We start from the raw sequence: 56,406 nt of genomic DNA on the forward strand, positions 1-56,406 counted from the left end.
CGACAATCCTCGCCATTGCCTGAGGGCGTCCTCGTCGGGCAGACATTCTCCGTCGCCACCCTGCCAAGCGCAGACCCCGCCGCGCGGACGCGCCGTCGGCCTCCGCCCGCGGCAGACTGTAGAATGTCGCCCGTTCCAGGTACCAAGGAGCCGCCCATGGCCAAGCGCTACGATCGCCCCCCGCACCCGGAAGGCCCTTTCAACGCCGACCGCGTGGCCGATAGCGATCCCCCCGAGCAGGAGGAGCTGGGGGCGTTCCAGGAGCGCATGCAGGTGCGGGCCCGGGAGCGCACCCTGCTGTTCCTTGGCGCGTTGGGGGTTGCCGCTGTCCTGGTGCTGGCGACCCGCCACGAGCCCCAGATCGCCGCGTTCATGAACGCCAGCGAAGAGGCGGTGGGGGTGGCGCTGCTGGGCCTGACGATCGGCGCCATCGTCCTCTGGGGCTACACCCTGCACCAGCTCATGGACCCGATCTTCGGCGATGTCCTGGGCGCCCGGAGCGATCTGGAGGTGATCGACCCCGATGTACCCGATTATCGCCGGCTGTTGATCGTGGCGGCGCTCATCAACCAGGCGGCCACAGGCTACTTCCGCGCCCTGCGCGAGACCTGCGACCGCGAGGTCCGGCTCGGCGATCTGCGCGCCTTACGCCAGTATCTGCGCCAACTGAAGAATCCGAACCTGGCCGGTGCCGCTGCACCACCGTCCACCCCCCAGGACGACTGGGAGCGGGGGTACGTGGTCTGGTCGGAACACAGCTACCGGTTCTTCCTCGATGAGCTGGATACGCTGGACTACATCGAATTCCTCGACGGGGAGCTGGAGGGGGTCTCCCTCTACTTCGGCCGGCCGGGGGAAGGGAGCTTTCCCTACAAGATCATCAGCTGCCCGGACGCGGTCCTGGAGGCCTTCGGTGACCGCAGCGGCCTGGAGGAGCGGATCGACGAGGAGCTGGAAGATGTGCTGGAGGTCTTCGGCGGCTGGGGGCAGGACCTGGTGCTCTACTAGACTGGCTTGGGGCGGCGGCCAGCACCCGGCGTACCGGCCGCCGCCGGCCGGTCAACCCAAAACCATCGGGTAGACATACTGGTACATTGGAAACGAAGCAATGGTGCTCAAGCCGACCACCAGGAAGGCATGGAGCAATACCCGCCGATACCCTAGATAGATCCCCAACAACAGCCCTACCACGGGCAATAGCACGGCGCTCAGATAGGCAACCACCATCAGCCAAGTCGGCACCGCCCCCCGTCTCGCAGCAGATTCCGCCATCGGTCATGCACTCCCTGAAACGAAAAGAACCCCCGATCGGCGGACACTGCACGTGTGCGCTGAGCGGGGGTTCGTCTCGATGACTGACTGGTAGCGGGGGCAGGATTTGAACCTGCGACCTTCGGGTTATGAGCCCGACGAGCTACCTGACTGCTCCACCCCGCAATGGTGAGGCGCATTCTAGGCACCAGGGAGCCGAGCGTCAATTCATCGTGACGCACGACCGGAGAGGCGGCGGCCCGGATGGCCGCGCCGAAAAACGATCTGCCGAGGCGCAACGCCCGCCGGGCGGGGCCTGCGCCCCGCCCGACGACCGCCCCGGGGAGGCTCAGACGCTGTAGTACAGGTCGAACTCCACCGGATGGGTGGTCATGCGCAGGCGCGTGACCTCCTCCATCTTCAGCTCGATGTAGGCGTCGATCAGGTCGTCGGAGAAGACCCCGCCCTGCTTGAGGAACTCCCGGTCGTTGTCCAGCGCCTCCAGCGCCTGATCGAGCTGGAAGGCGACCTTGGGGATCTCCTTCTCCTCCTCCGGCGGCAGGTCGTAGAGGTCCTTGTCCATCGCCTCGCCGGGGTGGATCTTGTTGCGGATGCCGTCAAGACCGGCCATGAGCATGGCGGCGAAGGTCAGGTACGGGTTGCCCGTGGAGTCCGGGAAGCGCACCTCGATACGCCGCGCCTTGGGGCTCGAGACGTAGGGCACCCGCACCGAAGCGGAGCGGTTGCGCGCCGAGTAGGCGAGCAGCACCGGCGCCTCGAAGCCCGGCACCAGACGCTTGTAGCTGTTGGTCGAGGCGTTGGCGAAGGCGTTGATCGCCTTGGCGTGCTTGATGATCCCGCCGATGTAGTAGAGCGCCTCCTCCGAGAGGCCGCCGTACTGATCGCCGGTGAAGATGTTGCTGCCGCCCTTTGACACCGACTGGTGGACGTGCATGCCGTTGCCGTTGTCACCCACCAGGGGCTTGGGCATGAAGGTGGCGGTCTTGCCGTAGGCGTGGGCGACGTTGTGCACGCAGTACTTGAGCGTCTGCAGCTCGTCGGCCTTCTTGACCAGGGTGCGAGCCTTGGTGCCGATCTCGCCCTGCCCGGCGGTGGCCACCTCGTGGTGGTGGACCTCCGGCTCCAGGCCCATGTCGCTCAACGCCTGGCACATGGCACCGCGGATGTTGTGCAGCGAGTCCACCGGCGGGACCGGGAAGTAACCGCCCTTCACGCCGGGGCGGTGGCCGATGTTGCCATCCGGGTAAACGCGCTCGGAGTTCCAGCCGGCCTCCTCGGAGTCCACCTTGTAAAAGCAGCCACTCATATCGGCGCCCCAGCGGACGTCGTCGAAAACAAAGAACTCCGGCTCGGGGCCGAACAGGGCACTGTCCCCGATCCCGGTGGAGGCCAGGTACGCCTCGGCCCGCTTGGCGGCCGAGCGGGGATCGCGGTCGTAGCCCTGCAGGGTGCTGGGCTCGAGGATGTCGCAGACCAGCTTCAGAGTGGGCTCATCGGTGAAGGGATCAAGGACGGCGCTCTCTGGATCCGGGAGCATGATCATGTCCGACTCCTGGATCCCCTTCCAGCCGTCGATGGAGGAGCCATCGAACATCTTGCCGTGCTCGAACAGATCCTCGTCGACCTGGGAGACGGGCAAGGTCACGTGCATCTCCTTGCCGCGGGTGTCGGTGAAGCGCAGATCGACGAACTTCACGTCCTCATCCTTGATGAGCTTGAGTACGTCCTTACCGGTTGCAGCCATGGGGTTCCACCTCCGAATCGGCTAATCAATGTTCCCCAGCTGGGGCTCACGAAGGTGTTAGCAATCCCTGTGCCAGCTTCCGGGATTCCCGCCCAGACGGGGCCTTATGATGGTGCAGCCGAGCGGGATGGACGCCCGATTGCACAATCGTGATGCAACCGGGCACGAGTGCGCACTCTCATAGTGCGACCCGGGAGGGGCTCTCCCGGGGCCAGGCGCTATCGCAGTTCCTGTAGCTCGTCTCGCGTCTCACGCAGCATCTCGCCGAGCACGCCCAGCATACGGACATCGTGCTCGGCCAGGGCATCCGGACACTCGCGCTGAATCGCCACACGAATGCTGCTCTCGCGAATGCCCTTGCGCTGGTAACGCTCGTCGAGCGCTGTGATGGCTTCTTGCTGCTGCTCGAAGGGCATGTCGTCGGCGTTGCGGATGTAGTCGCAGTAATCGGCAGCCAGCGTGCCAGCGTCACCACCGCTGCACGCGGCCATCAGGGCGCCTGCAATCCCCAGGCACCCTGCTCCGACCCAACGCCGAAGCCGACGGGACATGGCGACCTCCTGTTACTGATCCACCGAACGCTTGAGCGGCGCCCCAGGCTTGAAGCGGACGTTCATGCCGGCGGGGATGTCGATCAACTCCCCCGTCTGCGGGTTGCGCCCTTGCCGCTCGGGGCGCGCGACCACGGCGAACTTGCCAAACCCGGGGATCGAGACATCCTCCCCGCTCGCCAGGCTCTCCTCGATGCCCGTAAAGACAGCATTGACCGCATCCGTGGCGACACGCTTGGAGACCCCGGTTTCGGCTGCGACCTTGTCAGCCAGATCGGCTTTGTTCATGCGCTAATCTCCGGTTTGTTACAGGTTGGGAATTGGGCGTTCCGATTCTAGCCCAGGCCCGCCGGGGACGGGCAGCGGACCTAGGCGACCAGCTCGTCGATCCCCTGATTGGCCAGGGCATCGGCGCGTTCATTCTCGGCGTGACCGGCGTGGCCGCGCACCCAGCGCCACTCGACCCGATGGTAGGCCGCCAGCTCATCGAGCCGCTGCCACAGATCCTGGTTGAGCACGGGCTTGCGCGAGGCAGTTCGCCACCCCCGGCGCTTCCAGCCGTCCAGCCACTCGGTGATCCCACGGCGCACGTACTGCGAGTCGGTGGTCAGAACCACGCGGCAGGACCGCTCTAGGGCCTCCAGGGCCCGGATCGCCGCGGTGAGCTCCATGCGGTTGTTGGTGGTCTCCGGCTCCCCGCCGTAGAGTTCACGCTCATGCTCGCCGTAGCGCAGCAGCACGCCCCACCCACCGGGGCCGGGATTGCCCCGACACGCGCCGTCCGTGAATGCCTCGACCACACCGCGCTGCTCGGTCACGCACTGCCTCCTCGATTCAGGGCCTGCACGCGGACCCGTCCCGCCGGATGCGCTGCACCGACGCGAGCCCCTCGACCCACGCGCTCGACCAGGGTATGCCCCCGTAGCGATCCCGGCTCCCGCCGCACCGCTACGGTCATCTGTACGCCGGCGGCAAAGCGCCCGAGCCGGCGGAGCCTATCCTCCCACGGATCCAGTCGCTTTTGCAGGCGTTCACCCTGCATGGGCAACCGAAAACAGAGCGAGTGACGCGCCAGCGTCTCGAACCCGCAACGCCGCAGGTGGACCCCCACGCTGGACGCCGGCCACTGCCGCCCGCGCCACGGGGCCCGGGATGACCGGCACCAACCCCACAACCGACAAACGCCCCACAACCCCAACGGATTGAAGGTCAGCACGACCAACCGCCCCTCGGGGGCCAGCACTTGGTACGCCTCGGAAAGCACGGCCGCCGGCTCTTCACCGAACTCGAGGACGTGACTGAGGATCACGGCATCGACGCTGTGGCCGCGAAACGGCAGCTGCTGGGGGGTTGCCACTAGATCGCCCCCGGGCCCCACCCGCCACTGCCGGACGGTGGGGGCCAAAGGCAACGGATGGGCAACCGGACCGATGCAGACCGTATCACCAATCCCCAAATGCGCCAGGGCGTCGGCCACGGCCCCGCGCTCGGCAGCACCGACCCGCTGCCCCAACGGTGTGCCGTACCAGGCGTGAAGGTTTTGCATATGCCCCCCGTGGCGCGCATTCTTTCAGGTCCAACCTTACCCGAGGACTGCACTGAACTCATCTGCTCGCCCCCTCCGGCGCCCCGAAGAAACGCTGCGGCCGCGGGGGGTTTGCCGCACGGGCTTGACACGGTAGGATGCTCGGCGATGATTAGCGCCGAACCCCTCGCGGCACTTGCCGATAATTACATCTGGATGGCCCGGGACCACGCGGGCGCCGCCGCGATCGCCGTGGATCCAGGCGACGCCGAGGTGGTCGCGGCTTGGCTGAACGACCACCGCCTTCGCCTTGCCGGCATCCTGGTCACCCACCACCACGGCGATCACACCGCCGGCGTGGCGGAGTTGGCCGAACGGCACCAAGTGCCCGTGTTCGGCCCCGCTGGTGAGGCGATCCCGGCTGTCAACCACCCGGTCTCCGGCGGGGATCACTTCGCCCTGGATGGTTTCGGTGACTTCCGGGTACTGGACTGCCCCGGGCACACGGCCGGGCACATCGCCTACCTCTGGGACGGCCACCTGTTCAGTGGCGACACCCTCTTCGCCGGGGGCTGCGGCCGAGTCTTCGAGGGCACGGCCGGGCAGATGCACGCCTCCCTGCAGCGCCTCGCCGGACTGCCGGCCGATACCCGGGTCTGCTGCGGGCACGAATACACCGTCAAAAACCTGGAATTCGCCCACCGGGCTGATCCGGACAACGAACGGCTGGCCCAGCGCCTGCAGGCGGCTCGGCATGCCCGCGCCGCGGGACAGCCTACGGTCCCGTCGACGCTGGCCGAGGAGCTGGCCACCAATCCGTTCCTGCGCGCGGATCGCCCGGAGCTGCGCCGTTCGGCTCAGGACTGGTGCGGCAAAGACCTGGAGCAGGCGGATCACGTCTTCGCCGCGCTGCGGCAGTGGAAAGACGCCAGCTGAGGCCCGGCCACCGCCGGTACCGAGCAATCAAGAACAACAACCCGGACCTTGGGGGCATGACCGTGGACGTGAAACGGACAGCTGCCGGAGCGTTGACCGCGCTTTCTGTCACCGCCTGCACCAGCTTTGACTCGCGCACCTTTGTCCATGATCTGCACGGTCCGGAAGCGGACGGCCGGGCCATCCCGGCCTGGGTGCGGGACCTGGAGACCGAAACCCTGGAAGCCGGCCTGGGTCGCCCCTTCGAACTGACACCGGACTATGACTACCAGCCCGGCCACTACACCCGCACCGTACCCGACTACCCCCTGCAGGTCTGGGACAGGCTGCGCACCTCGTTCCGGATCGACCGCTACGAGAACGAACGGGTCGAGCGCGAACTGCAGCTCTTCGCGGGCCGCGATGCCTATTTCGAGGCGGTCGGCCGGCGGGCCGAGCCGTACCTTCACTACATCCTCGACGAGCTCGAGGAGCGCGATCTCCCCGCCGAACTGGTCGCGCTCGCCATCGTCGAAAGCGGGTTCCGCCCCTTCGCTTACTCCCACGGTCGGGCAGCCGGCATCTGGCAATTCATCCCGAGTACCGGACGTTTCTTCGGCCTGGAGATGAACTACTGGTACGACGGCCGACGGGATCTGGTTGCCTCCACGGACGCGGCCCTGGACTACCTGGAGCGGCTCAACGAGGCGTTCGATGGCGACTGGCTGCTGGCCATGGCCGCCTACAACGCCGGCCAAGGTAACGTGCGGGCCGCTATACAGCGAGCCCGCGCCGAGGGCAAGGACCCCAACTACTGGAACCTGCAGCTGCCTGCCGAGACGATGCGCTACGTCCCGCGCATACTGGCGATCCGGGATATCCTTCAGGATCCCGAGGCCCACGACGTGGCACTGCCAAACATCCCCAACAAGCCGCGCATCCGGGTGGTCGAGGCGGACCGCCAGATCGACCTGGCGCTGGCCGCCGAACTCGCCGATATCTCCATCGACCGGCTCTACATCCTCAACCCCGGTCTCAACCGCTGGGCCACGGCCCCGGAAGGGCCGCATCGCCTGGTACTCCCCAAGGAGAACGCGGACCGGTTCGAGCGGGAACTCGCCGCCATGGACCCGGAGGACTTTGTCGAGTGGCGCCGCCACCGCATCGAATCCGGCGAGACACTGACCCACGTCGCCAACCAGTACAACGTCACCGTCGAGCTGCTACGGGATATCAACGGGCTGCGCGGCGATACCGTGCGCGCCGGCGACCACCTCTACGTCCCCGTCTCCAGCCGCCCGCCCAGCGAGTACTCGCTGAGCGCTGCCAATCGCCTGGAGGCGCTGCAGAATCGGGAGCGCCAGGGCGAACGGCGCGAGCATACGGTGCAGGCGGGCGAGACGCTGTGGGACATCGCCCGCACTTACAATGTCGGGGTCAAGGAGCTGGCACGCTGGAATGGGATGGCGCCCGGGGACACCCTGCGGCCGAGCCAGGAACTGGTCGTCTGGGTCGAGGGAGACGTCATGCAGGCCGCCGGCGGTCCCGGCGACAGCAGCACCCAGTCGGTCACCTACACGGTCCGCCAGGGGGACTCGCTGGCCCGGATTGCGCAGCGCTTCAACGTTAACGTCGGGGATATCAAGCGCTGGAACGGGATTTCGGAAGGCTCTTATCTACATCCCGGGGACCAGCTGAAGCTGGAAGTCGACGTTACGCAGCAAAGCAGCAGCCTTTAGCAGCACAGTGGGACCAGGTGTTGGCCCAAGGCCAGGCGCTGGGGCCTTGAGGCTCCGGGCACCGCGGCGCAGCCGTCGTCAGCGCTGCGCCCCCTCCTCCTCGCGCTCCGGGAGGGTGATGTTCAGCTCCAGCACCTCGTGCGGCCCGTCGCGCTCGACATCCACCCGCACCGCGTCCGGGTCGACCGTCACGTAGCGGCGAACCACCTCCAGCAGCTCCTGACGCAGCATAGGCAGGTAATCCGGTCCGCCACGCTCGGCCCGCTCATGGGAGACGATGATCTGCAGCCGCTCCTTGGCGACGCTGGCGCTGCCGCGCCGGCTTCGCCGCCGCTCACGAAAGTAGTCGGCGATCCCCATAGCCTTCATTAACCTCCAAACATCCGGCCAAACAGCCCGCGGCGCTCCGCCTGCAGGAACCGGTGGGGCCGATCCTCGCCCAGGTAGCGAGCGATGGCGTCGTCGTAGGCCTGCCCGGCGTCCTCGCCCTCTTCCAGCACCACCGGAATCCCGGCGTTCGATGCATTGAGCACGGACTGCGACTCCGGGATCACGCCGAGCAGATTGATGGCGAGGATCTCCTGGACATCCTCGACACTGAGCATGTCCCCCTTCTTGACCCGTTGCGCATCGTAACGGGTCAACAGCAGATGCTCCCGCACCGGATCGTCGCCCTGCTCCGCCCGCCGCGTCCGGCTGGCAAGCAACCCGAGGACGCGGTCGGAGTCGCGCACCGAGGAAACCTCGGGGTTGGTCACCACGATGGCGTCATCGGCGTGATACGAGGCCAGATGCGCCCCACGCTCGATACCCGCCGGCGAATCGCAGATGATGTAATCGAACTCCGCCCGCAACTCATCGAGCACGCGCTCGACCCCATCCGGGGTCAGCGCGTCCTTGTCCCGGGTCTGAGACGCCGGCAGGATCGACAGGTTCGACAGCCGCTTGTCCTTGATCAGGGCCTGATTCAGCCGCGCATCCCCGTTGATCACGTTAACGAAATCGAACACCACCCGGCGCTCGCAGCCCATCACCAGATCCAGGTTGCGCAGGCCGACATCGAAATCGACCACCGCGGTCCGATGGCCGGCCCTGGCGAGCCCGGCCGCCAGCGAGGCAGCCGTGGTCGTCTTGCCGACCCCGCCCTTGCCGGATGTTATGACGACAATCCTCGACACGCGTGCTCCCCCGTCGTGATTACTATTTTCCGAAGGCCTCAATCCGCAGGCCCGAGTGCTCATCCAGGTGGACGCGAGCCGGGCGGCCGATCAGATCGGTGGCGATCCGCTCATTGACCTGGTATTCGCCGGCCACGGAGACCAGCTCCGCTTCCAGTCCCTGACAAAAGATACTCGCCCCGGCGTTGCCTTGCACCCCGGCGAGTGCGCGGCCTCGCAGCGCACCATAGATGTGGATGTCGCCGTCGGCCAGGACCTCGGCCCCCGGTCCCACCGGACCGAGCACCACTAGACTGCCTCCGCGCGCATAGATCTGCTGCCCGGAGCGCACCGGCGTCTCGATCACCCGTGTGGGCGCGGGCGCGGTAGCCGACGGGGCAGGTGTGGCCTCGCGCCGCGCAGGCCGTCCAACCGCCTGCCCGCCGGTGTCCCGCTCCTCCTCGGCAGGCAACACCCCCAGCCCGGCGGACTCGAGCCGCGCCGGATCCACACCGTTACCACGCACCGCCACGGGGGCCGCGCCCAGAGCCCGCATCTCGCGGGTCAGACGCTGCAGATCCAGCGCCCCGCCGTCAACCCCATCGAGATCGAGAAGCATAGGCGCCCCGCGCAGCAGGCGGGGCGCCTCCTCGAGCTTTGCGGTCAACTGCCCGATCAGGGCATCGACATCGGTGGTCAGGACCCGGACCACCGTTAGCGTCGCCATGCGTCCCTTGAGTTCGAAGGCCTCCGACGACGATGCATCCGGGGGTCTTGATGCCATGGTCACCCTCTTCAGCCGGCCAGCAGGTTGTTGACACGCCGGACATAGGCCGCCGGATCCTCAAGCTGCCCGCCTTCGGCGAGCAGGGACTGCTCGTAGAGGGTCAGGGCCCAGTCCTCGAAGCGCTGCCCCGATTCTGCCCCCAGCCGCTCGATCACCGAGTGATCCGGGTTGATCTCCAGCGCCGGCTTGCCGGTGGGCAGCTGGTGGCCGGCAGCCTGCAGCAGACGCTGCATGCCCATGCCAAAGTCATACTCGCCGACCACCAGGCAGGTCGGCGAGTCCGTCAGCCGGTGGCTGACCCGAACCTCGCTGACCCGCTCCCCCAGGGACGCCTGCAGACGCTGGCACAGCTCTTGGCAGGCCTGCTCCTTCTCCTCGCGAGCCTCCTTGTCGCCCTCCTCACCAAGGGCCTCCAAGTCCAGCTCACCCTTGGCCACCGAGGCCAGCTGCTTACCATCGTACTCATGCAGGTGGGCCACCAGCCACTCGTCCACCGGATCTGGCAAGAGCAAGACCTCGATACCGTGGCGCCGGAAGATCTCCAGGTGGGGGCTATTGCGCGCGGCGTTGAAGCTCTCCGCCGTCACGTAGTAGATCTTCTCCTGGCCCTCCTTCATCCGGGCGACATAGTCGTCCAGGCTCACGTCGGGGGTCTCTTTCTCCTCGTGCGTCGAGGAGAAGCGCAGCAGCCGGGCGATGCGCTCCCGATTACCGGGATCTTCGGCAACGCCCTCCTTGAAGACCCGGCCGAAGGCCTGCCAGAACGCGGCGTAATCTTCCGGCTCGTTCTTGGCCATGCGCTCGAGACGGTCGAGGATACGCTTGACCGAGGCCGAGCGCAGCGAGCTGATCATCGGGTTGTGCTGGAGCATCTCGCGGGAGATGTTCAGCGGCAGGTCATCGGAATCGATGACGCCCCGCACGAAACGCAGGTAGCGCGGCAGCAGGTGCTCGGTGTCCTCGGTGATGAACACCCGCCGGACGTAGAGCTTGACCCCGTGCGCGGGCTTCTGCTCGTAGAGGTCGAACGGCGGCCGCTTGGGAATGTAGAGCAGCGAGACGTAGGACTGCCGCCCCTCGACGTGGTTGTGGATCCAGGTCAGGGGATCGTCGAAGTCGTGGGCAACGTGCTTGTAGAGTTCGCGGTAGTCCTCGTCCGAGACCTCGCTCTTCGGCCGCATCCAAAGCGCCGAGGCCCGGTTGACGATTTCCCGGCCTGGCTCCTCCGCCCCTTCGCCGGAGTCGTCGTCCGAGGCCGTGCTCGGCACGGGCATCTCGATCGGCACCGAGATATGATCGGAGTACTTGCGGATGATCTGCCGCAGGCGCATGCCGTCACAGAATTCCTGTTGCGCCTCGGGCAGATGCAGCACCACGGCCGTCCCCCGTCCGGAGCGCTCGATGGTGTCTACCGTGTAGGAGCCCTGGCCGTCGGATACCCAGCGCACGCCCTCGCCCGCGGGCGCGCCGGCCTTGCGGGTGTAGACCTCGACCCGGTCGGCGACCACGAAGGCCGAGTAGAACCCGACCCCGAACTGCCCGATCAGCTGCGCGTCCTTGTGCTGATCACCGGTGAGCTGCTCGAGAAAACGGCGGGTTCCCGAATGGGCGATGGTCCCGAGGTTCTCGATCACGTCGTCGCGGCTCATGCCGATGCCGTTGTCCGCCACCGTGATGGTGCGTGCCTCGGAATCGAAGTCGACACGGATCTTGAGCTCAGGGTCGCCTTCGTAGAGGGCCTCTTGCTGGAGTGCCTCGAAGCGGAGCTTGTCGATGGCATCCGAAGCGTTGGAGATGAGCTCGCGGAGGAAGACCTCCCGATTCGAGTACACCGAGTGGATCATCAGGCTCAGCAGCTGCTGAACCTCGGCCTGGAATTCGAGGGTCTCGCTCTGCGTACCTGCGCTCATGGGTGGGGTCCCCTCCTCCTCTCGTTGAACACGTGGATCCGCGCGCCGGAGCACGGCGTCGACGGCCTGCGTCGTCCGGATGTGGGACCTTCTGCGCGGCTTTTCAAGGGGACGGACCGCGAGGCGCCGACGCCCGTTGCTCGCGCTCCAGCAACCACGCCTTGAACTGCGTCAAATGGCCCTGTCGGGCACCGGCGTAACCACCGCTGCCCCGAAGCCCCACCACCCGGTGGCAGGGGACAAGCAGAGGGAGCGGGTTGGCCCGGCACCCGGCACCGACGGCACGCGGAGAGGTCCCGAGACGCCGTGCTAGCGCCCCGTAGGAAACCGTCTGCCCCGGCTGCAGCTCGAGCAGGGCGTCACGCAGGCACGCCTGAAACGGGGTAGCGGCCGGCGCCCGCGGGAGCCGCGCCGGACCGGCGGGGTGCTGCTCCCACGACTCTAGGCAGCGCACCACGCGAAGGGCCTGCGGATCAGCGGTCTCGTCCGGTGCCGGCGCGAGAGCATTCACCGAGACCGCCACACGGGCCACGCGCCCCTGCGCGTCCAGGAACACCCCCAGCCAGAGGCCACCGAGCCGTGCCACCCCGTGCGGAGCGGGACCACTGCTCACGGCCCTCGGCCCGGCTCGCTCAGAAGAGGTCCGGAGACTCGCCGTCCTCGAGCTTGGTGCGCGGGCGCAGGGCCACATCCCGGCTCGGGATGTAATCGCCGGTCACCATCTCCTTGTAGCTGCTGCCCGGCCCAACCATCGGGAACACGCCAGCATCGGGATCGATCATCACCTCAAGGAAGGCCGGCCCGGGGAACTCGACAAAGGCTCGCAGGGCCTCCTCAAGCTCCGCCTTATCGGCGACCCGGCGGGCGAATTCATAGCCGTCGGCCTCCGCCGCCTTGATGAAGTCCTTGCGGTGCAGCGACTTGTCCGACCCGGAAAAACGATCGCCGAAGTAGAGCTTCTGCCACTGCCGGACCATACCGTCGCCGACGTTGTTCAGCGACAGGATCTTGACCGGCAGGTCGTAGGTCGTGGCCGTCTCCAGCTCGCCAAGGTTCATGCGCAGCGAGCCATCGCCATCGACATCGATGACCATCCGGTCCGGACGCCCGAGATAGGCGCCAATGGCCGCCGGCAGGCCAAAGCCCATGGTACCCAGGCCGCCAGAGGTCAGCCACTGGCGCGGACCGCGGAAGTCGCAGTACTGCGCCGCCCACATCTGGTGCTGGCCGACGCCGGTGGCGATGATCGCCTCCCCTGCCGTGAGCTCGTTGAGTTTCTCGAGGACGTAGTGGGGCTGGATCAGCGCGCTGTCGCGATCGTAGTTCATCGGATGGCGCTCGCGCAGACCGCGGACGTGCTCGAGCCAGGCGTCGAAGCGAGGCTCGAACCCCATGGATTCCCCATAGCGCAGCAGCTGGCGCAGGCTACGCCCGGCCTCGCCGACGTGCGCCCAGTCAACCCCCTTGACCTTGCCGATCTCGGCGGCATCGATATCGATGTGGGCGATCTGCTCGGCGAGCGGCGCGAACTCCTCCACCTTGCCGGCCACACGGTCATCGAAGCGCGCGCCGACCGCGATGAGGAAATCGCAGTCCTCGACGGCGTAATTGGCGTAGGCCGTCCCGTGCATGCCGAGCATGCCCAGATAGAGATCGTCGGTGGTATCCATCGCGCCCAGCCCCATCAGGGTGCTGACCACCGGGATCCCGAACGTTTGTGCGAAGTCGCGCAGCTCCTGATGGGCCTCACCGTTGACCACGCCGCCGCCGACGTAGAGCAGCGGCCGCCGGGAGTGCTCGAGCATCTCCATGAAGGCGCGGCACTTGCGGTCCGAGAGCTTGGCCGAGCGCAGGGACTCCATGCGCTGACGATAACCGCGCACCTCCAGAACCCCTTCGCCCCGGAACTCGCCGATCCAGTTCTGCATATTCTTGGGCACATCGACTACGACCGGACCGGGACGTCCGGAGCGGGCCACCTCGAAGGCGGTGCGCACCGTGGCCTCGAGCTGCTCCGGGTCGGTGACCAGGAAGACGTGCTTGGCACAACTGCCCATGATGTTGACGATGGGCGCCTCCTGGAAGGCATCGGTCCCCATGGCGTGGGTCGGCACCTGGCCGGTGATCGCCACGACCGGCACCGAGTCGGCCATGCAGTCGCGAATCGGGGTCACCGTGTTCGTCGCCCCAGGGCCCGAGGTCACCAGGAAGCAGCCCACCTTACCGGTGGCGCGCGCATAGCCGGCCGCCATGAACCCCGCACCCTGCTCGTTGGCGGGGACGATCAGCCGAATGGGGTCCTCCTCTTCGCCGGCCTGTTGCTCCTTCCGGCGGCGCTCGTTGTACTTGAAGATGGCGTCGTAAGTGGGAAGGATCGCGCCGCCGCTGTAGCCGAAGAGCGTATCCACCCCCTCCTGCGCCAGGACCTCTACAATGATTTCACCGCCGCTCATGGTCTTGCCGGCAAGCGGATGGCGGGTTGCGTCGGTCTCTGCCTGGGGGTTGACGATTGCGGTATCCATTTTCCTCACGGCTCTTCGGCCTCTCGATTGCTCCACGAACACTGCAAGCGGGCGCGCCGGGCGACGCGACCGCCGCGGGGTACGTACACCGGTGGACCGGACATCCTACGCCGCCACCTGCCTGTTCAGCAAGGATACTCTGCCCCGGAAACGCCGCCCGGCACCGCGAACGAGGCGATCACTCCGGGGCGGCTTCCTCATCGAGCTGCAGTGCCACCGAGTTAATGCAATAACGCAGCTGGGTCGGTGGCGGACCATCGGCGAAGACGTGCCCCAGGTGAGCGTCACAGGTCGCGCACAGGACTTCTTCTCGGACCATGCCGAGGGAACGGTCTTCCCGGATCACGATCTGGTCATCGTCGACCGGTGCCCAGAAGCTGGGCCACCCGGTACCGGACTCGAACTTGGTGCGCGAGGAGAACAGCGCTGAGTTACAGCACACGCACCGATACACCCCGGACCGATCACAGTGGTAATAGGCCCCGCTGAACGGTGTTTCGGTGCTGCCCCGCCTGGTCACCGCAAACTGCTCCGGCGTCAGCAGTTCCCGCCACTCCGCCTCGCTCTTGTCGATCTTGGCCACACGTCACCCCTTCGATCTACCGCCGTGCCCGGACCCGGACGGGCTACACCGTCCCATCCACTTCCCTTCAACATAACGGGGGATGGCGCCGCCGACCACCCAGGTGCCATCCACCGGCCACGGCGCTATATTGAGAGGATGACATCCGCACGGGAGCATGTACCCCATGGCAGCCAGAGCGGTCCATGAACTACCCAACGAAGTCGAGGTCGTCGAGCACCAGTGGATCACCATGCGCGACGGCACCCGTCTTTCGGCGCGCATCTGGAAGCCCGCCGGAGCGGAGCGGAACCCGGTCCCGGCGGTGCTCGAATTCATTCCCTACCGCAAGCGCGATATCAAGCGCATGCGCGACACGCAGATCCACCACTACTTCGCGGCCCACGGCCACGCCGGGGTGCGGGTCGACCTGCGTGGCAGCGGGGACTCCGAAGGGGTCCTGACCGACGAGTACCTGCTGCAGGAGCAGGAGGATGCCGAGGACATCCTGCGCTGGCTCGCCGAGCAGCCCTGGTGTACCGGGGACGTGGGGATGATGGGCATCTCCTGGGGGGGCTTCAACGCCCTTCAGGTGGCCGCCCGCAGGCCGCCGCAGCTCAAGGCCGTGATCGCCGTCGCAGCCACGGATGATCGCTACGCCGACGACGTCCACTACAAGGGCGGCTGCCTGCTCAACGACAACCTGTCGTGGGCATCGGTGATGTTCGCCTTCAACTCCATGCCACCCGATCCGAAGATTGTCGGCGACCGCTGGCGGGAGATGTGGATGCAACGCTTGGAAGACAGCGGACTATGGGTCAAGCGGTGGATGAGTCACCCGCAGCGCGACGACTACTGGCGCCACGGCTCGGTCTGCGAGGATTACAGCGCCATCCAAGTCCCGGTGATGATCGTCTCCGGCTGGGCGGACGGCTACCCGAATCCGGTCTTCCGCCTGGTCGAAAACCTGCAGGCTCCTTGCAAGGGCCTGGTCGGCCCCTGGAGCCATATCTATCCCCATATGGGGCTGCCAGGCCCCCAGATCGGCTTCCTTCAGGAGGCACTGCGCTGGTGGGATCAGTGGCTCCGTGGCGAGGAGCGGGGCCTTCTGGAGGAGCCGCGCCTGCGGGTCTGGATGCAGGACAGCGTGCGCCCGCGCACCCAGTACGCCAGCCGCCCTGGCCGCTGGGTGGCCGAGCCGAGCTGGCCGTCGCCGAACATCGACTGGACCCGGCTGCAACTGTCACCGCGGCACATGCAGTGGCCCGGTGAACCTCCGCCGGAGACCGACGCGGGCAAACCTGTGGCCATCCAGTCGCCACTCTCCCTGGGGCTGTTCGGCGGCAAGTGGTGTTCCTACAACAACGGCCCCGACCTGCCCTACGACCAGCGCGAGGAGGACGGTGGCGCCCTGATCTTCGACACGCAGCCCCTGGAGGAGGCGGTGGAGATCCTCGGCGCCCCCGTCGTGGAGCTGGATCTTGAATCCAGCAGGCCAGTGGCGCAGATCGCCGTGCGCCTCTCCGACGAGGCCCCGGACGGCAAGGCGACCCGCGTCACCTACGGCGTGTTAAACCTCTGCCACCGCAACGGCCACGACCAGCCCGCCTACCTGGAGCCGGGCAGCCGTGAACGCATCCGGGTCCCCCTGGACCACATCGCCCAGTCATTCCCCCGGGGCCACCGCATCCGACTCGCTGTATCCACTTCCTACTGGCCCCTGGCCTGGCCGCCACCGCAGCCGGTGCGTCTGACCCTCTATCCGGAGGGCTGTCACCTTGATCTACCGGTGCGCCCGCCCCGGGAGGAGGACCGGGGGCTGCCCGCGTTCGATGAGGCCGAGGCGGCGCCACCCCCGGCATCGACGGCCCTGGAGCACGGCCACGGCAATTGGATCGTTTCGCGCGACCTGGCACGGGATGAGTCGACCCTACACGTGATCGAGGACGATGGCCGCGCTTACCTGGAGGACGTGGACCTGGAGGTCGAACGCTCCGCGGACGAGTGGTATCGGGCACGCGGCGACGACTTCACCTCCCTGAGCGGCGAGGTCATCCACCGCCGACGGCTACGCCGCGGTGACTGGTCGATCTACACCGAGACCCGCACCCTGCTCACCTGCGACGAGGGCCACTTCCGAATCCACGCCACCCTAGATGCCTACGAGAACGGGCTGCGCGTCTTCGCCAAGACCTGGGATGAGCGGGTGCCGCGCGCTTTCCTCTGAACCGCGGCACGCGGCGATTCAGACCTGCTCGGTCGCCGCCCCGACCAGCGCCGGCAGGATCTCGCCGGCGCTGCCGCGCAGGCTCCAGTCCGCCACCGGGGTCAGCGGTGTGGGCTCCCGGTTGACCTCCAGGACCGGGATATCCCGCTCCAGCGCTTCGAGCGGCAGGGAAGCAGCCGGCTGGACCAGTGAGGAGGTGCCAACGGAGAGGACCAGGTCGGCCTCCCGGACCGCAGTCACCGCAGCCTCGACGGCACCGGACGGCAGGGCCTCGCCGAACCAGACCACATCCGGACGCAGCAGATCGCCACTGTGCGGACACCGCGGCAACTCCGGGGCATCCGAAGCGCCGGCTACCGCACCCTCGAAGACACGGTCGCGGTGGATATTGCCGTGCAGCTCGATGATGTCGTGGCTCCCGGCGCGCTGGTGTAGGCCATCAACGTTCTGGGTGATTACGCGCAGGCCGCCAAGTTGCCGCTCCCAGTCGGCCAAGGCGCGGTGCCCGGCATTGGGCTCGGCCTGTTCGGCCAGGCGCCGGCGCTGCGCGTACCAGGCCCACACCCGGCGGGGGTTGCGCCGGAAGGCTTCCGGTGTAGCCAGCTCCTCGGGGTCGAAACGCTCCCAGAAGCCGCTCTGCGCATCCCGGAACGTCGGCACACCACTCTCGGCCGAGATCCCGGCGCCGGTCAGCGCCACCACCCGGGCGGCCCGATGAAGCACCCGCCTGAGCCCCTCTTCGATGTGCGTCACTTGCAATCTCCTCGCCACCAGTCAGGGAAACGCGCGGAAGCGTTTTAGTCTGCGATGAGCCCGCGGATTCGGCAAGGGCTCACGGTGTCCACCACGGCCGGGGCCGGATCCCCTACAATGACGCGCTCACCCCGGAATGGTAGATGCTATGAGCGAGATCATCCTGATCAACGTGTCCGGCGAGGATCAGCCGGGACTGACCTCTTCCCTGATGGGCATCCTGGCCGAGTACGATGTCGACATCCTCGACATCGGGCAGGCGATGATCCACGACACCCTGTCGCTCGGCATTCTCATCGAGGTACCGGAGCAGAAGGACGTCTCCCCGGTGCTCAAGGACGTGCTGTTCCACCTCCACGATGCGGGGATGCAGGTGCGTTTCACCCCGGTGGCACAGGAGCAGTACGAGCACTGGGTGCGTGGCGCCGGCAAGCCGCGGCACATCATCACCCTGCTCGGCCGAAGCGTGAGCGCCGCGCAGATTGCCCGCATCTCCAGCGTCGTCACCGCCCAAGGGTTGAATATCGAGGACATCGTGCGACTCTCTGGCCGTCGCCCGCTGCATCTGGAGGGTCGACGCTCAAGAGCCTGTGTGGAGCTGACGGTGCGGGGCCAGCCCGTCGACACCGACGCCATGAAGCGCGACTTCATGGAGATCTCCCAGCAGCTCGGGATCGACATCAGCTTCCAGGAAGACAATCTGTACCGGCGCAACCGTCGCATGGTCGCCTTCGACATGGACTCCACGCTCATTCAGCAGGAGGTCATCGACGAAATGGCCAAGGCGGCCGGCGTCGGCGAGGAGTGCGCGCGAGTCACCGAGCAGGCCATGCGCGGCGAGATCGACTTCCGCGAGAGCCTGCGCCAGCGCGTCCGCCTCCTGGAGGGACTGCCCGAAGAGACCCTGGAAGAGGTCGCCCGGAGCCTGACGCTAACCGAGGGCGCCGAGCGGCTGATGCGTACGCTGAAGGCCTTCGGCTACGTCACCGCGATTATCTCCGGTGGCTTCACCTACTTCGGGCGCCATCTGCAGAAACACCTGGGCATCGACTACGTCTACGCCAACGACCTGGAGATTGTCGACGGTCGACTGACCGGGCGGGTCCAGGGCGAGATCGTCGATGGCCCGCGCAAGGCCGAGCTGCTGCGCCACATCGCGGAGCAGGAGGGCCTGGCCCTGGAACAGGTAATCGCCGTCGGGGACGGCGCCAACGACCTGCCCATGCTGCGCCTGGCCGGGCTCGGTATCGCCTTCCACGCCAAGCCGGTGGTCCAGGAGAGCGCGCGGCAATCGATCTCCACCCTGGGCCTGGACGGGACCCTGTATTTGATGGGCATCAAGGACACCGACACCCCGGCCTGACGCGGCCGGGATAAGGGCGCCTTCCGCCAGGGGCTTGCCCGGGGCTATAGTGGCGTCGGTCCCGCTAGCCCGATCGCCGACGACAGCCCCATGGCCCGACGCGCCCGCCAACTGCTGGCCGCCCTGTTCATCGGCCTGGGCGGCGCCCCCGCCCTCCTGAGCGCCGGCTCACCTGGGGGCGTGGTCGTGCCGCTGGTCTTCTACACCCCGGAAACCGGGGGGGCCGGCGGAGCAACGGCGGTGCTCTTCCGGCCACGCCAGCTGGCTACCGGTGCGGAGGGCACCGACACCCTCAGCCTGGTAGGCTTCTATACTGCAGAAAGCCAGTACCTGGCCGCCCTCAGTGGCCGCGCCTACCTGGCTGATGGGCGCTGGCTGATCGCCAACAGCACCACACTCAGCGAGTTTCCCCGGGATTACTATGGGCAGGGCCCCCTGGCTCGGCAGGACGATGAGGAGTCGTACACCGCACTGCGCCGCAGCAACAGCCTCCGCCTGCAACGCTGGGTTGGCGGCCCGTGGTACGCGGGCGTGCGCTGGGATGCCGCTCGCTACGACCTGGAGGACGTCGATGCGGACGGCAAGGTGGATCAGTACTACCAGGAGCGTGAACTGCCGCGCGAGAACCGGCTCCACGGCGTCGGTGCCGCCGTCTCCCAGGACACTCGCAGCGGCCCGTTCTTCCCCACCTCCGGCAGTCGCACGGAGCTGGCGGCGGTGGCCTTCCCCGAGTCACTGGGGGCCGATGAGGCGTTCGGCGTAATCGAGCTCGACCATCGCCACTACTTCGGCATCGGCGAGCGACACGCCGTCGCGCTGCAATTCGTCGGCGAGTACGCCGGTGACCACGCACCGCTGCCGCTCCAACCCCGACTGGGCGGCAGCACCCTGCGCGGGTTCTACGAGGGGCGCTACATCGACAACGTGCTGCTTGCCGGACAGGCCGAGTGGCGCTTTCCCATCGCCGGGCGGTGGCAGGGCGCTGCCTTCGCCGGCGCCGGCGACGTCTTCCCGCGCCTTTCGGAGGCCTCCACAGAACACCTGAAGTACGGGGTTGGCGGCGGCCTGCGGTACGTCCTCGTGCCCGACGCCGGCATCCACCTGCGTCTCGATTTCGCCCGCGGGTACGCCCGCGGCGAGGCGGAAGATGGCGACGGCCTGGCCGTCTACTTCAACCTGGGCGAGGCGTTCTGACCCGCCGCGGCGAATGGGCGCGGCCGACTGTCACGCCCGCTTGACGCCGGGGATCGGGGCTCCTTACTGTACCGTCATGTCTGGGGCAGCTCATCCTGATACAGCGCTCACGCGCCCGCGTCTGGCGACGGTGTTCGAGATCATGCATCCGATCACCTGGTTCGCGCCGATGTGGGCATTCGCCTGTGGTGTCATTTCCGTGGGCGCTTCCCCGGAGGGGATCCACTGGCTGATGATCGCCGCCGGTGTGCTGCTCGCCGGTCCGCTGGTCTGCGGCACCAGCCAGATCGTCAACGATTGGTACGACCGCCACGTGGACGCCATCAACGAGCCCGACCGCCCCATTCCCTCGGGCCGCATGCCCGGGCGTTGGGGGCTCTACATCGGGATCGGCACCACTTTGCTCGCCCTGGCCGTCGCCGCTGCCCTCGGGCCGGTGGTCCTCCTGGCCGCCTGTATCGGCCTCTTCCTGGCCTGGGCCTACAGCGCCCCTCCCATACGCCTGAAGCGCAACGGCTGGATCAGCAACGCCGCTGTGGGCCTTTCCTACGAAGGGCTGCCTTGGGTCACCGGTGCGGCCATCATGGCCACCGGGCTTCCGGACTGGCGGATCCTGCTCGTCGCCCTGCTCTACAGCATCGGCGCCCACGGCATCATGACCCTCAACGACTTCAAGGCCATTGAGGGCGACCGGCAGACCGGGCTCAAGACGGTGCCCGTTCATCTCGGCGCGCAGAATGCGGCGCGCCTGGCCTGTGTCGTCATGGCGCTGCCGCAGGCGGTGGTGATCGGCCTGCTCCTCGCCTGGGAGCAGCCCTGGCACGCCCTGATCGTCAGCGCCCTGTTGGCCGCTCAGCTTCTGCTGATGATCCGGCTGCTACGCGATCCAAAAGCTTACGCCCCCTGGTATAACGCCACGGGCACGACCCTCTACGTGCTCGGCATGCTGGCCACGGCCTTCGCCTTGGGCGGCATGCTCGGAGGCAGCGCATGAGCGCACCCAACATCGGCTGGCTGGGGATCCTCCGGCTCGGCCTCGTCCAGACGGCCCTGGGCGCTGTGGTGGTGCTGACCACCACTACCCTCAATCGCGTCATGATCGTCGAGCTGGCCCTGCCGGCGATGCTGCCCGGCATGCTGGTCGGCTTCCACTACGCCGTTCAGATCCTGCGCCCGCGCCTGGGCTACGGATCGGATGTGGGCGGGCGACGAACCCCGTGGATCCTTGGCGGCATCCTGGTGCTTGCCGCCGGCGGGGTCACCGCCTCCTTCGCGACGGCGCTCATGGAGACCAACACTGCCGGCGGTGTTGCCCTCGCTACGGTCGCCTTCCTCATGATCGGGGCCGGTGTCAGCAGTGCCGGTACCGCGCTGCTCGCCCTGCTGGCGACGCGGGTGTCACCGGAGCGACGTGCACCTGCAGCGATGGTCACCTGGGTGATGATGATCGCCGGGTTCGCGGTGACGGCAGGCACCGCCGGGCACTTCCTTGATCCGTTCTCCATGGAGCGCCTGGTGGGGGTCACCAGCGTCGTCTGCGCCCTGGCGGTCGTCCTGGCCTTCGTCGCCGTCTGGGGCGTCGAGGGCGAAGGGCGCGAGAGCGTCGGCGCCCATGCGCAGAGCACCCCAACGACCCCCTTCTTTCAGGCCCTGGGCCAGATCTGGGATGAACCGAAGGCGCGGCGGTTCACCATCTTCGTGTTTTTCTCGATGCTCGCCTACAACTCCCAGGATCTTATCCTGGAGCCGTTCGCCGGCCTGGTCTTCGGCCTGACCCCCGGGCAGTCCACCCAGCTGGGCGGGTTTCAGAATGGCGGCGTCCTGGCCGGGATGCTGCTCGCGGCCCTCGCCGGTCGCGGCAAACTCGGCAGCCTGCGCACCTGGACCATCGGCGGTTGCATCGCCTCGAGCATCGCTCTGGGCAACCTGATCGTCGTCGCTGGCGTCCAAGAGCTTTGGTGGGAGAGTGTTTCCGAGAGCGGCCTCTGGCGTGTCGGCCTGCCGGTGTTCGCGCTCGGCGCGGCCAACGGCGCCTTCGCCGTAGCCGCCATCGGCTCCATGATGCGCCTCGCCAGCGAGGGCCAGGAGCGCCGGGAGGGGGTCCGCGTCGGCCTCTGGGGCGCAGCCCAGGCCATCGCCTTCGGCCTCGGCGGCTTCCTCGGAACCGTTGGCGTCGACGCAATCCGCTACCTGGCCGGTGACGAGACGGCCGGATACTCCATGGTCTTCGGGCTCGCCGCCCTGCTCTTCCTGGTCTCGGCCTGGCTGGCTGCGCGGGTGGACCGAGCCGGCGAGACCGACCAGAAATACGGCACCGCCACAGCAGGGAGCTGATGCCCATGAGCAACTCGCAGAATGTCGAGCGCTTCGATGTCGCTGTCGTCGGTGGTGGCCCTGCGGGTGCCACTGCAGCCCGATACCTCGCGCAACAAGGTCACGCCGTACTACTACTCGACCGCCCGGGCCGCATCAAGCCGTGCGGCGGCGCGATCCCTCCGCGCTGCGTCCAGGATTTCGAGATCCCCGACGAGATGATCTGCGCCACCGTGGGCTCCGCCCGCATGGTCTCGCCCTCCGACCGCCACGTGGACATGCCGATCCAGGACGGCTACGTGGCCATGGTCGATCGCGAGGTCTTCGACGAATGGCTGCGCAACCGTGCCGCCGAGGCCGGCGCCGAGCGACGCGAGGCCACCTTCAAGCACCTTGAGGAGGGCGACGGCGGCGTCTACCTCCGCTACACCGAGGGTCGGGGTGGCCCGGAGGCCGAGCCCCGCCAAGTCTGGGCGCGGTTCGTTATCGGCGCTGATGGCGCCAACTCCGCCGTGGGCCGGCAGGCCATCCAGCGGGCGACCGAGATCCCCCAGGTCGCCGCCTACCATGAGATCATCGAAGCCCCGGCTGCCGGCGACGACGACCGCTTCGATCCACGCCGGGCCGACGTCTACTACCGCGGCTCGATCTCTCCCGACTTTTACGGCTGGATCTTTCCCCATGGCGACACGGTCAGTGTCGGCGCCGGCAGCGCGGTCAAGGGTTTCTCCCTGCGCTCGGCCGTGGAGCGCTTGCGCCAGGACGCCGGACTGGAACAGGCGACAACCCTGCGCCGGGAGGGGGCACCGATCCCGATGCACCCGCTCAAGCGCTGGGACAACGGGCGCAATGTGGTCCTAGCCGGCGACGCCGCCGGCACCGTGGCCCCCGCCTCCGGCGAGGGGATCTACTACGCCATGGTTGGGGGACAAAATGCCGCCCAGGCCGTGGAGCAGGCCTTGGACACCGGCAACGGCGCGGCCCTCGCACAGGCGGAGAAGGCCTTCACCAGGGACCACGGCCAGGTCTTCCGGGTACTCGGCGTGATGCAGCGTTTCTGGTACACCAACGACAACCGCCGGGAGCGGTTCGTGCGGATCTGTGCCGACCCGGACGTGCAGGCGCTGACTTGGGATGCGTACATGAACAAGCGCCTGGTTCGAGCACGTCCGCTCGCACATATGCGCATCTTCTTCAAGAACATCGCGCACCTGACCGGGCTGGCACCGGTCCGCTGACCGCGCAAGGGGTGCGGCGGCCGAACCCGGCCGCTCGTGCCCCTACTCGCTCCGCTCCTACCTCCGCCCCCGGACCCGACCCTCTACCGTGGCTCGCCGCAGTTCTGACTCAGCCCATACGCCGTACGCGACGGACACTTCGCCCACTTATCCTTGCACCGACTTCTAGTTGTCGGGCCAGTGCTTTGCCTTCGGCTTCCTTCAGGTTCCACCTCACGATGGACACCCTTGCCGTTCGGCTAACCGTTCCCCTTGCCGGGCCGGTAGAGGACTTGCACCTCCAAGTCATCCGGAAACCACCACAGTTCCCCGGATAGCGCCAGCCAAGACGCTGTGCGCCGTGCCCGGCGCGCCTCAAAAAGAAAAACGGCGCCTTAAGGCGCCGTTTTCTTCAGGACGGGCCCGGAGGCCGAGGCCTCCGGGTTCGCTCCCTGCTTTTACTCGGCGTTGCGGTCGCGCAGACCGTCGGTACCAAGATCACCAAACTGCAGGAAGTCGAAGTCCGCGTCCTCCTCGCCCATCAGGCCCGGATAGTCATCGACCATCTTGGCCCCGTCCAGCGGCAGCTGCTCACCGTAGTGGCAGGTGGCGCACTGGACCTTGGCGATGTCACCGGTCGGCCCCAGGCGAACCTCGGGCTGGCCAGCCTCCAGCGGCTCGATCCAGTTGGCGTTGATGTCACGCGCCATCCGGATGCCGTGCCAGGAGATCTCCCGCTCCTCCGGGCTCTCGTCCCACTGCCCCAGCCGGCCGGTATTGTGGCAGGTGGTGCAGTTGGAGCCGGTTGCAGCGGACATGTGCATCATGAGGCTGTAGGAAGCCTCAGTGTCCTGGAGCGAGACGTCCCACTCATCGAGGTGGGGCAGGATCGTGTCACCCTCGACCCGCAGATCATCGTGCCCGAGCAGGTACCGCTCGAACGCATTCCGCGGAAGCGAGGTGTACTCGGTCTTCTCGCTGGCCAGGTTCTGCATCATGGTGTTGCCGAGGCCGGCCATGTTCACATCCGGCGTCGGCTCGGCGAACCAGCTCTCCGCCGGCAGGTTCTCGCCACGGTGACACGTGTAGCAGGTCACACCCGTGTCATCCATGTGGCTGTCCCAATTGGCGTTCACATACCGGTTCATCTCGATCATCTGACGAGAGACCTGGTACGTGTACAGCTCCTCGCTGGCGAAGTCGTTGCCATCGTGGCAGTAGGTGCAACCCTCGTCCGGCGCCACCCAGTCGGTCATGCTCTGCATGAGCCGGGTGAACTCCGCCACGCTCAGGTCGGTGAGCACCTCCACGTTCTGGTAGATCTCGCCGGCGCGGGGCCCCTCAGCCGACACCGGGTCCGCGGCCGCCGGCGCCAGGTGGAGGTCATCGTCCCGCAGCCGCGGGTTGTTGACCTCCTCCATGCCGGTGCCACGGTAGCCCTTCTGCTCGGTGTCTACCGGGGGACGCTCACACCCGACGACGACTGCGAGACCGGCGGACAGGGCACCAACTGCCAAGGATCGGTTCAGATACATTTTACTGCTCATCACTCCGTCCCCCCTGCTGCCGGATCCACTGCCGGTGTGAAGAACTCCGGATACTCGGGGGCAATGCCGTGGTGGACACCCCACAGGTACCAGTTCTCGACCACGGTGCCGGTCAGCAGGATACCGATGCCACCCGTAATCACGCAGAGGATGGCGAACCAATAACCCCACCGGTGGATGGACTCCATCGTAGCGTTGAAGCCCATGGTCCAGCGCCAGAACAGCGCCGAACGCTCCGCAGCGGTACCGCGGTCGGTGATCTGCTCGATCTCGCGCTCCGCGTTGTAGCGACCCGCCGCCAGGATGGTGGCGCCGTGCATCGCGAACAGCAGAGCCGACCCGAACAGGAACACGATCGACAGCATGTGGAACGGGTTGTAGTACAGGTTGCCGTACCGCAGCGAGAACGCCGTGGTCCAGTCCAGGTGCGGGAAGATGCCGAACGGCACGCTCTTCGCCCAGCTGCCCATCAGCACCGGCCAGATGAAGCCGATAGCCAGGAACAGGAAGATCGCCGCAGCGAAGGCCCAGGCCACGTGGGTGCCGAGCCCGAGCGCCCGTGCCCGGTTGTAGGTCCGCGCAAACCAGAGCAGGACCGACAGGGTCAGCGTAAACCCGGCGATCAGCCACCATCCGCCATCATTGAGCGGCGGGAGGCTCAACCCGTACTCCGGCGGCGGCGGCTCCAGGGCCACCCAGAAGAACTGACGGATGAACTCGAGCGGGCTCCAGTCCACCGACGCCAGCATGTTCATGCCGATGATGACGATGGACAGGATGCCGAAGAGGATCGACATCACGCCGGTTGTGCCGAGATAGATCGGACCGACCTGGGCGTCGCCGATCTTCCCGAGCAGCCACGAGTGCGTCGCTCCCTTGGTCCGGGGCCAATCCGCGGCTGGGAGCTCGACGCCCGGATCCGTCGGGCCCCGGACCTGAACGCGGGTAAAGATGTTCTGATACTCAGCCATTTCTGATTACCCCCCCCAGGACCAGATCGGGACGTTGAGCCACCAGTTCCACCACTCGGGCCAGCCGCGGGTCCAGAACGGGCCACTGATGATGATGCACACGGCACTCCAGAAAGCCGCGTTCAGGGCCAGGAACAGGCCGAGGCGGTGGATGCCCAGGCTGCCGATCGAGTAGCCGACGACGTCGCGGAAGAAGGTGTTCTCGTGCTCCGCGGTCTTGACCGACTCACCCTTCTTCGGGTTGGTGACCGACAAGATCAGGCCACCGTGCAGCGCCAGGGCCAGGGTGGTTGTAAAGAAGAACGTGATGGCCAGCATGTGGGCCGGGTTGTAGTGGAAGTGGAGGTATTGATACCCCACGTTCGACACCCAATCCAGGTGGCTCAGGATCCCGTACGGGAACCCGTGCCCCCAGGCGCCCATCAGCAGCGGCCGAAAGACCACCAGCGTCGCGTAGGCGAGGATCGCGAACGCGAACGCCACCGGCACGTGATAGCCCATGCCGAGCTTCTTGGAGATCTCCGCCTGCCGCAGGGCCCAGGTGATGAACGCGCCCAGAGCGCAGACGGTGATGATCTGCCAGAGGCCGCCCTCCATCATGGGCGCAAGGGCCAGCCCATAGCTGAGGTCGGGCGGGGCGATCGAGATCTGCCACAGATTGAAGGTGTCTTGGGAAGCACCGTAGATAATTAGGACGGTGCCAAGGACCGAGAAGATCGCCGTAAGCACCCCGAAGATGCCCACGTAGAACGGCCCAATCCAAAAGTCAAACAAGTCCCCTCCGAGGAGTGTACCTCCTCGGACACGATATTTTTTTTCAAAGTCGAGCATCGCCATGGCTGGGTCCTCACATCACGGGCAACACGGCGCCTCAGGGATCCCGAAGCCTTCGGCGAGCGACCGCCCCGGGTGTGAAGCACACCGGGGCGGTCCTCCCGAAGAGCCGGGGGCTCGGGTGCTTAGACCTCCCGCTGCTGCGGCATGACCGCAGCATCGGCGACCTCGGCAGCCGACTCGGCGTCGCCGTAGGGGTTACCCTGGAGCCAGTTGAAGTTCTCCGTGCTCAGGAGGATGAAGTGAATAAGCAGAGCCAGGACGGCCATGCCCACGTGGGCCAGAACCACCGTACGGCGATAGTCGAGGATCTTCCACATTCTCCACATGATTACGTCTCCTTAAGCAGCGATGGGCGCGATGGACTGAACAGCGGCGGTGACGGCGTTGGCACCCTCGATCAGAGCGGCACCGAAGCCCTCGTCACCCGGGATCCACGGACGCCAGGCCCAGGCCAGGATGTGCGCCACAACGGCAACACCGATGTAGACGGTGAAGGCCTGAGAGAACATCGCGTGAAACTCTTTGGCTTCCTCGTCGCTAACGTTCCGCATCTCGTCAGCCATAATTACTTCCTCCGTTCGACTTTTCGCCTGCGCCGCGCGCCCCCGCGCGGCTCGGGTTGGTCACCACGCTTTGGTGGTGCTTTTTTCCCGACCGAGGATGGATCCTCGATCAGAAAAATCGGTTGTTCGTTTTCTCTTCCCCTGCGAGCTGCGGCCCAATGCCGCGCATCAGCTCATGAAGGCGAAGGGGACCGAGGTCTGCGCCGCCGCGCGTGCCTCGGCGATTACCGACTGCCGCTCGCCCTTTTGCTGCGTAGCACGCCAGCGTGCCGGGACGAGACGGGCCAGAAGAGCGCCGACCAGAAAGACCGCGAAGCTGACGGCCATCAGCAGGCGGTACTGCGCCTCTTCCTTGCGGCGGGCTCGCGCTGAGTTCGGCCGTGCTTTGACTGCGTGTGCCATCGGAGTGCCTCCTCTCGTCGAACTCTCCGCTGCGCCTCTACCCGTCTATAACAAAGCACAACGCGCAAGGCTTCAACGGGATAGCGCGCTTTCGCCGCGCCCATTTCGTGCTTTAGTTGCCGCGCCCCGGACCCGACCCTGGCAGCACGTCGCTGCAGCTCTTGACCCGGGCTGCGGTGACTCGAGTCTCGCCGGCCTCCTTGGCCCGCTGTTCCGCTGCATCGCGCAACCGCTTTGTGGCCGAGATGCGGACCAGCATCGGTTGCTCCTGAACCCAGCGGTCAAGTATCGCTCGAGCCTCTTCGTCCCAGGTCAGGGTCTCGGAGGCCTCGGCCGGGGCGGCTTCGGATTCGGCTGCGACATTCTGCGCCGTTTTTTCCGGTTGCACGCCGCGGGCCAGAGTGGCCTCCACCTGATCCATTTCCGTGCCCAACGGCAGGATATGGAACAGGGCGTCGAAGAGCGCGTTACAAACCTCCTGCACGATGTAACAGGATCCACCGTACCCCATGAACGGGGTCCCCGTGTGGCGGCGTATGACCGCACCGGGGAAGGAGGCGGGGATATATCTGGCGTGTCCCCCTATTTCCGCAAGATACATCCGCTCGTTGTAGCTTCCGAAAAGCACGAGTGGCGGATTGCCGCGGATCGCGGCACGAATGGCGTCGTTATCGATCTTGACGCCTGGCGCCCGAGAGAAGGCGAAATTGCAGGGCATCCCCAGGTCATTTTCAAGAAATTTCCGAATGCCCAGCGAATGGGTTTGTGCGGCAACGATCCCGAAACTGGCCGTGGCGTAGAAATCCTGTGTGACAGAACGCCACAAATCCCAGAGCGGTTTTAGTGTGGTGTGTTTCTCTTTTTCGATAAACGGCTCCGGATCGAGCCCGAGCTGCTCGCCGAGGGCGTGCAGGAATCGCGTCGTACTGTGCAGGCCGACCGGCGCCTGGAGATAGGGCCGTCCGAGCGCCTCGCAGAGCCCGCGCCCGTACTCCCGGTACATGCAGATGTTGACGTCAGCATCCACCAGCCGCGGGATCTGATCCACGTGGCAACCAAGAGGAAAGACCAGATTGACTTCGGCACCGATGCCCTCGACCAGCCGGCGGATCTCGGCCAGGTCCGAGGGCATATTGAACATCCCGTAGGCCGGGCCGATGATGTTGACCCGCGGCGGCGCACCGGCCTCCCGTTCGCGCGGACGCGGCGCGCGCCCGCGGCGCATGCCGAACTGCTCCCAGAGCCAGCGCAGCGCCCGATCCGAGGCCTGCCACTGATCCTCGTCGATGGTTCTCGGCAGGAAACGGCGTATCCCGGTGCCTTCAGGCGTGACGCCGCCGCCGATCATCTCGGCAATGGAACCGGTTACGACGACAGTCGGCTGCTGGGGATCGAGGGTGCCGTGGGCCCGCTTCATGGCGCCCTCGGTGCCCTCTCGGTTGAGCTCTTCCTCGGAGAGGCCGGTGACGACCACCGGGAGTTCTTCCGGCGGCAGGGCGTCGGTGTAGTGCAAAACGGCGGTCACCGGCAGGTTCTCGCACCCGACCGGGCCGTCGATGATCACCTGCAGACCCTTGACGGCCGTGAACGCGTACACCGCCCCCCAGTATCCGCCAGCACGATCAAGATCGGGGATGAGCATCAGCGTCCCTCCCCACAACGCCCGACGCCGCCCGCCTTGATCTCAACCCGCGGCGGGATCTGCGGCGATTCGCTCCACACGCCGCCGGTCTCGCCCGTACCCACGCCGGCGAAGAATGCGTTCATGGCGTCAAAGCGCTCCTTGTTCCCGATCGCGGCGTTGATAACCTGAGCCAGCGCCCCTGGCCCCGACGGCCCCATCAACGGTCGCGCAGAGATCAGATTGGTGAAGTACAGGCCGGGAATGGCCTGCTCCTTGGCGTGCTGGACCACGGGTGTGGTGCCGATGGCCAAATCGGGCTGGTGCTCGTCCACCGCCGCGGTATCGTCCTCCAGCGTCGCCCGGAAACGCACTGGGATCCCTCGCGCCTCGAGCCACTCGCGATCCGGATCCGACCACCGCGTCTGACCCACGGCCGTGCCCACGTAGCGCACGTCCGCGCCACATTCGACGAGCAGCCGGGCAACCAGCAGCTCGGAGCCCTCGTATCCGGAGACCGTAATCCGGCCGTGCACCGGCGCAGCCGCGATGGCCTCTTCGATGGCGGGAAGCGCAGCCGATTTCGCCGTGTCGATCTCGGCACGCCCGACGTCGCAGGCCGCTCCGACCGCCTCGAGCCAGGCTGCGGTGCCATCCCGTCCGACGGGGGCCGAGGGCACCAGCGCCCGCCCCGCTGCTTCGAACTCCGCCAGCGACGCCGTATAGAACGGGTGGATTGCGGCAGCCGCGCGGCAATCGAGGGCCGCGTAAAGCTCGCGCCACTCGCGCGTCGGCACCACCTGCCCCGCCGCCAGGCCCATGGGCTCGAGCAAACGGCTGATACTGACCGGATCGCCCGGGAACATCTCGCCGAGCAGCGCCACCGTGGGCAGATCGCCCCGGCCACTGCGCGGCGCCGCCACAGGGCCCTGTTCGGCCTCCTGCCGGGCGTAACGCAGCATGGCAGCCGCCAGCTTGTCCTTGGCCTCGGCATGAGTAGGCACGCCGAAACCGGGCACCTCCAGCGGCACCACGCGGACACCGTTGATCGCCTCGGGCAACAGCCGCAGGGGCACGCCGGAGGCCGTCGGCACGCAGAGGTTGATGACCACGATGGCGTCGTAGCGCGCCGGGTCGGCAAGGTCGTACACCGCCTGGTGGACGTCTTCGAACAGCCCCCCGGTCACCAGCGACTCGGAGTCGAAGGGCACGTAGCCAACGCTGCGCCGGGCACCATAGAAGTGCGAAGTGAAGGTCAGCCCGTAGACGCAGCAAGCCGAACCCGCCACCACGGTGGCGGTGCGGCGCATGCGCAGCCCCACGCGCAACGACCCGAAGGCCGGGCACATGGTCTGGGGTTGATCATGGGGTCCCGCTCGATCGTTCATGGCCCTTACTCCGGGGTCTGGCTCAGGTATCGTCGTAGACGATCTCCAGGGATGGCTTCCTGGTCGCCCCCTGCGGGCACATGTCCTCCGGAGTGGCGGGCACGAGTTCGACCTCGCCGCCGACCTCGTCACTCTTGAACAGCCCGAGCAGTTGGTCGTGACTCAGGGGTTGAGGCATGACCGGCGGGGCACCGGCGATGTTCTGCGCCAGCTGCCCGAACAGGTCTCCCCAGGGACCACCCGGGTAGCCGATGATCTCGTAGTTGGCGCTCTTGCGCCGGATCTCGTCGTCCGCGGGGATGCTCGAGAGCACCGGTATCCCAGCCTGCTCGGCGAGTGCCTGCGCCTCGCCGGTACCGTCATCCTTGTTCACCACCAGCCCGGCGACGCCGACACTCCCGCCCAGGCGGCTGAAATACTCCACCGCCGAGCAGACGTTGTTGACGACGTAGAGCGACTGTAGATCGTTCGCCCCCACCAGGATGACCTTCTGGCACAGGTCACGCGCGATGGGCAGGCCAAACCCGCCACAGACCACGTCGCCGAGGAAATCGAGCAGGACGTAATCGAAGTCCCAGTCGTGGAACCCCAGGTTCTCCAGGATCTCGAACCCGTGGATGATCCCGCGTCCACCACAGCCGCGGCCCACCTCCGGGCCGCCGAGCTCCATGGCGAAGACCCCATCGCGCTTGAAGCAGACGTCGCCGATGCTCAACGTCTCGCCGGCGGCCTTCTTGCGCGAGGAGGTATCGATGATCGTGGGGCAGGCCCGCCCGCCAAAGAGCAGCGAGGTGGTATCGCTTTTGGGGTCGCAGCCGATGAGCAGGACCTTCTTGCCCTGTTGCGCCATCATGTAGGAGAGGTTGGAGAGCGTGAAGCTCTTGCCGATGCCGCCCTTGCCGTAGATGGCGATGATCTGGGTCTCTTTCGCCGGCTGCTCGCTGCTCATCAGCTGTTTCTCCAGTCGAGGACCATCTTGAGACAGTCGGGATCACCGAAGGCGATCCGGTAGGCCGATGCCGCCTCGGCGGCATCGAGGCAGTGCGTAATCAGACCGTCGAGGCTGAGCGCCCCTGACTCGATCTGCCGCGTCACGGCCTGCAGATCGTCCCGCTGCCACTCGGCCGCCACACGCAGCCGGGCCTCACGCATGAAGGCCGACGGGAACGCGAACGACAGGCGCTCGCTGTAGAACCCGGCCAGCACCACCTCGCCTCCGTGCGCCAGCCGCCCGATCAGGGTATCGAGGAGCGCGGCGTCGCCACTGACATCGCAGATGCGCGCGTAGTCGTGGCGCTCATCGCTGTCCGGTTCCAGCACCGTGTAGCCGTCGGCGCCGGTTCGCCGGTCCTCGTTGGTCTCCCAGACGGTCGGAGGATGGCCGAGCGACACCCCGATGCGCGCTATCAGCCGGCCCAGCACACCGTGGCCGATCACCAGATCCGGGGGTGCCTCGGCCACCGCGTGCCACGCCGTAGCGGCCAGGGCCAACAACACGCCACGCTCGCCGAGGCCATCCGGCAGCGGGATGACCCGCTCGCCGGAGACCACCAGGCGCGAGGCGGCCCCGCCGAACAACCCGCTGACCTCCCGGTAGCAGCGGGCGCCGGGGACGAACACGGCCTCGCCCTCCTGCCGCCCCGACTCGGCCCCGGCCGCGATGACCCGGCCCACGGACTCGTAGCCGGGAACCAGCGGGTAGGCCAGCCCCGGAAACTGGGGCATGGTGCCCTTCCAGAGCAGGCGCTCGGTGCCGGTGCTGATCCCGCTGAAGTCGATATCGACCACGACGTCCCCCGGCCCGGGGTCCGTCAAGGCCACATCCTGAAGGGCGAGGCGCTCAGGGGCCTCGAAAAGGACCGCACGAGCCGAGTGCGGGCCGGCGGACGGCCCACCCGGATCGGCATTCGATACAGGGCTTGGGTCAGACATGGTGTCAGCCTAACTTGACTTCCCCGTGTGTCAAGCTGGTCGATCACCGGGATAGGCTGCGGCTTTTAGCCGCAATTACACGGGCCTGCAGCGGATTGCAGCCTGGCAATAACCGGATCTGCTCAAACCCGGCCCCCTCGAGAAGCCCGCGGTTTTCGGCCACGGTTCGGGGCCGCCCACGCCCCATCGCGAAAAGGTAGATCCCGAAGTAGGCACCGCCCACCCGCTCGGCCCCCGGTGTCCCCGACATCGGCTCGGCCACCAGGACCGTGGTTCCGGGGCGCAGGCTGCGGTGCAGGTTCTTTAGCAGCCGGGCTGCCTCTTCATCGTCGTGATCGTGCAGGATACGCACGAGGGAGACCACATCCGCATCGGCGGGCAGAGCGTCCCGGAAGAAGTCGGCCCCCGCGGCGGTCAGGCGTTCTTCAAGGCCTGCCTCGGCGATACGGGCACGGGCGCGTTCGGCTACGGCGGGGAGATCGATCACCTGCCCATGCAGGTGGGGCCATCGACGGGCAGCGGCGATCAGGAAGGCCCCCTCGCCCCCGCCCACATCCATCAACCGCCGGTGCCGGCGCAGCGAATAGGCATCGAGCACCTCGGTGGCCACCATCGGCTGCGAGGCAGCCATCAGCCCGCTATAGCCATCCACCTCGCTGCCCGTCAGCGCGTCCGGCGACTGGTTGCCGGCATAGGCCCAATAACGCCCGAGGGCGGTCTCGCCACGCTCGCCCTGCAGCAGCTCCAGCGGATCCTGAAGATCCTCGTAAAGCAGGGCGTGGTGATCGACCATGGCGCGGATGCCCGGCGCGGCCACCAGCACGGCCCCCAGGTCACCGAGACCGTACTGCCCGGCGCTGCGAGACTCTGCCAGGCGCAAGGCCTCGGCTGCCTCGAGCAACCGTTGCCCCGCCATCTCCGGCAGCCCGAGGCGGTTCAGCAACCGCTCCCGGGGCTGCGCCCCCTCGTTGAGCAGATCCAGCAGGCCGCTGCGCACGCTGGCCAGCACGACCTGCGAGTAGATGAACCCGGCACACAGGTCGAACAGCTCGCTGGAGCGCCGTCGGGCGATTGGCCGGGTCAACGGGAAGCGTGCCGCCAGCCGATGGAAACGGGGGCTGGCCAGCAGGCAGTCTCGCCAGTCATGCAGGCGATCCCGCCACCGGCTGTCTCGCCAGCTACGGATCACGCCGCGCTGCGGCCCAGCGTCTTGGGCAGGACCCGCTCCATCTCTTCGAGGATACCGGCGCGCAGCTGCTCGGCACCGGCGCAGTCCGGGACCGCGTCGACCGCCTCCTGCACCAGCCGATCCAGACGCTCCTTGGCCCCCTCGAGGCCGTGCTCCGAGACCGCGTTGGCCAGGCCGTGGGACGAGTCCTGGCCGGTGGGCTTGCCGAGTTCATCCTCGGCCCCGACAGCGTCACGCAGGTCATCGGCGACCTGATACGCCTCGCCCAGCCGCTCGCCTACCGTCCGCCACCGATCGGCCTGCTCCTCGGCGCCGGCGGCGATGGCTCCGGCAACGGTGGCAGCCGCGAACAGCGAGCCGGTCTTGGCCTGGTGGTACTCCGCCACGGGGATTTCCGGCTCGGACTCCCAGGCCTGCCCGGCCGTAATGCCGTAGGGCATACCGGTTGCCCGGGTCACCGTGGCCAGCAGGGCACCGGCCCGCTGCGGGGCCTGCGGCACCTGCAGCGCCAACGTCTCCAGCGCGTGGACGATGAGCGCATCGCCGACCAGTACAGCCAAGCGCTCGCCGTAGGCGGCGTGCACCGACGGCTGCCCGCGACGCGTCGCCGCATCGTCGAAGCACGGCAGATCGTCGTGGACCAGCGAGGCACAGTGCATCAACTCGATAGCGATGGCCGCCGCATCGGCCAGCTCGGGGTGATCATCGCCACAGGCCGCAGCGACGGTCAGGCACAGGCGCGGCCGGACGCGGGCGCCGCCGGCAAATACGGCGTGATGCACGGCATGCGCCAGCTGTGGCGGGGCCGGGGCAGCCGTTGCCCGGGCCACTGCGGCCTCCAGGGCGCTTTCGATTCTTTTGCTTGGTTCCATGTAGCCCCCTCCCGCCGGCGGCGTGTAGGCTTGCGTTCCAGGGAAGACGTGAGTCGTCGAGTACGCTAGTCAGGGACCCACCCCATGTCAACGTCGATGCGAAGCCCAGCCGCAGGAGAACAGAACGCCGTGGTGATCGGCGCCGGTGTCGGCGGGCTCGCCACCGCCATCGACCTGGCCTGCGCCGGACTGCAAGTCACGCTGGTTGAACAGGCACCGACACCAGGAGGGAAACTGCGCCCGGTGCGCATCGGCGACGCCTGGCTGGACGCCGGGCCGACGGTCTTCACCATGCGCGGTGCCTTCGAGGAACTCTTCGCCGACGCGGGGGAACGCCTTGAGGACCATTTGCGACTGCGCCCCGTTGAGCGCTTGGCCCGGCACGCCTGGGTCGAAGGCGGGCAGCTGGATTTGTTTGCCGATCCACGACAATCCGCCGAGGCGATCGGCGAGTTCGCAGGCCCCGCCGAGGCGCGGCGCTTCCGTGCCTTCTGCCGCCGCGCCGCGGAGATCCACGACACGCTGGACAACACGTTCATGCGCGCACAGCGCACTACCCCGCTGGGTCTTTTCCACCGCGTCGGCTACCGCAACCTCGGCGCCATGCTGCGCATCAGTCCGTTCACCACCCTCTGGCAAGCTCTTGGCCGCTACTTCCACGATTCGCGCCTGCGACAACTCTACGGCCGTTACGCAACCTACTGCGGCTCCTCTCCGTTCGAGGCACCAGCCACGCTGATGTTGATCGCCCACGTGGAGTCGGAAGGAGTTTGGCAGGTCGAGGGCGGGATGCACCGTCTGGCCACCGCTCTGGCCGGGCTCGCTGAACGGTGCGGGGTCGAACTGCGCTGCGCCACCCGGGCACGGGCCATCCACACCGCCCGAGGCCGGGTCAGCGGCGTCGAACTGGCCCACGGGGAGTTCCTGCCAGCCGGGACGGTCGTCAGCAACGGCGATGCCGCCGCCCTGGCCAGCGGGCTCTTCGGCGACCACCTGCGCTCGGCGGTGCGCAGACAGCCGCCCCGGACCCGCTCGCAGTCCGCGATCACTTGGAACTGGCGGGCCGAGACCGGGGGCTTCCCGCTTCACCATCACTCGGTCTTCTTCAGCAGCGACTACGCAGACGAGTTCCAGGCCGTCTTCCGCCGCGGCGAGCCGCCCCCGGAACCAACGGTCTATATCTGCGCCCAGGATCGCCACGACCAGCAGTCGGTTGCCGGCCCCGAGCGCCTCCTCTGCCTGATCAACGCGCCGGCCCAAGGCGACCGGAAAAGCTTCAGCGACACGGAGATCCAACAATGCCAGCACCAGACCCTCTCGCTCCTGGAGCGCTGCGGCCTCAGCATCCAGCCCACGGAAGAGACGCCGGTCATCCACACGCCCACGGACTTCGAGGCGCGTTACCCGGCGACGGGCGGGGCGTTGTACGGGATGGCCAGCCACGGGTGGCGGGCCTCGTTTCAGCGTCCAGCGGCGCGCACGCGGGTGCCGGGGCTCTATCTGGCGGGGGGCAGCACGCACCCGGGGGCGGGTCTGCCGATGGCGATGATGTCCGGGCGCCTGGCGGCGGCGCAGGTGCTGGCCGACCTGACTTCCGTCACACGGTCCCTTCGGGGGGCTACGTCTGGTGGTACCTCGACGCCCTGAGCGATGACGGCCGTCACGGGCTGACGGTCATCCTGTTCGTCGGCAGCGTCTTCTCACCCTATTATGCGTGGGCACGGCAGCGCGGGACGCCCATTCCGGAGGACCACTGCGCCTTCAACGTCGCCCTCTACGGCGAGAAGCGCGGACACTGGTGCATGACCGAACGGGACCGGCACGCGCTGCGACGCGACCGTGACACCCTGGTCGTCGGCCCCAGCCAGGCGCGGTGGGTGGACGGGGAGCTCCTGCTGGACATCGACGAGCTAACCTTCCCGCGCCCGGCGTACCTGCGCGGCCGCATTCGCCTGACCCCCCGGGTCGCCAACGACCAGGCGCTGGTTCTCGACCCCGCTGGCCGCCACCGCTGGTGTGCCCTGGCCCCCTGCGCCCGGGTCCAGGTCGAGCTGGAGAAGCCGCGGGTCCGCTGGGAGGGCGAGGGCTACCTCGACACCAACGCCGGCGATGAACCGCTGGAGGATGGATTCAGCGGCTGGCACTGGTCTCGCGCCAGCGATGCCGACGGCACCACGGTGCTCTACGACGTCACCCCCCGGCAGGGGGAGGCGTACCGCAAGACGATCCGTTTCGACCGGCAGGGGGCGGTCAGCGAGGCCCCCGCTCCGGCATCGGCCCCCCTGCCAACTGCGCTGTGGGGCATCCGCAGGCGCATCCCGGCCGACGCCCCGGAGCAGGCCCGACTCATCGAGACCCTGGAGGACACCCCATTCTACGCGCGCTCCCTGGTCGCTACGGCGGTGGACGGCCGCCCGTTGCGAGCGGTCCACGAAAGCTTAGACCTCAACCGCTTCGCCAGCGCCTGGGTCAAGCCATTGCTGCCATTCCGGATGCCTCGCCGCGCGACGCGTACCGGCTGAAGTACTGGACAAGCGGCGACCGTCGCCACGAGCAGCCCCGGCTGCCCGTGGCCTGTCAGCGTCCGGCGCCGTCCCGATCGCGTTCGCGCTCCTCGCGGATCTGCCGCAGGTCGCGGCGCATGATCACGATCTCGCGTACGGCGTAGGCCATGGCCAAAGCCACGAGTGCGAGCTTGAAGATGATGAAACCGGGCAGATCCATCGACCGCCCCTCCGCGCAACGACGCCGCCCGGACTATCCGGAGACCTGACGCCCGGAGCGGGCGGCGTCCATACGCTCCAGGCGCTCCGCGTCCATCCGCTCGAGGCGCTCGAACAGGCCCAGCACCCAGGCGACCTGCCCCTCTAAGCGCCCCGGCGGGCCGACGGCCTCGGGAACCTGCCTGACAGCATCGATCAGGTACTGCCCCTGTGGCAAGGCCGGCGCCGAATCGTCCCGCGGCGCGGCGGCCAGCGTCGAGGCAACCTGAGAGAGGACACGCACTTTGCGCTGCCCGCTGACCACGGCCCGCTGGTTCACCGAGTCACAGCCGCGGCGTTCCAGCTCGCGGCCGATCTCGGCGTAGAGCAGACGTGCTGCGCACAGGCCGGGGCGCACCCGGCGAGGCAGCGCGTGGAATCCCGGCATCGCCCGTTCGTAGTGGCGATCGGCGTCCCGCAGCAGTCGCTGGATGACGCCGCCGAGTTCCGACGAGAACCGCGGCCGGGCGAGGAAGGCGTCCGGGTCGACGCCGGCCTCGCGCATCCACTGCCGCGGCAGATAGAGCCGGCCACGCCGCGCGTCCTCACCCACATCGCGGGCGATGTTGGTCAGCTGCATGCCGATCCCAAGATCGCAGGCCCGAGCCAGGGCGGACGGACTGCGCACATCCATAAGCAGCGACATCATTACGCCGACGGTCCCGGCAACGCGCACGGCGTACTCGTAGAGTTCCTCGATGGTCTCGTAGCCGCGTCCCTCGGCGTCCCAGCGAAACCCCTCGATCAGGGCCCCCGGCAAGGTTTGCGGGATGTTGTAGTAGTGGGCGACGCAGGCAAAGGCACGGTCCGCCGGGTGCGACTGGGGCCGGCCGGCGTAGGCCGCCTCCAGGCGCTCACGGAGCGCGGCCAGGGCCGCCGCATCACCCGGTCCTTCGTCCACGGCGTCATCCGCTTCGCGACAGAAGGCGTAGAGGGCCGTCGCGGCATCCCGCCGCTCCCGCGGGAGCAGCCAGGAAGCCGCCATGAAGGTCCGCGACCCGGTGCTGAGCAGGGCCCGACAAGCTCGGCGATCGGTATGGAGCAGGTACGGCTCCGGCGCCAGGCTTGGATCAGGCGAAGGTACGAGCATCTGGGACTACCTCGTCGAGGATTTTGGCGGATGAGACTACACCGGGCAGGCCGGCGCCGGGGTGCGTACCGGCACCGACCAGGAAAAGGTTCTGGACGTCTTCGCTGCGGTTGTGCGGGCGGAACCAGGCGCTCTGCTGGAGCACCGGCTCCAGGCTGAAGCCGGTGCCGAGCCACGACTTCAGCCGGTGGCGGAAATCAAGCGGCGTGGCCACCAGGGAGGTCACGAGCTCTTCCTCCAGCCCGGGCAGGACCGTCTCGCTGAGGTACTGCGAGATCGCCTGCCGGTAGGGCTCGGCCTGCGCCTCCCAGTCCACGTCCCCACCGAGGTGGGGCACCGGCGAGAGCACATAGAACGCGTCACACCCCTCCGGCGCCAGGGACGGATCGGTGGCCGTCGGCCGATGCAGGTACAGGCTGAAGTCTTCCGCCAGCACCTTGCGCTCGAAGATGTCTCGGATCAGCTCCTTGTACCGTGGCCCCATGAGGATGGTGTGATGCGGCACGTCGTGGTATCGGCGGCGGGTACCGAAGTACCAGACGTAGAGACCCATGGAGTAGCGCGCCCGGTCCAGGCGGCGATCGCTCCAGCGGCGGCGGGCACTGGCCGGCACCAGCTTGCGGTAGGTCCAGGCGGCATCGGCATTGGATACAACGACATCGGCCGCGATGCGCTCGCCGCTGCTCAGCTCCACGCCGGTCGCCCGCCCCTGATCCACGGTGATCGCCTCGACGTCGGCGTTGTAACGGACCTCGCCCCCCTGCCCGGCGATCAGATCGGCCATGCCGCTGGCCAGCCTGCCCGTACCACCCATGACGTAGTGGACCCCCCAGTGCTGCTCAAGGTACTCGATCAGGCAGTAGACCGAGGTCACCGAAAACGGGTTGCCGCCGATGAGCAGCGGGTGGAAGCTGAGCACCTGACGCAGCCGCTCGTCCTTGACGTAGCGCGAAACCAGCCCGTGAACGCTGTAGTAGCTCTGCAGCCGGATCAGGTCCGGGACCACGCGGAGCATGTCGGTAAACCGGTTGAACGGCTTGTAGCTGAGCTCCTCGAAGCCGATCCGGAAGATCTCCTCGCTGGCCGCCATGTAGCGGTGGTAGCCATCGACATCGCCGGGTGCGAAGCGCTCCACCTCGGCCCGCATCCGCTCCGGATCGCCGGTGTAGTCGAAGTGACTGCCGTCATCGAAACGGACCCGGTAGAAGGGGTCCATCAGGCGCAGGTCGATGTCGTCCTCAAAGCGCCGACCCGCCAGCTCCCAGAGTTCCCGGAAGAGAAATGGCGCGGTCACGATGGTCGGCCCGGCATCGAAGGTGAATCCGTCCTGATGATGCACGTAGGCCCGCCCCCCTGGTCCGTCCAGACGGTCCACCACGGTGACCCGGTAGCCACGCGCGCCGAGACGGATGGCCGCCGCCAGCCCGCCGAAGCCGGCCCCGATGACCACGGCGTGGGGAGACTGACCGCCGACAGCGGGTGCAGGAGCATCAGGATTCATTCGCATAGGTTTCACCTTAAGTACGGTCGGGACTATGTCAACGAACATCCGCTTCACCGCGACCTTTTGGCGCGGTCGTGCGGATGGCGGCCAGGACCTGCTCGGCCACCCGATCCGGTGCTTCCTCGTGCGCCAGATGGCCAAGGTCGGAGAGGGTTTCCAGTCGCGCCGACGGCACCCGCAGCCGAACCCGCTCGGCCTGCGCCGGGGGCACGGTGCGATCCCCACTGGCTGCGAACAGGACCAGCGGCACGGTCAGCCGCGGCAGATCCTCCATCAGCGCGTAGAGACCGTCATGGGTGCGGGCCATCATCCCCAGCGCAGCGGCCACATGCCCTGGGTGGGTGGCCAGCCGCTGATAGAGGTCGATACCCGCCTCGTCGATCCGGGATCCGGTGCGCGCCAGCACATCCGCGAGGAAATCCCGGTTGCGGGCACGAAAAGCGAGCCAGAAGGGGACCAGCGGGTTGTAAGTCAGGAGACGGGCGGTGGTGGGAAACAGGTGGCCGGCGATGCCGCTGAAGGGCAGAAAGGCGCCGTTGATGCTGATCAGCACATCCGGGCGGATCCGCGCGTCGAGGGCCATGCGCGCCAGCAGCGCTGCGCCCACCGAGTGGCCGATAGCCACCCGTGGACACAGCTCAAGCGCATGGAGGAGTTCGGCGATCCCCTGCCCGGCCCCGCCCAGAGTCTGCAGGCGGCGCGGCGGCGGGGCGCTGAATCCGTGACCCGGCAGGTCCGGCGCGACCACGGTATAGTGCCGAGCCAGCCGCGGGCCGAAATCGCGCCAGGAGTGAACGGAAGCGGCACTGCCATGCAGCAGCAGGGCGGGCGGCCCCTCTCCGTAGACCTGGACGTGCCAGCGCAACCCGCCCGCATCGACGAAACGGCTCGCCTTGTGGTTCGGCCACCCGGCAGCCTCCCGCTCCCAGGCCAAACCCGCTCCCATGGCCTCCCTCCTAGGTCTAGCGCCCGGTACCGGTCACCGCCTGCACCGCTGAGCTGATCGAAGAGGCATCGGCACGCGGCAGGGGCAGGTATTCGGCGCCCATGGCCTCGGCCAGCTCACGACCCATCGGCCGCGGCCGCGGCGAGGTGTCCACCACCAGAGCCCGGATCCCCATCACCCGGATGGCGCGAGCCGACTCGGTGGCCTCCTGCTGCGCCTTCTCACGACCGCCCACCCCTTCACGGGTGACATTGGCGCGGCCGTCGGTGAGCAGGATCAACACCGGGGTGGCGCCCTTGCGGCGGACCTCGTCGGTGAGCTGTCGGGCGGTATCGATGCCTGCAGCCAACGGCGTGCCGCCTCCCCCGGGCAGCCCGGCAAGCCCCTTCTTGGCGCGGGTCAGCGAGCGCGTCGGCGGCAGCAGCACCTCGGCCCCTCGGCCCCGGAAGGCAACCAGCGCCACCTCGTCCCGACGCACGTAGCATTCGGCCAGCAGCAGCTCCACGGCGCCCTTGGCCTCGGAGAGGCGGTGCATGGCTGATGACCCCGAGGCGTCCACCGCGAAGATGGTCGTCGTCTGACTGCGCTGCTTGAACCGGGTAATACGAAAGTCCTCGGGGCGGACGATCACCCGGCGGCCGGTCTGGTCGTGCTGGCGCCGCAGGGGCTGCCAGGGGGCCGCCGTGCGCAGGGTCTCCACAACATTCAACCGAGCCCCGCCACCGGGACTGCCCGGGCGCACCCCAGCCGGCCGGCCGCGCCCACCGCCCTGCTGAAGGGCACCGGCCCGCCCCGGCGTCTGCGAGCGGTTGCGCTGGGCCAGTTCCCGGATCTTCATCTGCTGCAGCAGGTTGTCAGGCAGTACGGCACGCGCTGCATCGAGCACCACCTCGGCGGGGATCTCCGCCGGCGCCTGCTCTTCGTCGTCCTCCTCGTCCGGCCCTTCCTCGGGCTGGTCCTGCTCGCCGCCGTCATCCTCCGGCCGCTCCTCATCCGTCTCCTGTTCTGGCGGCGGGGGCGGCTCCTCCTGTTCCTGCTGCTCGGCCTCCTGCTGTTCAGGCTCCTGCTGCTCTTCGGGCTGCTCCTGTTCCGGCTGTTGCATCTCCGGAATGCGGGTGGCCCGCGGCACCAGGATCAGGCGGGTGGCCAGGGCAACATCCTCCTGGCTGACCTCGGTCCGCCCATCCAGCGCTGCGGCCGCCCGGGCGGCGCGCAGGGCCTGCAGCGGTGCGCGCAGCGAGCCGATGCCGAGCGCCAGCCCGCCGGCACACAGGGCCTCGGCGAGGTCGTCGGAGCAAGTGACCTGGTCCAGGCGCTCGCGGGCCGCGGCGACATCCTCCGCTGTGTACTCGCAGCCGCCAGCGACGTGGACCGGAATCCCGTTAAGCTCGAGATGGCAACCCAGGCGGTCCCGGAGCGGTCCCACCGGCCGCTCGTCCTCCTCGGCCCCCTCGTCCAGGGCGATCACCCCGAAACGACTCGTCATCCGATCGGCCAGGCCGTCCCGCTCCAGCCGGACCTCGCCGTTATCGAGCACGGCCCCCAGCTTGCCGGCCGTGGCCGGCGCAATGCGCTCAGCCATCGCCAGCACGGCCACGCCGCCATCGACCTCGGCCAACACCCCGCGCTCGACCACTGGCCGGCCGGAACGCAGCGTAGCGGTCAGGTCGAGCCCGCCTAGCAGGCGGCTGTCCGAGATATTGATCGGGATGCGGCGCCAGGGCGTACCCGCGGGCAGCAGCTCACGGGCGATCTGCACCCAGCGCTCGCGCACCGGCCCGGGTAGGGAGCGCAGGCATACCCCCCCCACGCCGGGGGGGTCGATCGCCAGCAACGCCGCGGCGCACGTCGCATCCTCCCAGGCGGACTCGGCGTTGGTGTAATCGAGCGCGGCGCTCATGCAGGCAGGTGCTCCTCCACGGCTCGCTGGACCCGGGTGGTGGACCCGGACTCGTCGAGGGGATCGCGGCGCAGCCGATGGCGCAGCGCCACGCTCGCCACTTGGCGCAGGTGCTTGACCTCGACCTGATCCGCCTGCTCGAGGGCAGCGGCAGCGCGGGCGGCACGGATCAGGGTCAGTTCACCGCGGAGCCCGTCGGTGCCCAGGGCGATGCACAGCGTCGACGTGCGCTCAAGGATCTCATCGGTGACCTCGACGTGCGGCAGCTGCTCGCGTCCGCGCTCGATGCGCTCCCGCACCTCGGCGTCATGATCCGCCCACTTGCGCACGAACGCCTTCGGGTCGGACTCGTACTCATCGCGCCGGCGGACCACCTGCATGCGCGTGTGCAGGTCTTCCGGCGTGGAGACTTCCACCGACAGCCCGAAACGGTCGAGCAGCTGCGGGCGAAGCTCTCCCTCCTCAGGGTTGCCGCTGCCAATCAGGACGAACTTGGCCGGGTGGCGCACGCTGAGCCCCTCGCGCTCGACCACGTTCTCGCCGCTGGCGGCCACGTCAAGCAGGAGGTCAACAATGTGATCCTCGAGGAGGTTCACCTCGTCGATATAAAGAAAACCGCGGTTGGCGCGTGCCAGAAGCCCCGGCTCGAAGGCCTTTTCCCCCCGCGTCAGCGCCTGCTCAAGGTCGAGGGCACCGACGACACGGTCCTCGGTCACCCCCAGCGGCAGGTCCACCACCGGCACGTTGATCTCTTGCACGTTGAGTTGCTTGCCCGCCTGGGTCTGCTCCCGGCAGTGATCGCAGAGGGTATCGTCGTGATCCGGGTTGCAGTGGTACGGGCAGTCAGACACTGCGCGAATCGTCGGCAGCAGCCCGGCCAGGGCACGGACTACCGTCGACTTGCCGGTGCCGCGGTCGCCAAAGACCAATACACCGCCGATGGAGCCGTCCACCGCGGCAATGGTCATCGCGAGCTTCATCTCGTCTTGCCCGGCGATCGCCGAGAAGGGAAACGCTGGTGCCATGGATTGTGCCGTCCCAGTTTTTGGAGTCAGTGACCTTGCGGAAACGGGCCGCCCGGCCCGCGCGCAGATTAACAGAGGGACACGCCCGGTACAGCCCTACCGGGCCGCCCACTCCGCGACCGGCTGCTCACGAATCAGACGCCGGAACCACGGCGTGTAACGCCGGGGATGCTGCTCGGTATCCGCCTGAATCCGCAACGGGGCCGCCCAGGCCCATGCGCCGATTTCGGCCGGATCCGGGGCGGGCTGATCGTCCAGGGCGCGGCCAATCAGCACATGGGCGTATTCATGTTCGGCGAGCCCGGTATGAGGATCTTCGGCGTGGTAGGTAAACTGCGCAACCGGCTGCAAGCGGGTCGTGAAACCGAACTCTTCGCCCAGGCGGCGCTCGGCCGCCTCGGTGACGCCCTCGCCGGGCCGCGGATGGCCACAGCAGGAGTTCGACCAGAGCCCCGAGAAGTGGTACTTGCTATCGGCGCGACGCTGCAGGAGCAAATGACCGCGCGGACTGAACACGAGCACGCAGAACGCCAGGTGCAGGGTCCCGCCGTCGGCGTGGGCGCGGATCTTCTCTTCGGTGCCGACGCGCTGCCCTTCCGGGTCGACGATCACCACGTGCTCCATCGTGTCCTCCCCGCTAGAGACCTCGGCGCGCATTGGGCAACATCGTCGCGCCCCCCTTGCGCCTGGCGCGATAGTACGACCATTCTCTAAACGCTGGCAAATGCGCCGTTACGTCGCACAGAACCGTATACTGGAAAGATCCATCACCGGCCCCCTGAGTCGGCCGGGGTGGTGCATTGGAAGGTCACCTCGACCCTGACGTGAGAGGAGCCAGAATGATGAGCAAGAAACCGTGTGACCGCTCCCGCCGCAAGTTCCTGCGCCTGGGCCTAATGAGCACGGCGGCGATCCCGGCCGCGAGCCTGTTCGGCTCCAAGGCCATGGCGGATGACAACAACAACGGCAACGACCGGACCTGGGAGATCATCAGCGAGGATGCGCCGGAGGCCAAGGGCATCGGCTACGTGCATAATCAGGCCGACGCCGACATGGACCATCCCCGCTTCGAAAGCCACCAGTTCTGCGCCAACTGCCTGCTCTACGTCCCCCACGAGGAGGACGGAGACCACGGCTACTGCGCCGCCTTCGGCATGGACGAGAAGCGCCTGGTCAATGCCAACGGCTGGTGCTGGGCCTGGGAAGACGCCGGTGATGCCGCCGAGGTGGGTCCCCGCGACGTCCCCGCGGACCAGCTGCGGCGGGGCTGACCCCACCGCTTCAGGTACGGGGTGAACCAGCCGGGCGGGAGCGCCCCGGTTGCTGCGCCAGAGACCGCCGGGCTGCCTGATCCAGGCGCCCGGCGACGTCTTATTGGCGCGGCCGATCACGATATCGGTCAACCATCGAAGATCCAGCGTCAAGGACCCTAGACAGCAGGCGGTCTAGCCGTGCAAGTTACGCGCATAGACCGAATCACGCAGTTACCAAGGCAGTCGCGGAGGCTCGACCCATGCGTATCGTCTTTATCCATCCCAACTACTCTTCGGGCGGTGCGGAAATCGCGGGCAACTGGCCCCCGGCATGGGTCGCCTACCTGGCCGGCCATCTCAAGCGCGCCGGCTACGACAACATTCGGTTCATCGACGCGATGACCAACAACTTCTCCGACGAGTACATCCGCGAGGAGCTGGAGAAGGAAAAACCGGACATCGTGGCGACGACGGCGATCACGCCTTCGATCTACGTCGCCGAGCGAAGCCTGGAGATCGCCAAGGAGGTTGACCCCGAGGTCGTCACCCTCATCGGCGGTATCCACCCGACCTTCATGTACAAGCAGGTCCTCAGCGAGGCGCCCTGGATTGACGCCGTGGTCCGTGGCGAGGGTGAGGAGATCATGGTCAACCTCGCTCGCGCGGTTGACGAGGGGCGCTGGCCCGATGAGCGCGAGTCCATCCTCGGGATCGCTTACCGCGACGGCGAACAGATCGTCGCCACGCCGGCGGCGCCGACCATCAAGGACCTCGACAGCATCGAGCCGGACTGGGGCATCCTGGAGTGGGAGAAGTACACCTACATCCCGCTCAACACCCGAGTCGCCATCCCCAACATGGCGCGGGGCTGCCCGTTCACCTGCTCGTTCTGCTCGCAGTGGAAGTTCTGGCGCGACTACCGGATCCGCGATCCGAAGAAGGTCGTGGACGAGATCGAGAAGCTTGCCGACGAGCACGACGTCGGATTCTTCATCCTTGCCGACGAAGAGCCGACCATCAACCGCAAGAAGTTCATCGAGTTCTGTCAGGAGCTGATCGACCGCGGACTCCCGGAACGCGGCATCCTCTGGGGCATTAACACCCGTGTCACCGACGTGCTGCGCGACGAGGAACTCCTGCCCTTCTACCGCAAGGCCGGCCTGATCCACGTCTCGCTGGGCACAGAGGCAGCCGCGCAGCTCAAGCTGGACCGGTTCAACAAGGAGACCACCGTCGCCCAGAACAAGAAGGCGATCGAACTCCTGCGCAACGCCGGGATCGTGGTCGAGGCTCAGTTCATCGTTGGTCTCGAGAACGAAACCGCCGAGACGCTCGAAGAGACCTACCAGATGGCCCAGGACTGGAAGCCGGACCTGGCCAACTGGGCCATGTACACCCCCTGGCCGTTCTCGGACCTGTTCCGCGAGCTCAAGGACACCGTGGAGGTGTACGACTTCGAGAAGTACAACTTCGTGACGCCGATCATCAAGCCGCAGGCCATGGACCGCGGCGAGTTGCTCGATCGCACGATGAGCAACTACCGGCGCTTCTACATGCGCAAGGCGCTGTTCTCCTACCCGTGGGCGGGGACCGGTGACCGGCGCAAGTATCTCTTCGGCTGCCTCAAGGCCTTCCTCAAGGCTGGCTTCCAGCGCAAGTTCTACGACCTGGGTAAGCATGGCTACTGGGGTCCGCAAACCCGGAAGAAGGTCAGCGAGAACATCGAGAAGAACTTCGACAAATCGCGGACCCTTTCCGAGGCACAGCGGGCGGAGTACGAGGAGCACGCATCCAAAGAAGAAATCAAGGCTGCCCGGTCTCACAAGGCGGGCACGGAGACGGAACGCACCCCGGCGGAAGCCACCGTGCAGGTCCACCGGGACGGAGTCCCCGGCAAGGACAAGCAGCAGAAGGCGGCTGAGACCGACGAAGTCTGAGGGTTCCAGAGTGGACGCAGCGACCGGGCAACATGAAGAGGCCCGCATCGGGCCGAACGCGATCCTTCAGGTTGCGGCGGCGTTGTCCGCCCTCGAAGACGAGGATACCGCCCGGCGGTGCTTTGACGCCGCTGGGCTATCCGACTGGCTCGAGCATCCCCCAGAGGCGATGGTTCCGGAGTCAACGGTCGCCGCACTCCACCAGTGCGTACGACGCGAACTCGGCGCCGACCGGGGCGCGCGGGTGATGCGCGAGGCGGGCGAGCGGACCGGGGAGTACGTCCTGAACAACCGCATCCCCGCCCCGATCCGGGCCCTGCTGCGGTTTCTGCCGCCGGTCCTGGCCGGACCAATGCTGCTCAAGGCCATCTCGCAGCACGCCTGGACGTTTGTCGGCTCCGGACAGCTGACCATTCGCAAGGGCCGACCCTGCTTGCTGGAGCTGGCCCACAACCCGGTCATCGCCGGCGAGCGGGCCGAAGGGCCGGTTTGCCACTGGCATGCCGCCGCCTTTGAGCACCTGTTCCGGTCGCTCGTCCACGGCGACTCCACCATCCGCGAGACCCGTTGCGCGGCCGCTGGTGACGAACGCTGCGTCTTCGAGCTGCGCTACCGCTGACTTCTCTCCGCCCGCCGCGATATCAGCCGGCCGGACCGCCCAACATGGGGAAGGTCACTCCGAGCGCCCAGGCGAACGCCACCGCGTTGGCCAAGCCGGCCACCAGCGGATGCCCCGTGTGCCGGTAGACCCACCGACTGAACAGCCCGTAGACCGCGAAGAAGACCACCACCACCGGGACGATGAGCAGCAAGAAGAACAGCCCTTGCGGATCGAGTGCCACCGCCAGTCCCAGCGAGACCAGGAAGAGCACCTTGGTGGCGGCGTAGGCGCCGCGGCGCATCCCCTGCCCCCGGCTCAGCCACTCATCGGCGAGGAAGTACGGCAGCGTGCCGGCCACCATCGCTAGCATCAGCGGCAGCCGCTCGATGGAGGGATAGAAAACGGTCACGAACTGATCGAGCACCGCACCAAGGATGACCAGGCAGTAGGCGGTGACCGCAGCAGCGCCGAGCAGCCAGCGCCCCCCGGTGCGTCCGGACACGCCGACGGCGGCGGCGATATCCCGCACGCCGGGCCGCCCCGCGGTCCACCACAGCAGGACCATACTCAGCAGCCCGTAAACCCCGAAATGGATAGCAACGTAGTCGCCGATCACCACCGGCAGGAAGTCGGTAGGCACCGGCGCGAGCACCAGTGGCGTCGCCAGCGCCGGGACACCGGCAACAACGGCCAAACGCCGCCATCCGGCACCCGCTCCCTGCCCGACCACGGCCACCCGCGGCAGCAGGCGCGCAGCCGGCCGCGCCAGGGCGATCACCGCCGCCAGCAGGAGGGCCACCCACGGCCCGCGGGCCGCCACCCAACCGTCGCTGTCGCGCTCGAACGCCTGATCCAGCCAGGCCACCGCCTCCTTCAGGCTGACCTGACTGTACAGCACACCCACGTGCTCGACCCCCGGCGCCACCGCAATGCGCCGCGCAGTGCCGTCGCCGAAGTCGCCGTAGGTCCGCCCGAACTCCACGTCCTCGGGCTCGAGCTCGGCAAAGGCCATCGCCACCACGCGTTGACCCTCCTCCTGCAGACGACGCTCGAACCCCCCAACCACACTCATTACGTTGGCCGGGGTCTCGGCATCCACGGTCGGCGCAAACATGGACACCCCCACCGTGGCCACCACATCGTCCCGCTGCTGCGCGAACCGTACGATGATGTTCGACGCCATGGAGTGGCCAAGGACGGCCATGGGCTCAGCCTCGCCCATCAATTCCGCCCGAGCGTAGTCGGCCACCCGCTCCGTCTGCTCCACCAGCGCCTGAGCTGCGCCATCCTGTGCGGTGATGTCACCGTGCAACGGGCGTGGATTCCGACCGTGGCCGAGGTAGTCAAAACTGACCACGGTATAGCCGTTGCCGGCCAGCGTCAGGGCGAAGGGATCCATGAGGGGGCGCGAGCCGGCAAACCCGTGGGAGACAAGCACGACCGGCCCCGGTTGACCGGCTTCCGGCCGATAGATCGTAGCTGGTGTATCAGCGATGGTCAGCACCTCGCGCTCAATGCCGACCTCGTCGCCGAAAAGTTGATGGAGCGCCACGCCGATAGCGATCAGCGCAGCCAGTGCCAGCCCCAGATCCCACCGCGCAAAGCGTCCACTGCCAGCCATCTTCGGCGGTCACCCCGAGGAGGAGGAGGAGGCGTCCGCGTCGGCCGGCTTGGCAGCCACTTCCCGCGTGCCCCGGTTGCGCGCCTTGAGGCCCCAATGCCAAAGGAAGGCGGTGGGCATGGGGATGACCAGGAACCAGTGTTCTAGGATGGCTAGCGCCATCAGAGTCGCCACCAGCGTCAGCCCCACGGCGGTGAACGCATCAACCCCCGGGGCCATGGCGGCCTGAACCAGAAGCACCAGCGCAACGGTAGAGACACTCACCGAGAACGGGAAAAACAGGTTCATCGGGCGCCGCCGCATGAAACCGCGCAGGAACTGCATGTGCTCCGGCACGAACTCCTCGTTGAGATTGCGCACCCCGAGGAAGACGTTCACCCGCGCGCTCTCGTGCATCCAGGCCAGCACCAGGAAGGTCCACAGCGCCACCAGATTGCCGTCCCCCCAGGTCAGGATCGCCAGCACGACGCCGAGCACTAGGATGGCCAATTCGTGGTAGACGTTGCTCTGCAGCGCATGACCGAAGTGACGCCAGCCCGAGCAGTCCGGCGGGCAACGGATCTGCCGTGGCCCGGTGAGGTAATTGGTGTAGTAGCTCAGCTCCACCCACGCCCAGATCAGCAAGGCGCTGGTAAAGGCGATGTAGGCACCGCCAACCGAGGTGTCGGTGCTGCTAACGGCCACCCCGTAGAGCCCCATCCCGAGCCCGACGGTGCCGCCTAGCATGCTCCAGCGGAAGGTATGCACCGGGAGGTTGTCCAGGTAGATCACCACGCCGGTGCTGAACCACCAGAGGAACAGCGCGAAGAGCGCTGGCAGCAGGTACTCGACCATTACGGCCCCTCGACGCCGTTCTCGTCGTCCTCAGTGTCCAGGAAACGGACGAAGGCGCCGGCGTTGTCCTCACCGAACGCGGCCAAATCGACCCCCTGCCCGGTGACCGGATCCTCGAGGATGAGCCGTCCGTCCGCGCGCCCCTTGAGGATGAACGGGACCTCGTCACTACCGCCGGTCCGCACCCGGAACTGAGCCAGCTGCCGAACCGTCTGGCGCATAAACGACTCCTCGCCCTCGCCAGCCCTCGCCAGCTCCTCGCCGGTGCGGCCATCACGGACGACGATCTCGCCATCCACATCGTGGAACGACAGCGCACGCTCAGCCACCGGGGGCTGAAAATCCGTCCCGGTCGTGCCGAGGACCAACTCGGTGTAAAGCACGTAGACGGTCAACATCAGGATGAGCCCCAAGGCGGTCACCGGCATAATGACCTTGGAGATCGGTCCTGCCTTAAGATGCTCGTCGTTGTCGGAAGAAGCCATGGTCAGATCGTCTCTCCGGCGAAGGTCAATGCCGCCGCACTCAGGAGTGCGCGGCGGCTTCCTGATCGACCCCGGAGGCGGTCTGCGTACCCTCTTCCCGTGCCCGGTGGGCCTCCAGCGCCTCGGCCAGAATCCGCGCCGCCTCGTCGCCATCCGGGATAACCCGGAGGGTCGGCTCGGGGGGGCTCAGCCGCCAGGGCCGAACGTGGGGCCAAAATAGCAGAAAACGGACCTTCTCGCCCTCATCCAGCCGCAGGGAGACGTCACTCGTGCCGTCCCTGTGCTGGGCCAGGTTCGCTGCCTCGATCCGGTCAAACGGCAGATTGACCGTCGTGGGCAGCGATGCACCGATGCGCATGACCAAACGCCGGTTGGTGATGGTGTAGAGCGTGGTGGTGGCCATCCACCGACCCAGCACCAGAAGACAGCCCACCGCAACCGCACCGATGAGCAACTGGTTCAGGGCGTAGCCGCCCGCGGCCACCACCCCTTCGCCCTGGAGCAGCGCATCCGTGGCGAACCACGCGCCGACGATGACGAAGTAGGCGGCAACCTTGCGGACATGAAGCGCCCGCTTGGCGAGCGACCACCAAGCGGGCTTTCCCTGCCACAGGATCTCTTCCCCATCCGGGAGCTCCTCGGGGAGCCCCGGGATGGGTTCGAACTCGTGCGTCCTCAAAGGAACGGCTCCGTGCGGCCAGGCACCGCGTACAGGACACCACCGCCGAAGTACCCGGTGATGAAGTCCTCTTCCTGCGGCGAGATGCGATCCGCCTCACGCAGCCGCGGGACATCGGTGAACTGCTGCCCCGTGATGGCGTTGACGCGCACCTTGCTGTCGTAGCCGACGCGGGCGAAGTTGATCGGCAGCAGGACTCGGTCGCCGCTGGAACCCACGCCGGAGAGGTCCATCTCCAGGTACATCGGGCGCAGCTCGCCACGATCGACCCAGATATCCACGATCTTACCGGCGACCTTGCCGTCGCAACCAAGCACCTGGTAGCCACGCGGATCGGGGTCAATCGCCGGCCAGAAGCGGGCGACATCGCGGCTCATGCCCACCTCGAACTCGGTGGCAACCCGCAGCGGGCAGATCTTCTGCTTGCCGCCGTGGGTGACCTCCGGCTCGTCCTCACGCTTGGCCCACGCGGCGGGACCGAGGCCATCAACCATCGGGTTGCCGGTCGGCTCCAGGGGCGCACCGTCCCAAGGCGCGGTCGGCTCCGCACGCAGCTGGGTGTTGAGTTCATAGTCGGTCTTCTCGGCGCGCGGCACCTGGATGCTGCGGCCGTCCGCGAGCTTGAAGACCTTGGGACTCGGCGGAGCCGGGAAGCCGAGCTTCTTCTCCGGGGTCCGGTTGCAGTTTTCGTTGGCTTCCGCCTGCAGCGGATACCCCTCGCGCTTGTCCTCCATCCGCAGATAGACGATCAAGCCGGCCAGAAAGAGCCAGAACGCGTAGAGCGTCATCTGAGCTACGTTCATGTAGTCAGTAAGAGCGCCAGTTCCTTCCATAACGAACCTCCACTCGAAAGGGCCTTACCGATTGAACGGCGTGGCCTGTACGAGACGACGATGACGTTTGCCTAACCCTGCCACGCTGGGCGCGCCAAGGGCCCGTGTGCGACCGCAGTCGCTAGTAACCCGACTCGTTGGACGTTGCTGTCGACGGCGATACGCTCCTCCCCCCCTCTCTTGCAAACCGCGCCAGCGGCCACGCCGCGACGACCATGGCGAGCAGCAGCACGACCTCCACCGAGTAGACCACGCTGTACCCTGCCGCCGGGTGCAGATACAACTCCGGCATCCGGCCGGCTTCCGCCAACGCCGGGACCAGATCCGAGATCCCGGCACCAGCAGCCAGTGCGGCACCGAGCACGGTTGCCTGCACTGCACCCCATGCACCGATGGCGATCCCGCTCTGCTCGCGCGTCGCCATCGACATCGTTGCGGCGAGCGTCCCGACGTAGAACAGGGCCCCTCCGACCCCGATCACGACCTGCCCGATCCTGAAGACCGTCGGCGAGTCGAGGGGTGCCGAGACGATCACCAGCGAAAACGCCAGCACGCCAACCAGGGCACCGATGGTCGCCACACCGTAGGCGTTGATCCCGCGCTCAAGGGCCATCTTGGCGAACCAGAAGCCGATGAGCATGCCAATCGCCCACAAGCCGGTCAGCAGCGTGGTACCGGCGACCTCCAGGCCCAGGACTGAGGCCCCGTAGGGCTCGATGATGATGTCCTGCATCCCGAAACCGGCGGCACCGATACCGATGACCACCAGGAGGCGAACCACCGGCCCCCTCTCTACGAAACTTTGCCACGACTCGCTTAACGGTGGACGCGGTCGATCGACGCGGCTGCGCTCGGGATCCCGTGGCTCCTGGCGCCAGAGCGCGAACACATTGAGCGCCCAGACCACCAGAGCGGCCCCCTGGAGCACCTGCACCAGGCGCTCGTGGCTAAAGTCAGAGAGCAGCAGATAGAACACACCGGTGGAGATGACCATGCCGAGCAGCAGCATGACGTACATCACGCCGACCACCTGCGGCAGTTTTCCCTCCGGCGCAAGGTCGTTGGTCAGGGCCAGGCCGGTCGTCTGGGTGACGTGGACACCGAGGCCGGCCAGGAAGAACGCCAGCGCCGCACCCAGGGATGCCAGGAAGGGCGCATCGGCGCCGTACTCGGCCTGGACCAGAAGCCCGAACGGCATCACCGCCAGGCCGCCAAACATCAGCAGCGTGCCGATCCAGAGGTACGGCACCCGCCGCCACCCCAGCGCCGACCGCCGGTGGTCCGAGCGGTGCCCGATCAGCAGGCGCAGCGGTGCGAACAGGATCGGCAGGGCGATGACCGCGCCGAGCAGGGAGGCTGCAATGCCCAGCTCGTAGATCATCACGCGATTGAGCGTCCCCGTGAACATGACGTAGAGCATGCCCACAGTGACCTGGAATAGGGACAGACGCAGGATCTGCGTCATGGGCAGTTCCCGGGTCCCGACATCGGCGAAGGGGACGGCCAGGCGGCGCAGGCGCGCCTTGAGAAGAGACGCGGTATCCGTCATGGTCGCTGCAGCTCCAACGCCTGAGAAATGTAGAACCCCCGTGCGATCTTGCGTGTCCGACCGACTTGCCAGGCGCTACCCAGGGTCGGCTCGTTGCCAATGGCCTGGCGCAGCCGGCGCTCGGCAACCGGCTCAATCGCCGGAGAGCGATCGCCCCGCGGGAAGAGCTTGCCGACGGCGTGCATGGTCGCCAGAAGCGGCGTGCGGGGCGCGAAGGTGAACACCATCTGCTGTCGTGTACGCCTGGCCAGGCCCGCCAGCGCCGCCACGGCGTCCGCGCAGGGGTAGTGGATGAGCACATCCATCGACACGACCCGATCAAACTCTCCCCAGTCCGGATCGAGCATGTCGCCGACGTGGTACGCCAACCGTCCGGCACCCACGTCATCCGGCATCCGTTGATGGGCGATATCGATCAGGTTTTGCGAGACGTCGACACCAACCACATGGGCGCCCCGGCGCGCAGCCTCGACACTCAGTTCACCGGGGCCGCACCCGGCATCCAGGATTCGTTCACCGGTGAGATCGGCCGGAAGCCAGTCGAGCAGCGTCTGCCGCATCTCGGCCCGACCGGCGCGCACCGTGGCCCGGACACCGCTGACCGGGGCATCCGAGGTCAGCCGCTCCCAGGCCTTGGTGGCCGTTCGGTCGAAGTAGGTGGTGACCCGGCTGCGCCGTTGTTGATACGACTCCGTAGGCATCAGTCGAACCCCAGCAGATCGAAGACCTCGCGATCCTTCAACGGCGCGGGGTTCAACGGATCGACGCCATTCCACAGCGCAGCCGCCAGGCTGAGGTATTCGTCGCGCACGCGGTCGAGTTCATCGGACTGCTCGTCGAGTTCGAACAGCGTGGCCTTGTGAAGACGGCTGCGCCGCACCACGTCGTAGTTCGGCACGTGCGCCAGGGTACGCAGCCCGATGCGCTCGTTGATCCGGTCAATCTGATCGGTCCGCTCGCTGCGATTGGCGATCACCCCGCCGAGGCGCACCTTGTAATTCTTTGCCTTGGCCTGGATGGCACCGGCGATCCGGTTCATGGCGAAGATCGAGTCGAAGTCGTTGGCGGTGACAATCAGCGCCTGGTCCGCGTGCTGTAAAGGCGCCGCGAACCCGCCACAGACCACGTCGCCGAGCACGTCGAAGATGACCACATCGGTCTCTTCCAGCAGGTGGTGCTGCTTGAGCAGCTTGACCGTCTGCCCCACGACGTAACCGCCGCACCCGGTTCCGGCCGGCGGGCCACCGGCCTCCACACAGAGCACGCCGTTGTAGCCTTCGTAGACATAGTCCTCGGGGCGGAGCTCCTCCATGTGGAAGTCCACCTCTTCGAGGCTGTCGATCACCGTTGGCACCAGACGCTTGGTGAGCGTGAAGGTCGAGTCGTGCTTGGGGTCGCAGCCAATCTGCAGCACGCGCTTGCCCAGCTGGCTGAAGGCGACGGCAAGGTTGGAAGAGGTCGTACTCTTGCCGATCCCGCCCTTGCCATAGACAGCGAAGACCTTGGCCCGGTCCATGCCGCCGGTGGATTCCATGTGGACCTGCGAGCTCCCCTCGCCATCGCCTCGGCCTCCGATCCCGGACACCGGCACCGAGCCATTGCTCATGCGGCCTGCTCCTCCTCGTTGACGCCCTCGTAGTAGTCCTCGAGCTCGTCCCCGGCCCGGCGCAGGGCCTCGAGCGTCTCCTCATCGGGGTTCCAGTAGTTGCGCTCGTGGGCCTCCAGCAGCCGGTTCGCCAGCTTGGCCGACGCCGCCGGGTTGAGCTGCGCCATGCGCTCGCGCATCTCGTCGTCGAGCATGAAGGTCTGGGTAAACTGCTGATACACCCAGGGCTGTACCTGGCCGGTGGTCGCCGACCAGCCCATGGTGTTGGTCAGGTGGACCTCGATCTGGTGCACCCCCTCATAGCCGTGCTCCAGCAGCCCCTCGTACCACTTCGGGTTGAGCATCCGGGTGCGGGTCTCCAGCGCCACCTGGTCGGAGAGGGTCCGCACCTTGCCCTCCCCCCGGGTCTGGTCGCCGATGTAGACCGGCACGTGCTCACCTCCGCGGGAGCGCGCGACCGCGCGACTGATGCCCCCGAGGGTGTCGAAGTAGTGATCGACCGTGGTCACGCCGAGTTCCACCGACTCCAGGTTCTGGTAGGTCAGCTCAACCCCGGAGAGCATGCTGCCGAGCAGCTCCTCCTGGCGCTTCGGTTCACCGCTGCGCCCGTACGCGTAGCACTTGCGCCGGGTATAGGTATCCGCCAGTTCGTCCTCGTTTTCCCAGGCGCCCTGGTCGATCATCGAGCCGACATTGGAGCCGTAGGCC

Annotated in this window: 56 protein-coding genes and 1 tRNA gene (1 of these 57 only partly in view); 14 read left to right on the top strand and 43 right to left on the bottom strand. The window is 67.3% G+C overall.

Annotated features, from left to right (window positions below):
* Positions 1-156: 156 nt before the first annotated feature.
* Positions 157-1,008, top strand: coding sequence for a hypothetical protein (locus CCR79_RS08525; protein ID WP_201170897.1), 852 nt, complete (start codon positions 157-159; stop codon positions 1,006-1,008).
* A 51-nt stretch (positions 1,009-1,059) separates the two neighbouring features.
* Here CCR79_RS08525 and CCR79_RS08530 read toward each other — a convergent pair whose 3' ends face one another.
* From CCR79_RS08530 to CCR79_RS08560, 7 genes are all read right to left on the bottom strand, one after another.
* Positions 1,060-1,272 (bottom strand): hypothetical protein, encoded by a 213-nt coding sequence (locus tag CCR79_RS08530; protein WP_201170899.1) that lies wholly within the window; start codon positions 1,270-1,272, stop codon positions 1,060-1,062.
* 88 nt (positions 1,273-1,360) lie between these two features.
* A tRNA-Met gene (locus tag CCR79_RS08535) sits at positions 1,361-1,437 on the bottom strand.
* Positions 1,438-1,600: 163 nt separating this feature from the next.
* Positions 1,601-3,016: a glutamate--ammonia ligase gene (gene glnA, locus CCR79_RS08540; protein ID WP_201170901.1), complete on the bottom strand. Its 1,416-nt coding sequence runs from the start codon at positions 3,014-3,016 to the stop codon at positions 1,601-1,603.
* A gap of 218 nt (positions 3,017-3,234) precedes the next feature.
* A complete protein-coding gene (locus CCR79_RS08545; RefSeq protein ID WP_201170903.1) occupies positions 3,235-3,567 on the bottom strand; it encodes a hypothetical protein in 333 nt (110 codons plus the stop codon).
* Positions 3,568-3,579: 12 nt separating this feature from the next.
* A complete protein-coding gene (locus tag CCR79_RS08550) occupies positions 3,580-3,855 on the bottom strand; it encodes an HU family DNA-binding protein (protein WP_201170905.1) in 276 nt (91 codons plus the stop codon).
* 80 nt (positions 3,856-3,935) lie between these two features.
* Positions 3,936-4,385 carry a ribonuclease HI gene (rnhA, locus tag CCR79_RS08555; RefSeq protein WP_201170908.1) on the bottom strand — a complete coding sequence of 150 codons (450 nt, stop codon included), beginning with the start codon at positions 4,383-4,385 and terminating at the stop codon, positions 3,936-3,938.
* The gene (locus CCR79_RS08560; RefSeq protein WP_201170911.1) at positions 4,382-5,113 is read right to left on the bottom strand and encodes a class I SAM-dependent methyltransferase; all 732 of its coding nucleotides are present in this window, start codon (positions 5,111-5,113) and stop codon (positions 4,382-4,384) included. The genes rnhA and CCR79_RS08560 overlap by 4 nt, the downstream gene beginning before the upstream one ends.
* 147 nt (positions 5,114-5,260) lie before the next feature.
* Between CCR79_RS08560 and gloB the strand changes: the two genes are divergently transcribed.
* Both gloB and CCR79_RS08570 read left to right on the top strand, forming a co-directional pair.
* The gene (gloB, locus tag CCR79_RS08565; protein ID WP_201170915.1) at positions 5,261-6,028 is read left to right on the top strand and encodes a hydroxyacylglutathione hydrolase; all 768 of its coding nucleotides are present in this window, start codon (positions 5,261-5,263) and stop codon (positions 6,026-6,028) included.
* A 92-nt stretch (positions 6,029-6,120) separates the two neighbouring features.
* Positions 6,121-7,746: a lytic transglycosylase gene (locus tag CCR79_RS08570; protein WP_242510880.1), complete on the top strand. Its 1,626-nt coding sequence runs from the start codon at positions 6,121-6,123 to the stop codon at positions 7,744-7,746.
* Between the two features lie 78 nt (positions 7,747-7,824).
* On the opposite strand, the gene minE is transcribed toward CCR79_RS08570, so the two are convergent.
* From minE to msrB, 7 genes are all read right to left on the bottom strand, one after another.
* The gene (gene minE, locus CCR79_RS08575) at positions 7,825-8,106 is read right to left on the bottom strand and encodes a cell division topological specificity factor MinE (RefSeq protein WP_011814375.1); all 282 of its coding nucleotides are present in this window, start codon (positions 8,104-8,106) and stop codon (positions 7,825-7,827) included.
* 8 nt (positions 8,107-8,114) lie between these two features.
* Positions 8,115-8,924 (bottom strand): septum site-determining protein MinD, encoded by an 810-nt coding sequence (minD, locus tag CCR79_RS08580; RefSeq protein WP_201170918.1) that lies wholly within the window; start codon positions 8,922-8,924, stop codon positions 8,115-8,117.
* 22 nt (positions 8,925-8,946) lie between these two features.
* Positions 8,947-9,687: a septum site-determining protein MinC gene (gene minC, locus CCR79_RS08585; RefSeq protein WP_201170921.1), complete on the bottom strand. Its 741-nt coding sequence runs from the start codon at positions 9,685-9,687 to the stop codon at positions 8,947-8,949.
* An 11-nt stretch (positions 9,688-9,698) separates the two neighbouring features.
* Complete coding sequence (gene htpG / locus CCR79_RS08590; RefSeq protein ID WP_201170924.1) at positions 9,699-11,600, bottom strand: molecular chaperone HtpG; 1,902 nt, start codon at positions 11,598-11,600, stop codon at positions 9,699-9,701.
* Positions 11,601-11,703: 103 nt separating this feature from the next.
* Entirely contained in the window at positions 11,704-12,213 is a 510-nt protein-coding gene (locus CCR79_RS13830) for a methylated-DNA--[protein]-cysteine S-methyltransferase (RefSeq protein WP_345941491.1), read from the bottom strand.
* A 19-nt stretch (positions 12,214-12,232) separates the two neighbouring features.
* Entirely contained in the window at positions 12,233-14,122 is a 1,890-nt protein-coding gene (gene ilvB, locus CCR79_RS08600; RefSeq protein WP_201170929.1) for a biosynthetic-type acetolactate synthase large subunit, read from the bottom strand.
* A 178-nt stretch (positions 14,123-14,300) separates the two neighbouring features.
* Positions 14,301-14,705 (bottom strand): peptide-methionine (R)-S-oxide reductase MsrB, encoded by a 405-nt coding sequence (gene msrB / locus CCR79_RS08605; RefSeq protein WP_201170932.1) that lies wholly within the window; start codon positions 14,703-14,705, stop codon positions 14,301-14,303.
* A 166-nt stretch (positions 14,706-14,871) separates the two neighbouring features.
* Here msrB and CCR79_RS08610 point away from each other — a divergent pair, with 166 nt between their 5' ends.
* Complete coding sequence (locus tag CCR79_RS08610) at positions 14,872-16,911, top strand: CocE/NonD family hydrolase (protein ID WP_201170934.1); 2,040 nt, start codon at positions 14,872-14,874, stop codon at positions 16,909-16,911.
* 18 nt (positions 16,912-16,929) lie between these two features.
* On the opposite strand, the gene CCR79_RS08615 is transcribed toward CCR79_RS08610, so the two are convergent.
* Positions 16,930-17,664, bottom strand: a complete 735-nt coding sequence (locus CCR79_RS08615; RefSeq protein WP_304118980.1) for an SIR2 family NAD-dependent protein deacylase — start codon at positions 17,662-17,664, stop codon at positions 16,930-16,932.
* A gap of 148 nt (positions 17,665-17,812) precedes the next feature.
* On the opposite strand from CCR79_RS08615, the gene serB reads away from it, so the two are divergent.
* The 5 genes from serB to CCR79_RS08640 all read left to right on the top strand — a co-directional run bounded on the left by serB (position 17,813) and on the right by CCR79_RS08640 (position 23,772).
* On the top strand, positions 17,813-19,027 hold the full coding sequence (gene serB, locus CCR79_RS08620) for a phosphoserine phosphatase SerB (RefSeq protein WP_201170935.1): 1,215 nt from the start codon (positions 17,813-17,815) through the stop codon (positions 19,025-19,027).
* 90 nt (positions 19,028-19,117) lie between these two features.
* The gene (locus CCR79_RS08625; protein ID WP_201170936.1) at positions 19,118-20,221 is read left to right on the top strand and encodes a BamA/TamA family outer membrane protein; all 1,104 of its coding nucleotides are present in this window, start codon (positions 19,118-19,120) and stop codon (positions 20,219-20,221) included.
* A gap of 76 nt (positions 20,222-20,297) precedes the next feature.
* Positions 20,298-21,215: a chlorophyll synthase ChlG gene (gene chlG / locus CCR79_RS08630; RefSeq protein WP_201170941.1), complete on the top strand. Its 918-nt coding sequence runs from the start codon at positions 20,298-20,300 to the stop codon at positions 21,213-21,215.
* Complete coding sequence (locus tag CCR79_RS08635) at positions 21,212-22,555, top strand: BCD family MFS transporter (RefSeq protein ID WP_201170942.1); 1,344 nt, start codon at positions 21,212-21,214, stop codon at positions 22,553-22,555. The genes chlG and CCR79_RS08635 overlap by 4 nt, the downstream gene beginning before the upstream one ends.
* Positions 22,555-23,772 (top strand): geranylgeranyl diphosphate reductase, encoded by a 1,218-nt coding sequence (locus CCR79_RS08640; protein WP_201170949.1) that lies wholly within the window; start codon positions 22,555-22,557, stop codon positions 23,770-23,772. The genes CCR79_RS08635 and CCR79_RS08640 overlap by 1 nt, the downstream gene beginning before the upstream one ends.
* A gap of 437 nt (positions 23,773-24,209) precedes the next feature.
* Here the strand turns inward: CCR79_RS08640 and pufC are convergent, their stop codons facing one another.
* The 12 genes from pufC to CCR79_RS08700 all read right to left on the bottom strand — a co-directional run bounded on the left by pufC (position 24,210) and on the right by CCR79_RS08700 (position 35,073).
* On the bottom strand, positions 24,210-25,298 hold the full coding sequence (gene pufC, locus CCR79_RS08645) for a photosynthetic reaction center cytochrome PufC (RefSeq protein ID WP_201170951.1): 1,089 nt from the start codon (positions 25,296-25,298) through the stop codon (positions 24,210-24,212).
* Entirely contained in the window at positions 25,298-26,269 is a 972-nt protein-coding gene (gene pufM, locus CCR79_RS08650) for a photosynthetic reaction center subunit M (protein ID WP_201170953.1), read from the bottom strand. The genes pufC and pufM overlap by 1 nt, the downstream gene beginning before the upstream one ends.
* Before the next feature lie 6 nt (positions 26,270-26,275).
* Positions 26,276-27,106, bottom strand: a complete 831-nt coding sequence (gene pufL, locus CCR79_RS08655; RefSeq protein WP_201170955.1) for a photosynthetic reaction center subunit L — start codon at positions 27,104-27,106, stop codon at positions 26,276-26,278.
* Positions 27,107-27,228: 122 nt separating this feature from the next.
* Complete coding sequence (pufA, locus tag CCR79_RS08660; protein ID WP_201170958.1) at positions 27,229-27,432, bottom strand: light-harvesting antenna LH1, alpha subunit; 204 nt, start codon at positions 27,430-27,432, stop codon at positions 27,229-27,231.
* Positions 27,433-27,444: 12 nt separating this feature from the next.
* Positions 27,445-27,669, bottom strand: a complete 225-nt coding sequence (pufB, locus tag CCR79_RS08665) for a light-harvesting antenna LH1, beta subunit (RefSeq protein ID WP_201170961.1) — start codon at positions 27,667-27,669, stop codon at positions 27,445-27,447.
* A gap of 168 nt (positions 27,670-27,837) precedes the next feature.
* Positions 27,838-28,071: a hypothetical protein gene (locus tag CCR79_RS08670; RefSeq protein ID WP_201170963.1), complete on the bottom strand. Its 234-nt coding sequence runs from the start codon at positions 28,069-28,071 to the stop codon at positions 27,838-27,840.
* Between the two features lie 112 nt (positions 28,072-28,183).
* Entirely contained in the window at positions 28,184-29,713 is a 1,530-nt protein-coding gene (bchZ, locus tag CCR79_RS08675; RefSeq protein ID WP_201170972.1) for a chlorophyllide a reductase subunit Z, read from the bottom strand.
* The gene (gene bchY / locus CCR79_RS08680; protein ID WP_201170984.1) at positions 29,713-31,080 is read right to left on the bottom strand and encodes a chlorophyllide a reductase subunit Y; all 1,368 of its coding nucleotides are present in this window, start codon (positions 31,078-31,080) and stop codon (positions 29,713-29,715) included. The genes bchZ and bchY overlap by 1 nt, the downstream gene beginning before the upstream one ends.
* Before the next feature lie 22 nt (positions 31,081-31,102).
* Complete coding sequence (locus CCR79_RS08685) at positions 31,103-32,029, bottom strand: chlorophyllide a reductase iron protein subunit X (protein ID WP_201170993.1); 927 nt, start codon at positions 32,027-32,029, stop codon at positions 31,103-31,105.
* Positions 32,029-33,012, bottom strand: a complete 984-nt coding sequence (gene bchC, locus CCR79_RS08690) for a chlorophyll synthesis pathway protein BchC (RefSeq protein WP_201170995.1) — start codon at positions 33,010-33,012, stop codon at positions 32,029-32,031. The genes CCR79_RS08685 and bchC overlap by 1 nt, the downstream gene beginning before the upstream one ends.
* A 43-nt stretch (positions 33,013-33,055) precedes the next feature.
* Complete coding sequence (locus CCR79_RS08695; protein ID WP_201170997.1) at positions 33,056-34,201, bottom strand: methyltransferase; 1,146 nt, start codon at positions 34,199-34,201, stop codon at positions 33,056-33,058.
* Positions 34,198-35,073, bottom strand: a complete 876-nt coding sequence (locus CCR79_RS08700) for a polyprenyl synthetase family protein (RefSeq protein ID WP_201170999.1) — start codon at positions 35,071-35,073, stop codon at positions 34,198-34,200. Before CCR79_RS08700 ends, CCR79_RS08695 begins: the two co-directional genes overlap by 4 nt.
* An 84-nt stretch (positions 35,074-35,157) precedes the next feature.
* Here CCR79_RS08700 and crtD point away from each other — a divergent pair, with 84 nt between their 5' ends.
* A complete protein-coding gene (crtD, locus tag CCR79_RS08705; RefSeq protein WP_201171002.1) occupies positions 35,158-36,720 on the top strand; it encodes a 1-hydroxycarotenoid 3,4-desaturase CrtD in 1,563 nt (520 codons plus the stop codon).
* A gap of 155 nt (positions 36,721-36,875) precedes the next feature.
* Positions 36,876-37,595, top strand: a complete 720-nt coding sequence (locus tag CCR79_RS08710; protein ID WP_238632479.1) for a carotenoid 1,2-hydratase — start codon at positions 36,876-36,878, stop codon at positions 37,593-37,595.
* Positions 37,596-37,650: 55 nt separating this feature from the next.
* On the opposite strand, the gene CCR79_RS08715 is transcribed toward CCR79_RS08710, so the two are convergent.
* The 7 genes from CCR79_RS08715 to idi form a co-directional block, all read right to left on the bottom strand.
* Positions 37,651-37,797: a hypothetical protein gene (locus tag CCR79_RS08715; RefSeq protein WP_201171005.1), complete on the bottom strand. Its 147-nt coding sequence runs from the start codon at positions 37,795-37,797 to the stop codon at positions 37,651-37,653.
* A gap of 33 nt (positions 37,798-37,830) precedes the next feature.
* Positions 37,831-38,925 carry a phytoene/squalene synthase family protein gene (locus CCR79_RS08720; RefSeq protein WP_201171007.1) on the bottom strand — a complete coding sequence of 365 codons (1,095 nt, stop codon included), beginning with the start codon at positions 38,923-38,925 and terminating at the stop codon, positions 37,831-37,833.
* Positions 38,906-40,432, bottom strand: coding sequence for a phytoene desaturase (locus tag CCR79_RS08725; protein ID WP_201171009.1), 1,527 nt, complete (start codon positions 40,430-40,432; stop codon positions 38,906-38,908). The genes CCR79_RS08720 and CCR79_RS08725 overlap by 20 nt, the downstream gene beginning before the upstream one ends.
* Positions 40,433-40,463: 31 nt before the next feature.
* Positions 40,464-41,375: an alpha/beta fold hydrolase BchO gene (gene bchO / locus CCR79_RS08730; RefSeq protein ID WP_201171011.1), complete on the bottom strand. Its 912-nt coding sequence runs from the start codon at positions 41,373-41,375 to the stop codon at positions 40,464-40,466.
* Positions 41,376-41,391: 16 nt separating this feature from the next.
* On the bottom strand, positions 41,392-43,275 hold the full coding sequence (locus CCR79_RS08735) for a VWA domain-containing protein (RefSeq protein ID WP_201171013.1): 1,884 nt from the start codon (positions 43,273-43,275) through the stop codon (positions 41,392-41,394).
* Positions 43,272-44,300, bottom strand: a complete 1,029-nt coding sequence (gene bchI, locus CCR79_RS08740; RefSeq protein WP_201171015.1) for a magnesium chelatase ATPase subunit I — start codon at positions 44,298-44,300, stop codon at positions 43,272-43,274. Before bchI ends, CCR79_RS08735 begins: the two co-directional genes overlap by 4 nt.
* Positions 44,301-44,396: 96 nt before the next feature.
* Positions 44,397-44,924 (bottom strand): isopentenyl-diphosphate Delta-isomerase, encoded by a 528-nt coding sequence (idi, locus tag CCR79_RS08745; RefSeq protein ID WP_238632483.1) that lies wholly within the window; start codon positions 44,922-44,924, stop codon positions 44,397-44,399.
* 218 nt (positions 44,925-45,142) lie between these two features.
* Here idi and CCR79_RS08750 point away from each other — a divergent pair, with 218 nt between their 5' ends.
* The 3 genes from CCR79_RS08750 to bchJ all read left to right on the top strand — a co-directional run bounded on the left by CCR79_RS08750 (position 45,143) and on the right by bchJ (position 48,109).
* Positions 45,143-45,571, top strand: a complete 429-nt coding sequence (locus CCR79_RS08750) for a high-potential iron-sulfur protein (protein WP_201171020.1) — start codon at positions 45,143-45,145, stop codon at positions 45,569-45,571.
* Between the two features lie 242 nt (positions 45,572-45,813).
* The gene (gene bchE, locus CCR79_RS08755; protein WP_201171021.1) at positions 45,814-47,490 is read left to right on the top strand and encodes a magnesium-protoporphyrin IX monomethyl ester anaerobic oxidative cyclase; all 1,677 of its coding nucleotides are present in this window, start codon (positions 45,814-45,816) and stop codon (positions 47,488-47,490) included.
* A 10-nt stretch (positions 47,491-47,500) separates the two neighbouring features.
* Entirely contained in the window at positions 47,501-48,109 is a 609-nt protein-coding gene (gene bchJ / locus CCR79_RS08760) for a bacteriochlorophyll 4-vinyl reductase (protein ID WP_201171023.1), read from the top strand.
* Positions 48,110-48,131: 22 nt separating this feature from the next.
* Here the strand turns inward: bchJ and CCR79_RS08765 are convergent, their stop codons facing one another.
* The 9 genes from CCR79_RS08765 to CCR79_RS08805 all read right to left on the bottom strand — a co-directional run.
* Positions 48,132-49,712, bottom strand: a complete 1,581-nt coding sequence (locus tag CCR79_RS08765; protein WP_201171026.1) for an alpha/beta hydrolase — start codon at positions 49,710-49,712, stop codon at positions 48,132-48,134.
* A 9-nt stretch (positions 49,713-49,721) separates the two neighbouring features.
* Positions 49,722-50,546, bottom strand: coding sequence for a putative photosynthetic complex assembly protein PuhE (gene puhE, locus CCR79_RS08770; RefSeq protein ID WP_201171028.1), 825 nt, complete (start codon positions 50,544-50,546; stop codon positions 49,722-49,724).
* Positions 50,546-51,031: a photosynthetic complex assembly protein PuhC gene (gene puhC, locus CCR79_RS08775; RefSeq protein WP_201171030.1), complete on the bottom strand. Its 486-nt coding sequence runs from the start codon at positions 51,029-51,031 to the stop codon at positions 50,546-50,548. Before puhC ends, puhE begins: the two co-directional genes overlap by 1 nt.
* A gap of 40 nt (positions 51,032-51,071) precedes the next feature.
* Entirely contained in the window at positions 51,072-51,710 is a 639-nt protein-coding gene (gene puhB / locus CCR79_RS08780; protein WP_201171032.1) for a photosynthetic complex putative assembly protein PuhB, read from the bottom strand.
* The gene (puhA, locus tag CCR79_RS08785; protein WP_201171035.1) at positions 51,707-52,543 is read right to left on the bottom strand and encodes a photosynthetic reaction center subunit H; all 837 of its coding nucleotides are present in this window, start codon (positions 52,541-52,543) and stop codon (positions 51,707-51,709) included. The genes puhB and puhA overlap by 4 nt, the downstream gene beginning before the upstream one ends.
* A 121-nt stretch (positions 52,544-52,664) precedes the next feature.
* Complete coding sequence (locus CCR79_RS08790; protein ID WP_201171038.1) at positions 52,665-54,092, bottom strand: BCD family MFS transporter; 1,428 nt, start codon at positions 54,090-54,092, stop codon at positions 52,665-52,667.
* Complete coding sequence (gene bchM, locus CCR79_RS08795) at positions 54,089-54,793, bottom strand: magnesium protoporphyrin IX methyltransferase (protein ID WP_201171040.1); 705 nt, start codon at positions 54,791-54,793, stop codon at positions 54,089-54,091. Before bchM ends, CCR79_RS08790 begins: the two co-directional genes overlap by 4 nt.
* Positions 54,793-55,698, bottom strand: coding sequence for a ferredoxin:protochlorophyllide reductase (ATP-dependent) iron-sulfur ATP-binding protein (bchL, locus tag CCR79_RS08800; RefSeq protein ID WP_201171042.1), 906 nt, complete (start codon positions 55,696-55,698; stop codon positions 54,793-54,795). The genes bchM and bchL overlap by 1 nt, the downstream gene beginning before the upstream one ends.
* Positions 55,695-56,406: the end of a magnesium chelatase subunit H gene (locus CCR79_RS08805; protein ID WP_201171051.1), read on the bottom strand. The gene runs 3,041 nt beyond the window's last position; the window shows 712 of its 3,753 coding nt (coding positions 3,042-3,753); its start codon lies beyond the right edge, outside the window; its stop codon occupies positions 55,695-55,697. The genes bchL and CCR79_RS08805 overlap by 4 nt, the downstream gene beginning before the upstream one ends.

Origin of the sequence: Halorhodospira halophila, from assembly GCF_016653405.1 — a bacterium.
In the GTDB taxonomy this organism is placed as follows: domain Bacteria; phylum Pseudomonadota; class Gammaproteobacteria; order Nitrococcales; family Halorhodospiraceae; genus Halorhodospira; species Halorhodospira halophila_A.

Bases quoted from the DNA above. Each gene is read 5' to 3' on its own strand.
- bchC (WP_201170995.1), bottom strand. From the start codon at position 33,012: ATGTCTGACCCAAGCCCTGTATCGAATGCCGATCCGGGTGGGCCGTCC.
- CCR79_RS08735 (WP_201171013.1), bottom strand. From the start codon at position 43,275: ATGAGCGCCGCGCTCGATTACACCAACGCCGAGTCCGCCTGGGAGGAT.
- gloB (WP_201170915.1), top strand. From the start codon at position 5,261: ATGATTAGCGCCGAACCCCTCGCGGCACTTGCCGATAATTACATCTGG.
- bchE (WP_201171021.1), top strand. From the start codon at position 45,814: ATGCGTATCGTCTTTATCCATCCCAACTACTCTTCGGGCGGTGCGGAA.
- CCR79_RS08545 (WP_201170903.1), bottom strand. From the start codon at position 3,567: ATGTCCCGTCGGCTTCGGCGTTGGGTCGGAGCAGGGTGCCTGGGGATT.
- bchI (WP_201171015.1), bottom strand. From the start codon at position 44,300: ATGGCACCAGCGTTTCCCTTCTCGGCGATCGCCGGGCAAGACGAGATG.
- pufM (WP_201170953.1), bottom strand. From the start codon at position 26,269: ATGGCTGAGTATCAGAACATCTTTACCCGCGTTCAGGTCCGGGGCCCG.
- pufB (WP_201170961.1), bottom strand. From the start codon at position 27,669: ATGGCTGACGAGATGCGGAACGTTAGCGACGAGGAAGCCAAAGAGTTT.
- puhE (WP_201171028.1), bottom strand. From the start codon at position 50,546: ATGGTCGAGTACCTGCTGCCAGCGCTCTTCGCGCTGTTCCTCTGGTGG.
- pufL (WP_201170955.1), bottom strand. From the start codon at position 27,106: ATGGCGATGCTCGACTTTGAAAAAAAATATCGTGTCCGAGGAGGTACA.
- bchY (WP_201170984.1), bottom strand. From the start codon at position 31,080: ATGAACGATCGAGCGGGACCCCATGATCAACCCCAGACCATGTGCCCG.
- CCR79_RS08685 (WP_201170993.1), bottom strand. From the start codon at position 32,029: ATGAGCAGCGAGCAGCCGGCGAAAGAGACCCAGATCATCGCCATCTAC.
- CCR79_RS08560 (WP_201170911.1), bottom strand. From the start codon at position 5,113: ATGCAAAACCTTCACGCCTGGTACGGCACACCGTTGGGGCAGCGGGTC.
- CCR79_RS08550 (WP_201170905.1), bottom strand. From the start codon at position 3,855: ATGAACAAAGCCGATCTGGCTGACAAGGTCGCAGCCGAAACCGGGGTC.
- pufC (WP_201170951.1), bottom strand. From the start codon at position 25,298: ATGAGCAGTAAAATGTATCTGAACCGATCCTTGGCAGTTGGTGCCCTG.
- CCR79_RS08720 (WP_201171007.1), bottom strand. From the start codon at position 38,925: ATGCTCGTACCTTCGCCTGATCCAAGCCTGGCGCCGGAGCCGTACCTG.
- CCR79_RS08715 (WP_201171005.1), bottom strand. From the start codon at position 37,797: ATGGATCTGCCCGGTTTCATCATCTTCAAGCTCGCACTCGTGGCTTTG.
- CCR79_RS08700 (WP_201170999.1), bottom strand. From the start codon at position 35,073: ATGGAACCAAGCAAAAGAATCGAAAGCGCCCTGGAGGCCGCAGTGGCC.
- CCR79_RS08670 (WP_201170963.1), bottom strand. From the start codon at position 28,071: ATGGCACACGCAGTCAAAGCACGGCCGAACTCAGCGCGAGCCCGCCGC.
- CCR79_RS08530 (WP_201170899.1), bottom strand. From the start codon at position 1,272: ATGGCGGAATCTGCTGCGAGACGGGGGGCGGTGCCGACTTGGCTGATG.
- ilvB (WP_201170929.1), bottom strand. From the start codon at position 14,122: ATGGATACCGCAATCGTCAACCCCCAGGCAGAGACCGACGCAACCCGC.
- idi (WP_238632483.1), bottom strand. From the start codon at position 44,924: ATGGAGCACGTGGTGATCGTCGACCCGGAAGGGCAGCGCGTCGGCACC.
- CCR79_RS08710 (WP_238632479.1), top strand. From the start codon at position 36,876: ATGACCGAACGGGACCGGCACGCGCTGCGACGCGACCGTGACACCCTG.
- CCR79_RS08790 (WP_201171038.1), bottom strand. From the start codon at position 54,092: ATGACGGATACCGCGTCTCTTCTCAAGGCGCGCCTGCGCCGCCTGGCC.
- chlG (WP_201170941.1), top strand. From the start codon at position 20,298: ATGTCTGGGGCAGCTCATCCTGATACAGCGCTCACGCGCCCGCGTCTG.
- bchL (WP_201171042.1), bottom strand. From the start codon at position 55,698: ATGAGCAATGGCTCGGTGCCGGTGTCCGGGATCGGAGGCCGAGGCGAT.
- puhC (WP_201171030.1), bottom strand. From the start codon at position 51,031: ATGGCTTCTTCCGACAACGACGAGCATCTTAAGGCAGGACCGATCTCC.
- CCR79_RS08750 (WP_201171020.1), top strand. From the start codon at position 45,143: ATGAGCAAGAAACCGTGTGACCGCTCCCGCCGCAAGTTCCTGCGCCTG.
- glnA (WP_201170901.1), bottom strand. From the start codon at position 3,016: ATGGCTGCAACCGGTAAGGACGTACTCAAGCTCATCAAGGATGAGGAC.
- CCR79_RS08765 (WP_201171026.1), bottom strand. From the start codon at position 49,712: ATGGCTGGCAGTGGACGCTTTGCGCGGTGGGATCTGGGGCTGGCACTG.
- minC (WP_201170921.1), bottom strand. From the start codon at position 9,687: ATGGCATCAAGACCCCCGGATGCATCGTCGTCGGAGGCCTTCGAACTC.
- minE (WP_011814375.1), bottom strand. From the start codon at position 8,106: ATGGGGATCGCCGACTACTTTCGTGAGCGGCGGCGAAGCCGGCGCGGC.
- pufA (WP_201170958.1), bottom strand. From the start codon at position 27,432: ATGTGGAGAATGTGGAAGATCCTCGACTATCGCCGTACGGTGGTTCTG.
- puhA (WP_201171035.1), bottom strand. From the start codon at position 52,543: ATGGAAGGAACTGGCGCTCTTACTGACTACATGAACGTAGCTCAGATG.
- bchZ (WP_201170972.1), bottom strand. From the start codon at position 29,713: ATGCTCATCCCCGATCTTGATCGTGCTGGCGGATACTGGGGGGCGGTG.
- CCR79_RS08625 (WP_201170936.1), top strand. From the start codon at position 19,118: ATGGCCCGACGCGCCCGCCAACTGCTGGCCGCCCTGTTCATCGGCCTG.
- crtD (WP_201171002.1), top strand. From the start codon at position 35,158: ATGTCAACGTCGATGCGAAGCCCAGCCGCAGGAGAACAGAACGCCGTG.
- bchO (WP_201171011.1), bottom strand. From the start codon at position 41,375: ATGGGAGCGGGTTTGGCCTGGGAGCGGGAGGCTGCCGGGTGGCCGAAC.
- htpG (WP_201170924.1), bottom strand. From the start codon at position 11,600: ATGAGCGCAGGTACGCAGAGCGAGACCCTCGAATTCCAGGCCGAGGTT.
- CCR79_RS08725 (WP_201171009.1), bottom strand. From the start codon at position 40,432: ATGCGAATGAATCCTGATGCTCCTGCACCCGCTGTCGGCGGTCAGTCT.
- serB (WP_201170935.1), top strand. From the start codon at position 17,813: ATGAGCGAGATCATCCTGATCAACGTGTCCGGCGAGGATCAGCCGGGA.
- CCR79_RS08610 (WP_201170934.1), top strand. From the start codon at position 14,872: ATGGCAGCCAGAGCGGTCCATGAACTACCCAACGAAGTCGAGGTCGTC.
- bchM (WP_201171040.1), bottom strand. From the start codon at position 54,793: ATGCCTACGGAGTCGTATCAACAACGGCGCAGCCGGGTCACCACCTAC.
- CCR79_RS08635 (WP_201170942.1), top strand. From the start codon at position 21,212: ATGAGCGCACCCAACATCGGCTGGCTGGGGATCCTCCGGCTCGGCCTC.
- CCR79_RS08525 (WP_201170897.1), top strand. From the start codon at position 157: ATGGCCAAGCGCTACGATCGCCCCCCGCACCCGGAAGGCCCTTTCAAC.
- CCR79_RS08640 (WP_201170949.1), top strand. From the start codon at position 22,555: ATGCCCATGAGCAACTCGCAGAATGTCGAGCGCTTCGATGTCGCTGTC.